Here is a 57,671-nt window from a genome sequence, read left to right as displayed (position 1 = left end):
CCGGGCGACTGATATGCAGGTTCATATTCTCCGGCTCATGGCAATCGGCGCAACCGATCGGATTCACGATCTCTTTACCCAGAGAAGCCCATTTGCCCTTATAGAAATTATCCACGCCCATCGCTTGCATCATACGGGGAACATCCGGGCTTTTGCAAGTCCAGCAAGTAGCCGGTTGCGGCCCCTCGTTCTCTGTCATCGGAGCGCCTACACGCAACGTGTTACGCATATCCTCGATCGCATGCATATGCCCTCTCGGGGTAGAATAATCCTTAGAGAAAGCGTAACCAGCCCAAAGGATCACCATTTCCGGACGAGCCTCCAGAACATCGACCGCCTGATTTCCATTGTATAAACTCTTGAAACTCGTATCCGCCGTAGCCTCCCAAGTCTGGTACTCACGTGGATAATTCGATTCGAACTTATCATTGCGAGCCTCGATTCCTGTGATCTCCGTCTTCTTATTATTCATTACGCTAGTGACCTCCGCATGTCTCTCGTTCACGGAAGCAGCGATCATACCCAAAACAAAAACAACGACCATGGTTCCTCCAAACAGCAACCAACCTTGCCATGATTTTAATTTCTTTTCCATAACTATACTGATTTATTATTATTTACTTAGCATATCTTTTAACCAGTCCGGCGATACGGACTTCGGATAAGGCACCAACGCATTCGGTGTAGAAGACAGGCTGTTCGTACCTCCGTGCGGCACCTCGCGATGGCAATCCCAGCAAGCTTTCCCTTCTCCCGCCATTGCCATCTCATGATCGATCCTTCCGGTATTCACGAATTCCGTATTCAACTGCCTATGGCAACGGATACAGTTATTCATGATTACCTCCGCGCTCTCGTCGATCGCCTGTATCACTTGCGGTTCCCCTCGCATCATGAATACCGAGGCATGGCGCATTCCGTCCATACCTTTGAAGAACCACTTCTTCACGGCGTTCTCGTGCGGCACATGGCAGTCGTTGCAAGTGGCGTTACGGCTGTGCGAGCTATGATTCCATGTAGCATAATAAGGGCCCATAATGTGGCAATTCACGCAAGTAGCCGGGTCGTCGGACAAATAAGTCCACGCCCGGGAAGCATATAAGGTATAAGACCCCAGCCCGCAAAGGACACCTCCGGCTATGATAGCGGCTAGTTTCCAAGTTCTTGTCGGGAACAGCGTTTGTATTATTTCTCTTATTTTCATACCGCTGATTCTTTAATATTGGTTTATGAGACACAAATATCCTAAACTTGCATGTAGGAAATTGTAATAAATATTACATTGCACGAAATTTTATGCGTAAAATGAAAAGATTGTTATTTATCTCGGTCTCCGCACTCCTTTTATGTTCTTCGTGCGTGAGTAAAAAGAAATACCTCCTTGCCGAGAACGGCCGGTTGGAGGCGATCGGACGTGGCGACGCCTTGAAGGAGGAATTGATTAAATGCAAGGACGATAACGATGCGCTCAACAACCGGATCGCCGCCTTGATAAGGGATACGACCACAATGGGGCGTGATATCCGTAATTACCAGACCATGTTGAATACCAATATGGGTGAGCAGGACAAGCTGAATGCCTTGTTACAGCAAAAGATGAGTGAGCTGGACGAGCGTGAGCGTACCATCAACGAGCTACAGGATATGATGAACGCACAGAACGAAAAGGTACAGAATTTGTTGAGTAGCGTGAAAGACGCTTTGCTGGGTTTCAACAGTGATGAGCTGACCGTAACCGAGAAGAATGGTAAAGTATATGTAGCCATGTCGGATAAGCTTCTGTTCCAATCGGGTAGCGCAAAGGTCGATAAACGAGGCAAGGAAGCGTTGGCTAAGTTGGCCGAGGTGTTGAATAAGCAAAACGATATAGACGTTTATATAGAGGGCCATACGGACAGCAAGCCGATCAATACCGCCCAATTCAAGGATAATTGGGATCTAAGCGTGATCCGTGCGACCTCCGTAGTGCGTATCCTTACCAAGGATTACGGGGTGAATCCGCTACAGATACAACCTTGTGGTCGTGGGGAGTTTATGCCGGTCGCTGATAACGAGACCGCCGATGGACGTAGCAAGAACCGCCGTACGGAGATCATCATGGCTCCGAAGTTGGATAAGTTGATGCAGATGTTGCAGTGATAATGATATTGTCAAGCTCCGGGTATTATCTACTGCCGGAGCTTGGCTAAAAACATTCCGTTCACTCTTCTAAATGATAGACAACACATCGATACCTCAATTCCGATGGTTTACAAGGAATCCATACATCCATATCCTCTCCATTTACAGAACGAATGATATGGAGTAGAGCCGTATCATAAATATCCGTCCTTTCTCCGACAGAAACCGATCCACTTTGAGCGCACGACCGGACATGGAACTGAATATCCGCAAGATCATATACCTCAGACCTAAGATAAGGATAAAAACCTATTATTGAGCTCAATGTATCCTCCCAAACCCAAATACTATTTCCATCATCCTGATACGTATATTCCGTCCTTACCACATAGGACTTATAGGTGTAAGAACCCATATAACCAAACTCATCCCCTACGTTATAAGGCAAACGTCCTTCACTAGTAGCCAGCTCATGCGCAAGAGTGAACCCTACAATATCCAAGGTATCACCACTTACGATCTCTATCGTCGGTTCAGAGTGCAAATCATCCTTACCGAGATCCACCACCCGTGAGCAAGCCACATTAAGGCCCATCATAAAAGTCAGATATATAACAATTAAATGTCTCATATCATTCTATATTTTTTAATTGATCAAAGTCTTCTATTCGGAGATAACGCCATTGCAACTCCTCCGGCCGCACAGGAAGCCAGCGATCGATCTTCTCTCCATCCGAATTCTTCTCTACATATATTAAATAAGTACACGCCAGCACTTGCTTCTTATCCTTTTGCACGCCAAACGTACTGATAACGAAGCTATGCGAACTCAAATCCTCCGAGAATCCCGCTTTCTCATCCAAAAAGTGTCCTATACCTATATCATAAATGCTATCTTCCAATAAAACCACCTTTGCCTCATACGAGAAATAGAGATAAGAGGCATTCATATCAAACTCGCGCGCAACAACCTCCGGCAATGTTCCCCATTTCGCGTCATACGCCTCACAAGCCGTGAAGCCCTTCACCAATATGGAATCCATCCCTAAGTCACCCCCCAGATGAATCGTATCCGGCCTTGAGTATAAAGTAACAGGATTAGCGATTTTAACCTCATCATCCCCACAACCAGCCAGAAATAGAGCTATAAATAGCCCACACAAAAACAAACCTTTATTCATATCCACTCTCTTTTATTTTATTTAAAATGAAAACGATATAGATAAGCAGATATTGCTTGAGCGTAACATTTATCCCATGAAACCCAAGCCTTCATACACAAGCCATACTGGTTTATTATCCGGATTCCATAAGTAAAAAACAGCATTCCAAATTTACCGCTTGCATTTGATAGCGAAATACAAGATATACAAGAAAGCGATCAACGGGACGATGAAGCCCAGCGCCATATTCTCCTCGCCAATATATCCCATCAGCATCGGACTGAAAGCGCCGCCGGCAACTCCCATCACGATATAAGAAGAGGCTTTCTTGGTATAAACGCCCATACCTTCCAGCCCCAACGCGAAAATCGTAGGGAACATGATGGACATGAAGAAAAAGGATAAATAAAGAGCGTATAGTGAAAGCGTACCTACGGAAGCCACCACCAAAGCCATACAAACGGCACTCAACAAAGAATACCAAGTCAGCAAGCGGCCCGGAGCCAACCACTTCATCGTAAAACTACCGCTCAAACGCCCGATCATAAACAAAGCCATTCCACCGAATGCCAAAATACGAGACGCTCGCAAATTACTGATACCCGGGTCCATCTCCGTCACGTAATTAATAAAGAACCCGAAGATTCCCGTCTGCGCGGCGCAATAACAGAATTGGGCGACCACGGAACGTACAAACTGCCTACGTTTCCATATGGAGGCAGCGGGTTTCTCCTCGACAATAGCGGTCACCTCCTTCTCTTCTTCCGGCTTAATTTCCGGCAACTTCGTGAAAAAGAAGAGCAACGCTACGAACAAGACGATACCACCTACCAAGATATAAGGTTTAGTCAACGCCATCGAATCTCCCTCCGGTGCCCCGAATATCAACAAACCACCAACCAAAGGCCCCAATATCCAACCTAATCCATTAAAAGACTGGGATAAGTTCAGCCGTTGGGCGGCGGAAGCGGACGGCCCCAATATCGTAGAATAAGGATTCGCCGCCGTCTCCAAGATACAAAGCCCGCAAGCGATCACAAACAAGGCGATAAGGAAAGGCGTAGCCGAATGCAAAAAAGCCGCCGGGATAAACCCGAAAGCTCCGATAGCGAACAATAGCAAACCCATGATAATCCCTTTCCTATATCCGTAACGTTTCATGAACGCTCCCGCCGGCAACGCCATCAAGAAATAAGCGATATACGTAGAGAATTGCACCAAACCGCTCTCTGCCTTGGTCATCGTGAAGACTCCTTGAAAATGCTTGTTCAGCACATCCAAGAGTCCGTGGGCAAATCCCCAAAGCAAGAACAAACTCGTGATCAAGACAAACGGGACCAAATAAGATTTCCCTCCCGGGGCGGCCACCAGCGACTGTTTCTTTTGTTTTTCCATCCTTCCGTCTATTTACTCGCGCCCGGCAATTTAAACATACATTCCATTAACTGCCATTTCTCCGACGAGGAGCTTCCCTGAGCGGCTTTCTGATACTTCGCCACGAAGTCCTCCCATTCCGCTTGCTTATCCATCGTCGCCAAACGGGCGAACGCCACATCCCAATCAAAATCATCCGGCGTCTCCACGATCATGAACAACCGGGTTCCCAAACGGTAAATCTCCATATTCAAGATCCCTACCGCACGGATTCCTTCCGGTATCTCCGGCCAAATATGTTCCGGCGAATGCCAATAGCAATACTCTTTTATCAACTGCTCATCCTCTTTCAGATCCAAGGTCTGACAATATCTTTTCATAACATTGTTTTTAAAATGAAGTCGCGAAGGTACAAAAGTATCCTTAATCCAGATAAACATCTTTGCCCGGATGCTTATAATAGGCATACATCCGTTGGATCTGCTCCGGCAGCACACGCTCCAAGGACAACGGGGGCAACTCCTCCAATCCAAAGAAACCTTTCCCCAAGATATCGAAAGTCTCGGTAAACGATCCGCCCTTTAACTCGCAAAGGATAAAAAACTTATATACATAATAAGGTATAGCGGGATGCGGATGCTTGCTCATATCCATCACGGCCAGCAAGCGGACCGGAAGCACATCCAAGCCCGTCTCCTCTTTCACCTCTTTCGCCGCTACCTCTTTCGGGGAATACCCCACATCGCTCCATCCGCCGGGCAACGACCAACATCCGTCCATTTTCTCACGGACCAGCAAAATCTCGTCTTTCTCGTTAAAGACAACCGCACGGATATCGACTTTCGGGGTTACATACTCTTGGGCCGGGCGGTAACCACTCGCCACATCATCGGGCTTCAATCCGGTAGCCAGAGCCGTTATCTCATCACTTAGGCGGCTCAACTCTTCATAACGTTCCGTATCGTACTCGCTTAATGAATAAACCAACCCCGTCTGAGACAAGGCCCAGATACGCTGGGCCAATAAAATCAATTCCTTACTTCTAGACATACAATTTTACTGTTTTAGATAACATGATCCTATGATATAGTTAATATGATTGGCGGAATCTCTCCGCAAGTCTATCGCCTCCAAAATAATGGCGGATGAATCCATATCGATCCGGAGAAGATCGGGATAGACGGACTCTGGGATAGGAGCCAGCCGCGAAAGCCCGACTTTCCGCAATTGCCCGTCCAAAAAACCATCATAGGATTTTTGATAGACCAAGACATCCTCTTCATCGAAAACCGCGATCGTATCATTCTCCGCCACTAACCGAGCAGCATCGCTCATTTTATAACTCCGTAAGCTCGCCATTGTATTATATCCCCGGATATCAACCGGCTTATCCGAGGAAATATGAATATACTCCACCTCCCAAGACTTCTTTATCGGATCATCTTTTCGAGACATTTGGGAGATATGTTCAATATTTTTGGCCGTCATCCCCGGGATATAAGTTACGCTCGCCAGCAAAAGGATCGCCCAACAGGCTACGTATAAATAAGATGCCCAACGTTTGACGGAAAATAAAACGGCAGCCCCGGTCAATATCAACCCCACGACAACTAAATAAACCCTTGGTTCGGTAAACCCATACTCACGAATCCGATAAAGCGTGCCTATCCAAAACATCACCAACGCCGGAAACACGGCAAGGCTGGCATGATCATAAAACCAATCGTAATACCTCCGGGTAAGAAAAACCTGACATCCTTTTAATATAAACGCGGCGGCAGTAAAACTTACCACTATAGAAGCAACCGTTCCCTTAGGCAATGACCACAGGACAGCGATCTTAATAAAATACAGATACAAGATCACCGCATAAATAAGCAATGCCGGAGAAAGCACATAGTTTAGCAAAACATCAAATAGCTTGCTCTTGGAAGGAAGCCAAGAGCGCTCCCTTCGTTCATTAAACATCAAGAACAATAGTGGGAAAATGATGCTAAAAACGACAAAGGCCGTATAAGCGATTATTCTTTCTGCCTCATCTTGCCAGATCTCGAAAATATATTGGATTGACTTATAGATCGATCCGGACAACAGATAAATAACCACCGAAAGCCCGCCCGCATATAAAAGCGACCGGACAAAGAAAAGCGTATTTTCCACAAAGCGCTTGTTATCTTTCATCCATCCACTTCCCAAATAAACGAGTATCACAATGATCAACGAAACCAGATGCGTAGAAGAGAAAGATCGCTCTACCGGCATCATTAAAAAAGGAATCCATAACAACGCCGAGAAATAATACAACAAACGTCTCCTCATCCTCGCGCAACACCTGTTCAAGGTATAAACAAACAAGAAAACAACTGGCATATACTGTAGTACCATGTCGAAAAAACTACCCTCGCTTTCATAATCATAACATCCCATCGCACAGGCCAAAACCGAAAGCGACACCTCTACCGGATGGCTCTGTACCGCAGCTTTCATTCGCAGTCCAAACAGCTCTATCTTTTTTCTCATATACGAACCGATTTACTATTAAAAACGTCTAAAGATAAAAGTTATTATCCAGTCCGTCATTCTATCGTGCCAAAATAACGTATATTATGCCAATATTACAGATTCCCGTTTCATTGTATCTTATTCCAGTTTCTAAAAGATATTATTCCCTGCACCCGCATCCCCCGAAACATAAGTTCCCCATGCGTGGGTTAAACCTTATTCAATCTCTTTCATCCGAGTTAACACACACATTATCTGATTGGCATACCATTTGAAGTATCTATAGCGAATTCGAGATTAAAAAGGACGAGTTCAGAAATAAGAATAGTAAATAGAATGTTTAACTAATAATTGGAGGACTGTATTATGACACCGATGAGAAGAAGTCAAAATTGGTTACCGTATGTATTCAATGATTTATTTGACAACGACTGGATGATAAAAGCAAACTCTACAGCTCCAGCCATCAACGTGATAGAATCCAATAAGGATTATCGAGTTGAGGTAGCCGCTCCCGGTATGACGAAGAACGATTTCAACATCAAGATCGATGAGAACAACAACTTGGTCGTATCTATGGAGAAAAAAGAAGAAAAGAATGAGGATAAGAAAGACGGACGCTATCTGAGACGCGAATTCTCTTATAGCAAGTTCCAACAAACCATGGTTTTGCCTGACAATGTAGAGAAAGACAAGATTGAGGCGAAGGTTGAGAACGGCGTCTTGAGTATCAGCATACCGAAAAGAACTGAGGAAGAGGCTAAAATGGCCGAGAAAATAATCGAGATCAAATAACCTCGATACACTTTCCTTCGTAAAAACTCAACAAAACCGATAATGGCTTGTTCTATTTATAAACAACATAAAATAGAATAAGCCATTATGATTTTAAGCAGAAAATTATCAGATGCTCTAAACGAGCAAATCAACATGGAGATGTGGTCATCCAACCTATATTTATCCATGTCGGTACATTTCACTCAGATAGGGCTGGATGGTTTTGCGCATTGGACGTTAAAACAATCGCAAGAGGAACTTGAACATGCCTATAAAATGATCGATTACTCCATCAAGCGTGGCGGACAAGTGACGATCGGAGTAATTAATTCCGTTCCCACAGCATGGGGAGAGCCGTTGGAGATTTTCCAGCATATCTACGAGCATGAGGTGCATGTATCCGGATCAATCGACAAGATTGTCGATATCGCTTCCGAAGAGAAAGACAAGGCGACACAAGATTTCCTATGGGGTTTCGTCCGGGAACAGGTAGAGGAAGAGGCTACAGCGAAAAATATTGTCGAGAAACTTAAATTATACGGAGAACATCATGCCGTATTAATGGATCATCGATTAGGAAAAAGATAAACGAATACCTGCTTGTCATGCCTATAAATGGGCCTAAAAAGCCATGTCGTCTTCTTGGGATGACATGGCTTTTTTATAGAGGTCAAAGCCCTAAAGCCTGACGAATCGCCTCACTCCACAATTCGCCTAACCGGACTGCTCCTTTCTCATTCGGATGAAGATAGAACACTCTGGCGTTACCCTTCTCCGCTTGGAAATCTGTCAAATGGTTTTCCTTAAAGTAATCAAATCCCTTCGTATCTCCCAGAAAGACTTGTCCGGGAAAATGAGACGCATAATAATCGACTAATCGTTGTATTTGCGGATAATAATCTTGGAGCCTTCGTAAGCCTTCTTCCAAATATTTAGCCCCATTATACGTATTCGGGCTATACCATAAAGGACGATGCACCACAATACGGCAATTCGGGTATAAAGCTAATAAGCGATTGATAATTGTCTTCATATTCTCATAATACCGCTCGGGCGCTACCGGGCAGCCGTTCGTGCCTTCTATTGCGCTATCGTTCGTCCCCAGCATAATAGAGAATACCAAATCCGCCCAAGTCTCATCCTTAAATTTATCGGCAGCACGTACGGCCCACGGGAAAAGCGTATTCGTATCCGGCAAATAATCAACGGTAGTGCATCCGCTCTGTCCTCTATTGGAATACTTGACTGAAGCCACTTCCGGGCACTTGCTTAAAAACAACGCAGCCTTTACAGGAGGCGCATCATGGACAGGCTTCGGTAACCCGGCGCCAAACGTGATACTATTCCCGATAAATACGATATTCACATAACGTTTATTGTTTGCGGCTGAAGCAGACCAACACATAACGATACTTATTAAAATACATATGACTCCCTTAATTTGTCTCATGGCTCCCATTCAATTGATTCTCCTGCGAAGGTAAGAATAATTTGATTATCTCAGGATGTTTTTCAAGCCAAGCACGGGCTGATCGCGATTCCGTACGTGTCCCGTCTTCCATATAATACATCAATTCGCTCAGTTGTTCATCGGTTAACTTAAAGTTCTTGAAAAAAGAGGCTGCATATGGATCTTTCTCAGAGAATCCTTTCGTAGCGATAACCTCGATATGCTCCGAGTCTCCAAATTCCTCTTTCGGGTCTTCCAAGAATTTTAACGGATAACGTGAGAACATCCAATGAGGGGTCCATCCGGTAACCACGATCCATTCGTTCGCATCAATCGATTTCTTCAAGAAAGCGACCATCGTAGCCCCACTGGAAGATTTCAAATCAAAATCCAAAGAATAATCTTGAACCGCCTTATCCGCCGAGTTCATCAAACCGGCGCCGGCATCGATCCCTATAATCTCACCTTTAAACTGATCTTTATGGGCATTCAAATCCTCGATGGAACGAATGGTAACGTACTCCGGAACTACCAAGCCCAATTTCGCATGCTCATAAACCGTTCCGAGTGTCTCAAGCCGGTCACCGTATTGTTCCATATAATCCGCATGGGTCACCGGTAACCATGCATCCATGAACACATCCGCTTTTCCCGAAGCGACAGAAGTAAAGATCGGGGCGATATCCGCATTTTTTAATGTTACCCGATATCCTTGATCCTCTAATATCACTTTGGCTAAGTTGGTCATAGCGATGCCCTCCGCCCAATTAGCGTACGCTATCGATATTTTCTTTCGATCCTTGCTATCCACACAACTGAAAATAAATTGTAAGGTCACTAAAAGCATACAGCATCCAATAATAATCGTAAATCGTCTCATATATCTATTTCTTTCTTTTCTATGTTTCTTATTTCTTTTGTTTATTCACTTTACCTTTCGCCCAGCCCTGCGTAATACGGTCCAAGATAATAGCCAAGATAACGACCGCTATACCTCCTTCGAAACCTAAACCTATTTTCATTTGCGTAATTCCTCGCAAGACAATCTCACCCAATCCTCCTGCCGAGATCATGGCCGCTATCACTACCATAGAAAGTGAAAGCATGATCGTTTGATTCACTCCCGTCATGATCGTAGGCAAAGCCAATGGCAATTGCACCTTATAAAGCAACTGAGAGGAAGTAGCGCCAAATGAGCGGGTAGCCTCCACAATATCGGCCGGGACTTGACGGATTCCCAGATCGGTCAGCCGTACAACCGGAGGCATGGCGAAAATCACCGTTGCGAAAGCGCCGGGTACCGGTCCCAAACCAAAAAACAAAACGGCTGGTATCAAGTAGACGAAAGCCGGCATCGTTTGCATCAAATCCAAGACCGGATGGATGATCTTATCCGCCCGATCACTGCGTGCGGTCCAAATTCCTAACGGAACTCCGATCATCAAGGCGATGATGGTAGAAGACAGTACCAAGGCCAAAGTCTGCATCGTTTCCACCCAGAAACCCATTCCGTAAATTAACAATAGACCCAATGCCGTGAACACGCCGACTCCTTTTCCTGCCTTGAACCAAGCCAACAATGCCAAGCCCAAAATCATCACATAAAACGGAATCCAAGTCAGCCCATCTTGAAAAGCATCGATAAATCCTCCGACCCCATCATTTATCACATCAAAAAAACGAGCGAAATGCTCAGTCAGCCAATTAATGGCAATCTCTATATATTTTCCTATATTTATCATAATTCTATCGCATTTTGAACAATTTGATCTATTTCCTCTTTATCCTTCCCCGTCATCTCGATTATAATCGATGAAGTAGAAACCAAGCCAGCCAATTGGTTGGCCTCATTAACGACCGGTAAGGCCTGCCGGATCTCCGGTAACAAAGGAAGCATATCCTCAACCGTCGTGTTTTCCAGAACCGAAGGCACCTCTTTCATCACAATCGATGAGAGATCATGATTCCCTGCTTTCCGAAGAGCCAAGACATCTTTCAAACGAACCTCGCCCAGAAATTGCCTATTCCCATCCACGACCGGCAATACATATAAGTTTTTCTCTTTCATTTTCCTCAACACGGTCTCCGGGCCATCTTTACGGATACGAGCGACAACCGGCTGGGTTATCATAATCGATGAGGCCGTAACGATACGTCCACGATCTACATTTTCCGTAAATCTAGAGACATAATGATTGGCCGGATCTGTCAAGATCTCCTCAGGGGTACCTACTTGCACGACCTCCCCGTCTTTCATAATGGCGATACGATCCCCCAACTTAATCGCCTCGTCAAGATCATGCGTAATAAAGATGATCGTTTTTTGCATCTTCTCTTGTAGTTTCAATAGCTCATCCTGCATCTGTACACGGATCAATGGGTCTAAGGCAGAAAAAGCCTCATCCATCAAGAGCACCTCGGGATCATTTGCGATCGCACGGGCCAATCCGACACGTTGCTGCATACCTCCAGACAACTCGCTAACCTTCTGGTTCTCGTATCCTTTTAACCCTACTAGGGCTACACTTTCCACAGCTTTCTGGTCTCTTTCTTTTTTAGGAACCCCTTGTAACTCCAAGCCAAAAGCGATATTACTCAATACCGTGCGATGGGGCAGCAATCCAAAATGCTGGAAAACCATAGCCATTTCCTTACGCCGTATATCCAATAATTCTTTATCCGAGGAAGTCGTTATGTTTTTTCCGTTGATAAAGACTTCTCCCAAAGAGGGCTCGTTCAATCGGTTAATACAACGTAACAGCGTAGATTTTCCACTTCCGGAAAGTCCCATTATCACAAATAACTCCCCTTCCTCAATCTTTAGGTTCGCATTACGTACAGCTACCGTGCAACCCGTTTCTTTCAAAATGTTTTGTTTACTTTTTCCCGCTACTAGCATTCTTTTCGCACGCATTTTCTCCGGGCCGAAAAGAATAGATAAATTCTTTATTTCTATTTTCGTCATATAAAATCTTTGATTACTGGTATGATACAAAAAGATTAGGCCATAAGTCCAGAATTTCTTATGGCAAAACATAAACCAAAAGCATATATAAGTTAATGCTTATTATGGAAATTGACTACAACCTAAATCATCTCTTATATAGACAACCGAATTTCAAAGAGTATTGTTCACTAGTTTTTCCAACTATTGGGTCTTTTCATAGGTAAAGTGAAAATAAATGTAGAACCAAATCCTTCTTCGGACATCACAGAAATATTACCGCCCATTTTTAATACCAGACCTTTACAAATTGCTAATCCCAATCCGACTCCTTGCTCAAAATCGCTTAATTGCACGAACCGAGCAAAGATATTATCTAATTCATCCTTGGGAATGCCACAACCTGTATCCGAAACATAAAACTTAATCATTTTCTCCTCAGCCTCAAGCGTATACCCAAACCAAATACGACCTTTTTTAGTATGCTTAACCGCATTCGTCAATAAATTCATGCAGATTTGCCATAATCGATTTCGATCTATATTAAATATGATATCGGGACATGCATCCAAGGTCATTTCCACCCCTTCCGGTCTACGTAATTGTATGGAGTTATATAGATCTTTCATAAAGGAAGGTAAATAAACATCCATATAAGTAAACGTCATCATATCAGACTCGATTCTGGAAATATCCAAAACATCATTTACTATACTTAAAAGTAAATCATTGTTCATCTTGATTAAACTAATATAATTTTGGCGCAATTCCGAATCCTCCTCCACTCCTAACAAATCAGAGAAACCGACAATAGCGTTCAACGGTGTACGGATCTCATGGGTCATATTCGCTAAGAAAGTCGACTTAAGCATATCCGCCTCCTCCGCTTTTTCCTTGGCTAAGATCAAGTCTTCCTCAAACTCCAATCGTTCTTGATCATCGATCATACAGCCAACAATCAAATTCGGGAAACCATTTTCATCCTTTTCATGCGTCTTACCGATCACCTCATAGATCCGATAGGTGTTATCATCGTTCTTTAGACGAAAATCTATTTTATATTCATCCAATTTATTCGTACGGATCGTATTGAATAGATAGAAAAAGTCGCCAGAATCGTCCGGGTGACGAAGTTGCGGCAAAGCCTGACAGATGAACTGATTACGTTTCAATAAACTATTGGTCGTGCCATAAAACTGGAAACAACGGTTACAATGTACTTTATCGCAAGACTTAAATCGGCTGAAATTAAAAGAATAAGTCGTAATCTTGCTATTCTGCAAAGCAAGCTCCATCATCATCCGACTTTCGGACAACTTACTGCTTAACGCCTCATTCGCTTTCTCCTGCTCAACGAGCTCCGATACATTCCGTATATAAATAATCACATACCGGTCATGTACAGGTACCAACCGTAGTTTAAAATAAACGATCGGAGCGTTATGTCCCGGAATCGATAAATCTAAATTCATGATCTCCGACTTATTCAAGCAACTTTGCACGATCGCAGCCACACGACGCTTAGTCTCATCCGGATAAATGAAACCCGGAAGATCATCGATACGCCGATTGATCGACTCTGGTGTTATACAAGTCTCCATAGCATAAGCGATAATCCTCTCTACAACCAGTTGCTTGTTTACCAAAAGGATCGTATCAGGAACCGCTTCCGCCATCTTTTGCGACATGTCCGTCAATTCCTTCAATTCCCGGTCATAACCGGCTGCCTCCTGCCCGACCGCCGGATTACCCGTTAATAATAAGGTATATCCAAGAATCTCTCTATTCTCATGCATTGAGGGGATGATAGAATACGGTACAGGCAAAGAACCGGAAACCACGCTTCCCCCACGCAGATATTGTTTTTGAAGATCGGTCAACAAATCTGTACGAAAAAGATTATTTAATAAGAAGTCCGCTTCATTCGTAAAAGGAAATTTCTCGTTTAAGGACTTATTTATATCAATTAGCGCACCGTTTTTATCATACAGAGCACCTCCCATGGGATAATATGTAAAAAAATCTGTCAGCAAACGCTGTTTTACCTCGGAAACCTCCATATACTTTCTTTATTAACATCAATAAGTTACAAAGAAATAAAATCTTTGAAAATCAGAGAAATTTTAAAGCATAAACTTTAGGTCTATTTCACAAGAAAATCAGTCTCTTTACTAAAAAGCAACAACAAACCTTCACTTACGCTTGTTACTTAACAAACAAATTAATTATAATATGAAAGCATTAATAGGTAAAAAGGCACCGGAATTCCACGCTCCGGCAGTAGTGAATGGCAATGAGATCATCGAGGATTTCTCTTTGGAACAATATGTAGGCAAGAAGTATGTAGTCATGTTTTTCTATCCGATGGACTTTACATTCGTTTGCCCGACAGAATTACATGCCTTCCAACAAAAGTTACAGGAATTCGAAAGACGTAACGTAGCGGTGGTTGGTTGCTCCGTCGATTCTCAATTTTCTCATTTCGCATGGTTAAACCAAGATAAGAATAAAGGAGGTATCCATGGGGTGACTTATCCACTCGTATCCGATTTTTCCAAAACCATCTCTGAAAACTTTGGCGTATTGGCCGCTGATTATATTACGAACGAAAGTGGAGAACTTATCTCCAGAGGAAATCCGGTCGCTTACCGGGGTCTGTTCCTGATTGACAAAGAGGGCTTGATCCGTCATTATGTAATCAACGATTTACCATTAGGCCGTAACGTAGACGAGGCTCTCCGTATGGTCGACGCCTTACAGCACTTCGAAGAATATGGCGAGGTTTGCCCGGCAAATTGGTCCAAAGGAAAAGACGCCATGAAAGCGACAAACGCAGGAGTCTCTAATTATTTAAGCCATCATTGATATATTGCAAGAAAGGGGGCTAGGCCCCCTTTTTTATACTATTGAGACAATCGTTTACACTTTCCCGAGATATGCGAGATGTCCAAACAATACGCTAATCATAGTAAATCTATAAAAAAATAATATACATTTGCGTCATAAAGTTGACACATGATAAATATTATAGATCTATGAGAGCAAGAATAACCTTATTATTATTCGCCATTCTTTACAGTTTCACTTGTCTGGCGCAAACTAATTTTGAAAAACACTTCACGAAGAAAAGTCTCCGGATTGATTTCGCATTGAGTGGGAATTGGGATTTCCAAGCCGCCGCCATACAACAACTCCGGGAAGAACCTGTCTGGGCGGGGCCGGTCAAAAACTTAATCGATCCGTTTGGTTATGGAGGGTATTATATTAATGTATATGATAAAGCCGGTAAAGAGTTGATCTACTCACGAGGATTCAATACGTTATTCGAAGAATGGAGAAGTACGGAGCAAGCGAAGACCGAGACACAATCTTGGACAAATAGCATCTCTATCCCCTATCCGAAAGCTCCTGTCATCATTGAGATTACGGCAAGAGACAAGGCCGACATGCAGTTCCATCCTTTATTGAAACAAGAGATTGATCCGGCCAGTATTTTTATTGACCGGGGGAAACTCAAGGAAAACCGGATCACAAAAATCCAATATAACGGGGATTCCTCCGGGAAAGTAGACCTCGTATTCTTAGCGGAAGGTTATACGGCGGATGAGCAAGAGAAATTCGTAGCTGATGCCAAACGTTTTACGGAGGCATTGTTTAAAACCCCGCCTTATGACACTCGCCGGGAAGATTTCAATGTCTGGGCGGTAGATGCCGTTTCGGAAGAATCGGGAACAGATGTATCCGGTAAAGGTATATTCAAGAATACCGCATTGAATTCCGGCTATTATACGTTTGGGGTAGATCGCTATTTAACCACCCCGGATATGAAATCTATACGTGACGCCGTATGGAACGCTCCTTGCGACGCAATCTTCATCTTGGTAAACACGGACGCTTACGGTGGTGGCGGTATGTATAATTTTTATGCCATGGGAACCGCCGATAACCCACGTACCCCGGTCGTATTCGTTCACGAGTTCGGACATAGTTTCGCCGGCCTAGCCGATGAATACTTCAGTTCCGAGGTCGCTTATCAAGATTTTTATAATTTGAAGTACGAGCCTTGGGAACCGAACATCACGACCTTGGTTAACTTCGATGCTAAATGGAAAGATCTTCTACCGACTAATACACCGATACCTACCCCATTAGATGACGCCCATAAGGATAAGGCAGGCGTATTCGAGGGAGGCGGTTACATCGCTAAAGGCATTTATCGCCCGATGGATCACTGTATGATGCGTGATTACGCTCCATTCTGTCCAGCTTGTAGCCGGGCGATCTTACAGATGATCGATTACTTCACGGATAAACCGATAAAACATTAAAAAGAAAGAGCGGGTACCCTAATAGCTTTGTTACATCAACTATTAAGATACCCGCTAGCACTAACCTATCAACATTTATTTCATCATCGGAACTTCTATCAAAAGAATTTTAGCGTGCTTCAAGACTTCTATCGTAATGCTTTCGGTTTCCCAGAATCCGGCCCCGTCACGCTTAGACAGGATCGTATTACTTACCTCCCCCTCTCCGTCGATCACGAATAAATAAACCCCATTATTTTTACTATGTAGCTTATACTCCTTTACTTGACCGGCATCTAGGTTTCCTAAAGAGAACCAAGCGTCTTGGTTGATCGACGCAGGAGCGCTACCATCCGGAGCGATGATCAAGGACAACTTATTCTTTTCCGAAGTAACCGGACGCACGTCATAACTGGCATAATGAGGCTTGGTATTCTCCTCACGGGGAAATACCCATATTTGCAAGAACTCCAATTGTTCATTACCGCTGTCGTTGAACTCACTATGCACGATACCGGTACCGGCGCTCATCACCTGAATATCTCCCGGCGTAATCACCTCGCTATTCTTTATGCTATCCCCATGGCGTAAATATCCCTTTAACGGGATGGAGATAACCTCCATATTCTTATGTGGATGCATATCGAATCCCTCACCCGGCGCCACGGAATCATCATTCAATACACGTAGCATCCCGAAATGAACCCTTTCCGGATTGTAATAATTAGCAAAACTAAACGTGTGATGTGTTTTCAACCAACCGTGATTCGCATACCCTCTGGATTGAGCCTTATCAACTACAACTCTCATATTTTCCTCCTTTTTAAATCTACATTAATAACAAATCCATAACTATAAATGTTGCGGGACGCATATTTCGAACATTTCATGTAAACATGTGATTCATATATGAACAGAAATCGCTACTTTTGCACAATTAAAAAAACTCATCCTGTAAATATAAAATCTTATGGCAATCTACTTAAACGATGTATCGAGAACATTTGGTGAGTATTTACTTATTCCCGGTTTAACCACCAAAGAATGTATTCCCGCAAACGTTTCATTGAAAACGCCGCTTGTGAAATTCAAGTCTGGCGAGAAATCCGCTATTGAATTAAATATTCCTTTCGTTTCAGCGATCATGCAATCGGTTTCCGGCCCTAAACTGGCAATCGAGTTGGCTCGCAACGGAGGACTTTCCTTCATCTTCGGCTCGCAACCGATCGAGAGCCAAGCGGATATGGTTCGCAAAGTAAAGAAATTCAAGGCCGGATTTGTTATCAGCGACTCTAACCTTACGCCCGAGAATACCTTGGCCGACGTGCTTGAGCTAGTCCGCCGGACAGAACATTCTACGATTGGTGTGACAGATGATGGTACGCCTAACGGCAAATTGCTAGGTATGGTAACCAGTCGCGATTACCGTGAAGGCAAAGACCCGATCGACATGAAGGTGAAAGATTTCATGACCCCGTTCGCTAAACTAATCGTTGGCGAGCTAGGCATGACCTTGAAAGAGGCGAACCAGATTATCTGGGATCATAAGTTGAATACATTGCCAATCATCGACAAGGATCAGAAGCTTCAATACTTCGTATTCCGCAAGGACTACGATAGCCACCGTGAGAACCCGAAAGAGTTATCCGGCGGTGATAAGAAATTATTAGTAGGTGCCGGTATCAACACCCGCGACTATAAGGAACGTGTTCCGGCATTGGTAGAGGCTGGCGTTGACGTATTGTGTATCGACTCTTCCGACGGCTATTCCGAATGGCAGTACGAGACCTTGCACTGGATCAAGGATACCTACGGAGACAAGGTACTGGTTGGTGCCGGAAACGTGGTTGACCAAGATGGTTTCAACTACTTGGCTGACGCCGGAGCGGATTTCATCAAGGTAGGTATCGGTGGTGGTTCCATCTGTATCACCCGTGAGCAGAAAGGTATCGGTCGCGGACAGGCTACCGCCTTGATCGACGTAGCGAAAGCTCGTGACGAGTATTTCAAAAGACACGGCGTTTATATCCCTATCTGTAGCGATGGTGGTCTGGTACACGATTACCATATGGTATTGGCGTTGGCTATGGGTGCCGATTTCTTGATGATGGGCCGTTATTTCGCCCGCTTCGACGAGTCGCCTACGAAGAAGATGAAAATCGGAAACAACTTCGTGAAGGAGTATTGGGGTGAGGGCTCTAACCGTGCGAAGAACTGGCAGCGCTATGACATGGGTGGGAACGAATCCTTGAAATTCGAGGAAGGCGTGGACAGCTATGTACCGTATGCCGGAAAATTGAAAGATAATTTAAACGTAACATTGGGTAAGATGATCGCTACGATGTGTAGCTGTGGTTCCATCTCTATCCAAGAGTTGCAGCAGCATGCCAAGATCACGCTTGTCTCCTCTACGAGTATCGTTGAGGGTGGCGCTCACGACGTGATCCTGAAAGAGCAGAATTAATTACAATATGTATTCTAGTAGAGGCGTGGCACGCTACGTCTCTACTATTTACACATTCAAATAATTTACCATGAAAAATCTATTACTTACAGTTATCCTTTTGTGTTTTTGTTTGCCATTCGTAAAAGCCGCCGATCAAAAGATGATCTTAATCTCAACCAATGAGACGGACTTGATTTTACAAGTAGCCCCCAATGGACGGCTCTACCAAACTTATCTAGGGAATAAATTAGTAAACGAATCCGAATTTGAGAACCTCTCATGGAATATCCAAGCCGGAACGGATGGCAGCGTATCAACCCGTGGATGGGAAGTATATCCTTGCTCAGGAGCGGAAGATTATTTCGAACCAGCTTTCGCCATCCAGCATAACGACGGAAACATGACTAGCATATTCAAGTATGTTTCCAGCGAATCTAAGAAACTAGACAATAACGTTACGGAGACAATTATCTCCCTGAAAGACGATGTATACCCAGTGGAGGCTAAATTACATTATGTAACCTTCGCTAAAGAAAACGTGATCAAGGCTTGGACTGAGATTCGTCATATGGAGAAAAAACCGGTCACGATTACCCAATACGCTTCCAATATGCTTTATTTCGAGAGTCCTCGCTATGTATTGACCGAGTTTAGCGGTGACTGGGCCAAAGAAGTACAGATGAGCAGCCAAGACTTGAAATTCGGGAAAAAGATTATCGATACGAAACTAGGCTCCCGTGCCGCCATGCACGCTTACCCGTTTTTTGAGATTGGGTTAGGTGCCCCGGCCAGCGAGAATACAGGAGATGTTTTAATGGGAACGATAGGTTGGACTGGAAACTACCGCTTTACGTTCGAGGTGGACAACGCCGGTAACCTTCGTGTCATCTCCGGCATCAATCCCTATGCGTCCGCCTATGAATTGAAACCGAACGAATGGTTCGTCACCCCTGAGTTTATCTTTACGTTGAGTAACCAAGGAACCGGAAAAGCCAGTCGTGATATCCATGATTGGGCACGTAATTACCAGATCAAGGATGGTAAAGGCGATCGACTTACCCTACTGAACAACTGGGAATCGACCGGTTTCAATTTCAACGAGAAGAAATTGGAGGAACTAATGAAAGAAGCCAAGCATCTAGGTGTAGATATGTTTTTGCTGGATGATGGTTGGTTCGCTAATAAATACCCTCGTCAAAACGATAAGGCCGGATTGGGCGATTGGGAGGTTACACACGATAAGTTGCCAAACGGCATTCCTCATCTGGTGCAGGTCGCTAAAGATGCCGGCGTGAAATTCGGTATCTGGATCGAGCCGGAGATGGTAAACCCCAAGAGCGAACTTTTCGAGAAACACCCGGACTGGGCGATCCATCTACCGAATCGTGAGACCTATTACTATCGCAATCAACTTGTCTTAGACTTAAGCAACCCGAAAGTACAGGATTATGTATTCAGCGTGGTGGATAATATCATGATCGAGAATCCGGATCTGGCTTTCTTCAAATGGGATTGCAACAGCCCGATTACCAATGTCTATTCCCCCTATCTTAAAGAGAAGCAGAATCAATTGTATATCGACCATGTACGAGGTGTCTATAACGTATTCAAACGGGTAGCCGAGAAATACCCTCACCTACCGATCATGCTTTGCTCCGGTGGGGGTGCCCGCTGTGATTACGAGGCATTGAAATATTTCACGGAATTCTGGTGCAGCGACAACACCGATCCGATCGAGCGTTTGTATATCCAATGGGGATTCTCCCAGTTCTTCCCGGCAAAGGCAATGTGCGCCCACGTGACTAGCTGGAACAAGAATACCTCTATCAAGTTCCGTACCGACGTGGCCATGATGTGTAAGATGGGCTTCGATATCAGCTTGAAGGAAATGAACGATGACGAGATGAAATACTGCCAAGAAGCAGTTGCCAACTACAAACGTCTAAAGGGCACGATCCTCGACGGCGATCTGTACCGTCTAGTCTCCCCTTACGATACCAACCATTCATCCGTGATGTACGTGGATAAGGCAAAAAGCAAATCCGTCCTATTCGCTTATGATATCCACCCTCGCTTCGGAGAAAAGACTTTCCCCGTAAAGCTACAAGGATTGGACCCGAATAAGAAATATAAGGTACAAGAGATAAACCTCATGCCGGGCCAGAAATCGACCTTGGTTACCGACGGAGGTACCTTCAGCGGAGATTTCTTGATGAAAATAGGAATGAACGTGTTCTCTACGGCTCATGCCCATAGCAAGGTCATAGAGCTGACCGAGGCTCACTAACTAAATTGTCAACAGAGAATGGACATTATCCGCGAGATAACCCCACTATCGGAAAAGGACTGCTTTTACATCGTAGACCGGCGTAAGACAGAATTTACCTATCCGATCCATTGCCACTCGGAGTACGAGCTCAATTTCATTGAGCACGCTCCGGGGGTAAGGCGTGTGGTCGGTGACTCTGCGGAAGTGATCGGAGAATACGAGTTAGTATTGATAACCGGGAAAGAACTGGAGCATGTCTGGGAGCAGAACGCATGTAAATCGCCTTTGATCCATGAGATCACGATCCAGTTCTCTCCCGATCTCTTCGGGAAGAATCTATTGGAGAAAAACCAATTCAACAGTATCCGGAAAATGTTGGAGAAAGCCCAATGCGGCATCAGTTTCCCGATGTCTTCCATCCTGAAGGTTTACCATTTACTGGAAAAGCTGGTTTCCGAGGAGCAAAGCTTTTATGCGGTCATCAACTTCTTAACCATCTTATATGAGCTTTCTGTCGAGGAGAACTACAAAGTATTGGCCAGCTCCTCATTCGCTAAAATAACAGATATCCATTCCGAGAGCCGTCGTATCCAGAAAGTACAAAATTACATTAACGAACGATACCAACAGGATATCCGCCTAAACCAACTGGCGGAACTCGTAGGTATGGCCCCTTCCGCTTTCAGCCGTTTCTTCAAGTTGAGGACCGGGAAGACCCTCTCCGACTATATCACCGATATCCGTATCGGTTACGCCGCCCGCATGCTGGTGGACACGCAACGATCCATCGCGGAGATTTGTTATGACTGCGGCTTCAATAACCTCTCGAACTTCAACCGTATCTTTAAGAAAAAGAAAAACTGCTCTCCCAAAGAGTTCCGGGATAACTACAAAAAGACAAAAATCATTGTATAAGAGACCTTTTTAACAGAGATAAATACATATCCCCCCCTATTTCTATACAAAATCCCCCCTTCTCTTTTCCTTCACACATCTATCTTTGCGACCAGTCACAAAGGCTTTCATGCCTACGGCTACCCCATCGATGTGTTAAAAATACACTCCGGCAAAAAAGTATTATTCTTGGATAAAATAGTATTTGAACGCACTTGGGATCCGACGTAATTTTGCGACAGAAATTAACAATACATATTAACAACAAAAAACAATTGCCTATGAGGAAGGACCGAAAATCTAATGTTTTTAGCAGTTAACCGCTAATGACCCTATTGAGTAAATGAATTTTAGTTTAGCCTTATATGATTTAATGTAAAAAATAATGAATTCAACAATTAAGAAAACGACGCTGTTTTTAGGCGCATGTATGGCCTTCCAGCTAGGTGGCATACCACAAATGTTAGCCGCCCCTAGTACTTCGATGGAAGTCATGCAACAAACAAAAAGAATCACTGGTACCGTGAAAGACGCAACAGGAATGGAAGTCATCGGTGCCAATGTTATCGTAAAGGGAACGACAAACGGAGTGATAACCGATTTGGATGGTAAGTTCAGCTTAGAGGCCGCCCCCGGCTCTATCATAGAGATCTCCTACATCGGTTATATGACCCAAGAGATTCCCGTAACCGCCCAAACATCCGACTTACAGATCACCTTGAAAGAGGACTCACAGAGTTTGGACGAGGTAGTGGTAGTAGGTTATGGTGTACAAAAGAAAAAGTTGGTGACAGGTGCTACCCTTCAAGTAAAGGGAGAGAATATCCAAAAATTAAACACGACAAACCCGCTAGGTGCCTTGCAGAGCCAAAGCCCGGGCGTCAATATCGTAGCGAACTCCGGCCAGCCGGGTAAGAGTTTCGATATCAACATTCGTGGTGCCGGAACGAACGGCAGCACGACTCCGCTATACATTATTGATGGCGTCGAAGGCGACATCAATTCCTTAAGTCCCGCCGATATCGAGAGCTTAGACGTATTGAAAGATGCCGCTTCCGCTGCGATCTACGGTTCACGTGCGGCCAACGGTGTTGTATTGATCACGACAAAGCAGGGCAAACAGGGTAAATTACAGGTTAGTTACGACGGCTATGTAGGTTTCCAGAACGTATATAAGATGCCGGACTTGCTGAATGCAAAGGAATACATGGCAGTCATGGACCAACTGAACTTCAACACGGGTAACCAACCTTACACGTGGACGAATTACATGTCACAAGAACAGTACAACCGTTACATGAGCGGCGAGGATGAGGGTACCAACTGGCTTGACGCAATCCGCAACAAGAACGCCATCACTACCAGCCACTCCCTGAACTTGGCCGGTGGTACGGAACGCTCCAAATTCTCCACGGGTGTATCCTACACGAAACAGGAAGGTACGCTAGGCAAGCCGGTCGCTTCCGACTACCAACGTTTCACGGTTCGCATGAACTCTGAACATATTTTGTGGAAAGAGGGTGACTTGGATATCATCACATTCGGCGAGAACCTGTACTATAATCATAATGAATCTTCCGGTATCTCCGAGGGTAATCAATACGGTAACGACATCTCTTGGATGTTACGTGCCAACCCGCTGGTTCCTATCTATAACGAGAACGGGGATTACTATATGTATGACGACTTGAACAAGGCCGGTTGGTTCAACTACAACTCTTATACGAGTAACCCGATCGCCGCAATGGTCAACTCCTCCCGTGGAAACAACAAGAGCAAAAACTACGGATTAACTATGGTTGGCTACTTGAAGGTACAACCAATCAAGGGACTCGTCTATAAAGGACAGGTCAGCTACAAACAGAACTCCAGCTCTTACCGTGGCTACAGTCCGGCTTATAAACTAACCTCTACCGATCAAAAACTAACCAATGAGGTTACCCAGAACATGACGACTGGTTGGGACTGGCAGATCGAGAATACGCTTAGCTACACCTTCAACATCGAGAAACACAACTTCGATGTATTAGTCGGTCAATCCTTCAAGAAGAGCGGTTTCGGTATGGGTGAGTATCTGGAGGCAACGGCGAACGACCTTCTGTTCTCCGACTGGGACCGGGCTTATATCAGCAATAGCATGGCTTCTCAGCCTACCTCAGCCAAAGGATATCCGACAGGGGATAACGCCTTAGCGTCATTCTTCGGACGTATCAACTATAACTTCAACGAGAAATACATGGCTAGCGTGATCTTACGTACGGATGGTTCCTCGAACTTCGCCCGTGGTAAACGCTGGGGTACATTCCCTTCCGTATCGGCTGGTTGGGTCGTGAGCAATGAAGATTTCATGGAAAGCACGCACGACTGGATGGACTTCTTGAAGATCCGTGCCAGCTGGGGTCAGAACGGTAACTGTAATATCGATAACTTCCAATATTTCTCGACCGTAGCGTTCGACCACCTCGGACAATATTCCTTCGGCAACAACAAGGGTACGGCCACGCAAGGCGGTTATGCCAGCATCATGCCGAACGAGGACGTGACATGGGAGACTTCCGAGCAGCTAGACCTTGGTCTGGACGCCCGTTTCCTAAGCGGCCGATTGAGCTTGAACTTCGATTGGTACAACAAGAAAACCAAGGACCTGTTGATCGTTGCCCCGATCCTAGACTCTTACGGAACGAACGCTCCCTATATCAACGGCGGTACCGTGGAAAATAAAGGTGTCGAGATCGGCTTAGGCTGGAACGACCAGAAGGGCGACTGGACGTATGGCGTGAACCTAAACCTTGCCCATAACAAGAACGAGGTTACGCAGATCAACAACAAAGACGGTTACATCCTAGGTCCGGACAAGGTACTGGCCGAGAACACACGTCCTGTATCCCGTATGGAAGTAGGACACCCGATCGGTTATTTCTGGGCCTATAAAACGGAAGGTGTCATGCAAAACGCCGACGACGTGCAGGCTTATCTGGATAAGAACTGTAAAGGCAACGCAGCCAACTCCCTGCAAGGTAGCTCCATCCAACCGGGCGACTTGAAATTCGTAGACGTGAATGGCGACGGCGTGATCAACGAGGACGACAAGACCGAAGTCGGCAACCCGCACCCGGATATCACGATGGGTCTAAGCTTCAACGTTGGTTACAAAGGATTCGATTTAGCGGTAACCACCTATGGGGCCTTCGGACAACAAAATATGCGCTCTTATCGTAAGTTTACCGACGGCAACGTGGAGAATTACACCTCCGAGGTATTTGAGTACTGGCATGGTGAGGGAACCTCCAATCGTTATCCTCGTCTGGTTCCGGGTAACACAGGTGTCAACTTCCAACAGATATCCGATATCTTCGTGGAAGACGCCAGCTATTTCCGCATCCAGAACGTTACTTTGGGCTACGACTTCAAGAACCTATGGAAGAACTGCCCACTACCGCAATTACGTCTGTACGTAAGCGCCCAGAACCTCTTCACCTTCACGGGATACAAGGGTATGGACCCCGAAATCGGTACGAACGATAGTTACCGCGAGGACAATCCTTGGGCAAGAGGTATCGACTTAGGTTCTTATCCTTCACCCAGAACTTATATGGTAGGTGTTAACATTAAATTTTAAGAGAAAAGCAACATGAAAAAGTTAATATATGCAATATGTATGGGCGCTGCCGTAGCCTTCTCCAGTTGTGAGGACATGCTCGACACGACCAATTACACAGAGAAGACAACCGCTACATTCCCGGAGTCGTACGACGATGCCCAGCAAATGATAGCAGGCGTTTACGCCAGCATGGCATCCGTTTGCGCCAACCCCGAGAGATCGTTCCTTTATTACGCCCAACTAGCCAGCGATGACGCGCTAGGCGGGGGCGGCTCGAACGACAAGCTGATGCAGGCCATGGACCTGCTCTGCAACTATCAGTCCGACATGACCCGCCAGTTCTGGAAAGACCGTTATGCCGGCGTATTCCGTGCCAACAGCGCCATAGAGACCTTGGATAACTGTCCGGACTTTCCTTCCACGGAAGCACGTAACCAATTGATGGGCGAGGCTCTCTTCATGCGTGCCTATTTCTACTACGAGCTAGCCTCGATGTACAATCGTGTACCCCTAATCACTACATCCCAGACAAGCGACGTGCCACAGGCAAGCCCCGCCGAGATCTGGGGACAGATCTTGCTAGACCTTAAGACAGCCGCCGACATCATGCCCGCATGGCGTGGAGGTACGTCATCCCTTGAGGCAGGACACGTCGACAAGTACACCGCCGAGGCCATGTTAGGCCGTGCTTGGTTGTTCTACACCGGCATGTACGGGAATGGCGAAGATATAGCCGCCTTGACCAGCGCCACTTACAACCCGCTGACCTCCGTCACCTTGGCCGACGGCTCTACCCTTACGAAGGATCAAGTGATCTCTTATATCGATGATTGCGTGAACAATTCCGGATATTCCTTAGCATCCGACTTCCGTAGCCTTTGGGCTTACACGAACCGTTGCACGGTGAACGATTTCGAATACACCGCCGGAAAAGGATTGAAATGGGTAGAGGATGATAACGCCGTCAACCCGGAATCTATGTTCGCCATCAAGTTCAATAAGCTGGCCAGTTGGAATACTACCATCGCTTTCGCCAATGGTTACGCGCTTCATTTCGGTCTTCGCGGAGATCAAGACGTAGCAAATACCTTCCCCTTCGGACAAGGTTGGGGAGCCGGGCCTGTAGCACCGAATTTCGTGAACGATTGGGCAAGCGCAGAACCAAATGACATGCGTCGCGACGCTTCCGTATATCGTACGGACAAATTACCCGCTTATAACAAAGGCGGTTGGGCGGACTTCGTACAGGAAACGGACTACTATGCCATGAAATGGTCTCCTGTCGCATGCAAGACATCCAATGACGAGAGTGGCTACTTCAAGACCTTCGAGAACGAGATGTACGGAATCGATGGCTGGACGCAAGGCGCGAATAACCAAGCCTTGGACAACATCCACGACTTGGTATTGATCCGCTTCGCTGACGTTCTCTTGATGCAATCCGAGCTCAAGGGAGATGCCACCGGTATGAATAAGGTGCGGGAGCGTGCCGGCCTTCCGGCTATCGGCTACTCGCTCCAAGCTCTGCAAAACGAGCGCCGTTGGGAATTAGCTTTGGAGGGTACCCGTTGGAACGACATCCGCCGCTGGCACATTGCCGCCGCGGCCTTGCAGAAACAGATAGGTACGCCTATCTACATCGCAGGTAATCCTGCCACGAACAAGGCGCAAAATGGTGGTTACGCCTCCCGCTACAACACCTCCGCCGGTTTCATGAAGATACCTGAGAGCCAAATCTCACTCTCCAGTGAACTCCAGCAGAACGAAGGTTGGGGAGCGGACGCCGAGTACAATGGCTGGGCTAATTAATAACCTTTTAATTCAGAATATACAATCATGATAAAGAATATATATTATATAGCAATGGCATTGATCGCAGGAATGATGGTTTCCTGCGACCCAATCACAGAAAGTGATCCGGGCATATCCGCCAACTTAACCGAGGCGGATCTGCAAGCCCGTGTAGCGCTTACGCAAACGACGGCCGGACAAAACAAGTTCACCTTCTCCACCAATCCCACACTGACGGTACAGGTATTGGATCAAGACGGGGCCATCCTAGCCACCGGAACCGAGGGTTCCATCATTGGCACTCCTCCCCTCACGAGCTTGACCGTCCGGGCTATGAACCAAGACGGCTCCATCACCTCTTTCTCTAACGATGTGACGATCTCCGAGTATGTGGATGTGCCTTCTATTTATGAAGGATTATTCGGACCGGAGTATAATTCTGTAACTTGGGTTTGGGATACAGATGCCAGCAACGGCCTTTGGGGAAATGGTGCTTATATGGAAAGCACAGGTCCGGAATGGTGGCAAGTTCAAGCCACAGACATCGACCAACAATGTACTGAGAAAGGATATGCCAAAGATGGGTTAGAAGGTTGGATGACTTTTACCTTGGCTGGCAAGAAAGTAGAAACCAGCCGCGGTCAATCCGGAACAATCGCATGGGACTTATCCGCTGTAGCCAAAGAAGGTTGGGATCAAGGTACATTAACGTTCACCGGAACCATTCCTTTATTAGGACTGGTGAAAATGGGAGACACTGATGATACCTTCGCTCCTCAATATGAATATCACATCTTGGAAGCGGATGGTGAGCATCTTAAACTAGCGGCTCCGAAACCCGGCGCAGGTGATTGGGGAGAGGCTTGGTTCTGGAATTTTAAAACAAGAAAATAAAGAAAATATATCATGAAGAAAGTATTATTCATTCTATATTGCACTATTAACAACAACTGTTATTAATATCAATGCTGACGTAAATGGTCCATCACCTTCCTATGCCGCAGAAAGAGAAGGGTATTCAAAAATGTACGTTACAGCTCAAAATCAGGACGCCCATATATCAATGGTTATTGAAGATCAAAATTTCATGGAATATACTATCACCAGTGGTTTTTATAGTGGAGGTCCATGGGTTTACTTTGTTGAACATGGAAAGTATAAAGTTGTTTCCATAGATAAGGGATATAGAGTCTCTTGTAATGGATCTACAGTTCAAGTAGGATCTGTCATAACTTTTAGCGGCGCAACTGGGCATATTGGATTTTACGTAAATAATTGATCTAAAAATGAATATCACGATACTCAATGTTCTCCGTGACATTGAGTATCTCTGATCGGATAAATGAAGAAGATGTATCTCACTAGCAATATTTTATGATGAGATTATCCCAATAATTCATTCATTCTTGTTATATAAGAGGGGCGGAGCGTTTATCGTTCCGTCTCCTCTCTTTTTATCTTACACGGTACTCGCCCTGCAAATATCCTTCCGTCAACCAAACCGCTCTCCGGCCATCTTTTTGATTTCCATAGAGCATTTACCTTGACACACCTATTTTCCAAACCTAGCGAAATAGCGAGAAAGCAGTAGCAATAAGCACCCCTTTTTGTTAAAATACAGCGTTTTCCACACACAATAGGTGCCGGAAGCCTGCGTAACTAGTCGTATTAGGCAACGCCGATACTGCCGTTGGGCATCGTAAGTAGTCAAGAATAGGGTTATGAGTAGTCGCGAATGGGCATTCTTACCCTGTTATAACCCTATTGTAGCACCGTTTTTCTTCCCTTCCTGCCCCCAAAACATGAAATACGATGAATAAATTCCGCTAGAATAAAAGGCCGTTATTCAACATTAGCCTATCAACCAATCGATTGTCGTTTTTTTCTTTCGTTTTCGGGAGCATACCTTACCTTTACCCGAAAGAATCGATTCTCCATGACTTAAATTTACAAACTGTCACTTTGCTAAAAGACGCAAGACAAGGAGATGTCAAGTATCCGTGAAAGATGATACATCTTACAACGGTAATATCATACATCCTACAACAGTAAGATCATACATCTTACGGCGATAAGATGCTACAACTGTACCTTACTGAAAATAAGTTCGTGCATTAAACTCCATAATCGGACGTTTTAAACTGAATAACGTCGCAAATATCGCAGCGTTTCTCCTGTTCTAATGTCGCATCAAGTACTTAAAATATGTATATACACGAAAGAGATAATTGGACATCATTCAGATAGGACGTTTCCGAGCTTACCGCACTCCTTGAAGAGGTGGGGCGTAAACGAGGAATGCTGTATGGCAGACTTGCCTCACACCATCCCCAACGTCTCAAACATCCCCCGGTAAACGGCGGCCTTCTCCTCCAACGGCCTCGGATAAGCTCTAGAGGATGAAGGCATACGGAACAGCCTCATCGTCCTTCCCATACAAGAAAATTCCGACGAGAAGCCCACTTTAGGCTCCTCCGTGCCGGGCAATACGGAGAGGAGGGTATCCATCGCTTTCTGCCCGGTTACCACGATCGCCACGCATTCCGGTATCTGGGACAAGACCTTTTCCGGATCGATCGGCCGTACCACCTCAAGGAACTTATCGGAGGCATTTGCTTTCAAGCGGATCACCTCCATGGCGGTATCACCGATCCCGATCCCCTTTTCCCGGCAGAAAGCCTTCGCCTTCTCCTCGCTGAACGCCTTCTTGTCTCGCAGGAACGCATCCTTGTTCCCATAGAAAATCAAGCCAAGGATACGCCACATATCATTCTGAATATTCGGGTAATAAAAATCCATGCTCCAACGAGCTCTTGGAGGCGGGAAACTTCCCAGCATCAGCAATCTCGTATTCTCCGGGAGGAAGAAACCTAGCGGATGCAGCTCGGTGGTCATGCTTCCTTGTTCTTTTTGAGTTCCTTCTTCTGATCCTCTTTCGCCAGAAGCACGACGTTATACACGAAGTCCGTGATCCATTGCTCGGAGTAGCCTAGTTTCTCGGCATACTTACGCACGCTCCACGCGGCCTTCTGCACGCTGATATCCTTCCACTCGGACTTGGTCAAGATATCGTGAACCGTCTTCGTCGTCATATTATACAGCAACTTCTTCACCAGCATGGAGAAGCGGAACTTCCACTGCATCAGATTACCAAGCAAGTTGAACAAGTCATTGCAGAAACCTTGGAACATGAAGAAATACGTCTTGATATCGTTCTGGTTCTTGCAGTTCTTCTTCACCGAGCTGTCGATCTCCTTGAAGAAAGCCTCGCTTAGGCCGTAATCCTCCATCAACACCTTGCGCACACGGGATTTCTCGGCGACACCCAATTTGTTATTCTGGGTCGGTATCTTCAACATGCGTTTGAACAAAGCCATATCGGCGAGCATGTTCAAGTTGGTGATACCCAAGTTCACGGCCATAACGGCTTGATAATATACACGGATTAAAGATACGAACTCCTCCACGGAACCTTTGCCGGCCTCTTCCGCCTCAGATACGTTCTTCTTGAATAGCTTAGAGATAAAATTCATCGTACGATTATTAAATAGTTTCGAGCCGCGAATATACGAAAACTTACCGCCAATACAGAATAACTATTCAATTCTCTCCACCGTAACCTCCGGAAATTGCTCCATCAATAGCAACAGTGGACTTTCCTCCGTGTTTTTACGGGCCTTCAACACGATGCTGACGACGTACTCGTCCTTCTCCTGATGCCCCAGTCTTTTCATGTCATAGCTTACCAATAGGAAACCTTTCTCGTAGATAACACGGGCGATCCGGTTGATCGCCTCCTTGTCGGAGGTAGAGAATACCACCAAGGAACCTCGCATCCCGATGCTTTTAAAAATAACGCTCAACAGCTCCAGCCCGGCGAGCGTCAACAAAGTGGCGGCGATACCGAGCCCGTACATGCCTGAGCCGACGGCCAGACCGATACCGGCGGTCGCCCAGATGCCGGCGGCGGTAGTCAATCCCCGCACGAATTGTTTCTGGATGATGATCGTACCCGCCCCGATGAAACCGATGCCACTCACCACTTGGGCGGCCACACGGCTCGGATCGAGACTTACGCTATTCTCTAGGATGACATCTTGGAAGCCATATTGGGAGACAACCATGATCAATGCGCTACCCAACGAAACAAGGAAGTGAGTCCGGTAACCCGCCTCCTTCGCACGGTACTCACGGTCTAGCCCGACAACGGCGCCCAGAATACCTGCCACGAAAAGTCTTAGTATGAAATCCCACATCATAATCAACGATCTTTTAGGTTTTACCCCGAAAGATAGGAATTATTTATTGATTCAGCCGCCATTCACGGTGATAAGAATCGATCGCCTCCCGGACGGAGCCATGTAGGAGTAGGAGGTTCTTGCTCTGCTCGTAATCCAGACGAAGCTCTTCCATGATCATACGGGTGCCACGGTCCACCAATTTTTGGTTGGTCAGTTGCATGTTCACCATCCGGTTCCCCTTCACCCGGCCAAGCTTGATCATCGTGGAGGTCGTGATCATATTCAGCACCATCTTCTGGGCCGTACCGCTCTTCATCCGCGTACTTCCGGTGACGAACTCCGGACCTACTACCGGCTCGATGGCGATCTCCGCCTCCGCCGCCATCGGAGAGTCCGGGTTGCAGGAGATAGAGGCCGTCAGGATTCCCTCGGAGCGTGCCTTACGCAGGGCGCCGATCACGTAGGGAGTCGTACCCGAGGCGGCTATCCCCACCAAGGTGTCGTTCGTATTGATATGATATTGTTGAAGTTCCTCCCAAGCCTTATCCAGATCGTCTTCCGCCGACTCCACGGGATTCCGGAGCGCCCGGTCGCCGCCGGCGATCAAACCGATCACCAAGGTATTCGACATACCGTACGTGGGAGGGATCTCGGAGGCGTCCAAGACACCCAAGCGACCACTCGTACCCGCCCCGATATAGAAGAGCCTACCGCCTCTCCGCATCCGCTCTACGATACGGGTTACCAGCTTCTCGATCTTCGGGATCTCCCTGCCAACGGCGATCGCCACTTTCCGGTCCTCGTTATTGATGCCTTCCAGCAACTCCCGGACAGACATCTGATCCAGATTATCGTACAACGATTCCAACTCGGTTATCTTTTGAAATGCCATAACTCATTCATTGTTTTCTTCGTTCGTAAAATGATACCGGATCAATCCGTTCATGGGAGCCTGTACGACCGTACCGACCTTCAAGCCTAAGGATAAAGCCGCAGCTCTCAATACCTCCTGATAATAATAGGCGATAGAGCCTACGAAATGAATCGGGTACGTATCAGCTCCCGGATATAACGCCACGTTACGGAGGAAAAAGCTACGGAAACTCGTATAGACCAAATTATAAATCGGTTGCTCGGTGATATTCTCCAACAAGAAACGGGATAAGGTAGCCAAGAAACGATTCGGGAAAGGTTGTTTATATACCCGCTCCAACAATAAGGCGGGCGTCAACTCATATTGATCCATAAACTTCTGAACCAAAGGCGCCGGCAACTGACGCTTCAAGCAATCCCCAACCAATAACTTCCCGAGCACGGCGCCACTACCCTCATCCCCCAGAATGAATCCCAAGGGAGAGATATGCTCCGTTATCTCCGTCCCGTCATACAGACAAGAATTCGATCCCGTTCCCAATATACAGGCGATTCCCGGACGGCTCCCGCATAAGGCACGAGCAGCCGCCATCAAGTCGCTATACACCTCTATGGGAGCCGGGATATAAGGCGTAATCGCCTCTTCCACGATCCGGTTCTTCTCCGGGAAGGCGCAACCGGCGCCATAGAAGTAAATGGCATCGATCCGCTCACCCCTCAACGCGGGCAATAAAGCACCCCGGATTTCTCCGGCAATCTCCTCCCGTGTCTGGAAATAAGGATTGGTACCCGCTGTCACGACCGTACGGACCGGTCTGCCTTGATCCGCCAAGCACCACTCCGTCTTTGTAGATCCGCTATCCGCAATCAGTATCATATACTTATTAGAATATCAAGTTCTGAAGGATATATACCACCGCGCCGGACAGGTATCCCGCCAAGGCCAGCAGCGAGATATTCTTCAAGTACCAAATAAAATTGATCCGTTCCAAGCCCATCACGACGACTCCGGCGGCGGAACCGATGATCAACATACTTCCACCCACACCGGCGCAATACGCCAAGAACTGCCAGAACACGCCGTCTTGCATGAAGTTCGCCAGATAAGCCGGATCAGTCGCCGCAGCCACCATAGCGTCCGTAGCCACCGGGTACATACCGATAGCCCCCGCTACCAACGGAACATTATCTACGATAGACGATAAGGCGCCGATAATCAGGTTCACCGCAAACACATTGCCTACCGTATCGTCCAGCCAGAAAGCGAAATCCGACAATACGCCGCTATAACGCAAGGCGTCCACCGCCAAAAGAATTCCGAGGAAGAATAACAAGGTCGCCCCGTCTATACGGTGAACCACCTTGGACAAGCGCAATTTCAAGTCCTCATCGATCGGTTTACGGGCGTATAGCATCTCCGTATAGAACCAAAGGATACCCACTCCCATCAAGATACCCATAAACGGGGGAAGATGAGTAACCGTCTTGAATACAGGCACGAACAATAAACACAACACACCGATGATCAAGATCGATAACTTCTCCTTATCCTTCAATTTCTTCAGCAACTCATTGTCCGCCTCCATTTGCGAGAACGCGTTAGGGGGCGTCACGTTGCCATGCAAGAAACGCATGGCGATCAAGACCGGGATCAACGCCGATACGATACTCGGCAGGATCAAATGGGGGATCGTGGATGAGGTGGAGATATTTCCTCTTACCCAAAGCATGATCGTAGTCACGTCGCCGATCGGTGACCAAGCGCCACCGCTATTCGCCGCTATAATAATGATACTGCCGAACACCCACCGCTCTTTATAATTCCCGAGCAACTTACGGATCAACATGATCATGACGATCGAGGTCGTAAGGTTATCCAACACGGCCGACATAAAGAACGTGATCACGGCAATCAACACCAGCAGTTTCTTCTTTTTCTTCGTGGTAATATGATTCGTGATAAACATGAAACCGCCATGGGCATCAATCAACTCCACGGTTATCATCGCCCCGATCAGGAATATAAGCGTCTCGGCGATCTCTCCGATACTATCCAGAACCTGATGCTCCACGACGAACCGGGTACATTGTTCCTTAAACGTTAAAGAACCCAAAGAGGGGAACGATTCCAAGAACAAGCTGAATTCCTCTGCCGAGGCCCTCGGGATGAAAAACGGGGCCGCATACGTGTACATGACCCATAAGACCGTACCGATAAGCAAAGCCGTCCCCGCCTTGTTTATCTTTAGAGGATGTTCCAATGCGATCATCAAATAACCTACAAGGAACACTATGACCATTGCTGTCAACATAACTTCATGATTTAAGTTTAAACGCTACAAATGTAGAAATAATAACTCTGTAACACGATAGAAAGACGGAATGTTTTTTTAAGATAATTTTACCAAACATGCGAAAGGAACCGGACCACTCCGATTCCTTTCCTATTCTCTCGAGGGAAAACTATAACCCCGAGACAATTCACTCTACAACCAACATCTTATCACCCACGGAGACCTTGTCTGTCTCATTGATATACACCTCTTTCACCACTCCATCGATCGGCGTACGGATCTCGTTCTCCATCTTCATGGCAACCAATACGCAAAGCGGGTCTCCCGCCTTGACCTCATCGCCTACCTTGACATATACCTTCTGGATCACGCCCGGCATCTGGGCCTGTATGACTTGACGGCCGACCGTCTTGGAACTGGTTCTCGACAGGCGTAATTTCTTCAACTCGTCAATCACCTGTACTTGGAAATAATCACCTTTATTCTTTACCTCATAGGTGGAATCTCCAACACTGGATATTTGTACGCCATGGGATTTATGGTTCATGATGATCGAGTGGATCGTATCTCCGCCCAGATTGTAATCTACATCATAAACGGTACCGTTTACGGATACTTTCTTGATAGGCCCGTCTTCCAGAATCTCTACCTTGAACTCTGTGTCGGGAATATCGTTAACCGTGGCAAAATAAGTCGCTAAAGCCTTTGACATAATCATTCCTCCTCTCATTAAAAGTTATTGGCCAACATTTGTAATTTCCCGTAGTGTTTCCACAGGGACTCCCCTACCAGCGGAACGGTCGTCGCACGGGCGGCCGCCTCTTTCTCCTCCTCGTAATGCTTCAAGGCGGCGGCGATCACGGCTACGGTCGGGTCGCTGTTCTGGCGACGCTTCAAGTCTTCCTTATCGAACTTGGTGTCGATAAAGGTCGTATCGTAATTCCCCTTCAAGAAGGTCGCGTTATGCAACACACGCAGGTGGAACGGAATCGTTGTCTTGATTCCCAAGATCTTGTATTCCCGCAAGGCACGTATCATATTCGAGATGGCGGACTCACGGGTCCGGCCCCATGTGCAAAGCTTGGCGATCATCGGATCGTAATGCAAGGACACCTCGAAACCGGCGTAAGCGGCGCTATCCAGACGTACGTTACGTCCCTCGGGAGCCTCACGCACCTTGATCACGCCCGGAGAGGGCATAAAGTTATTTTCCGGGTCCTCCGCATAGATGCGGCATTCCAAGGCATGCCCCCGGCAAGCCACATCTTCCTGCTTATAAGGCAGGCGGTTTCCTGCGGCCACCAAGATCATATCGCGAACCAAGTCCACGCCCGTTGTCTCCTCCGTCACCAGATGCTCCACTTGAAGGCGGGTATTCATCTCGAGGAAATAGAAGTTCTGGTCCTTATCCATCATGAACTCCAACGTCCCGGCACTGTAGTAACCGATTTTCTTGCAAGCCTCCACCGCTACGGCCAACATCTTCTGGCGAGCGGCCTCCTTCACGAATGGAGAGGGCGCTTCCTCGATCACCTTTTGGTTACGGCGCTGGATGGAGCACTCACGCTCATACAGATGGATCACGTTCCCATATTTATCCCCGAGTACCTGCACCTCGATATGATGGGGGTTCTCGATATACTTCTCGATATAGATGGCATCGTTCCCGAACGAGTTGGCAGCCTCGGAACGAGACATACGGAAAGCCGCTTCCATCTCATCCTCGCCATGCACCAAGCGCATACCCTTTCCACCGCCTCCGGCAAGTGCCTTCAGCATGATCGGATAACCCACCTCGGCGGCTACCTTCTTGGCATCCTCTATGTCCGCCACCGGCTTTTCCGTTCCGGGTACAACCGGTACACCGGCTTCTTTCATGATCTTACGGGCCTCGGTCTTGATACCCATCTTAGCGATCACGTCGGCGCTCGGGCCGATAAAGATCACGCCTTCCTCCTCGCAACGACGGGCGAAGTCGGCGTTCTCCGACAAAAAGCCGTAACCCGGATGAATGGCGGCTCCTGTCTTCTTGGCGATCTCAAGGATCAAGTCCGGCTTCAAGTAAGAGGTATCCGCTTCATCTTCCGAGATGCAGTAAGCTTCCTCCGCATAACGTACATGTAATGCTCCGCGATCCACATGCGTATAGATCGCTACAGTCGGGATGTTCATCACCCGGCAGGTGCGGAATATCCGCATCGCTATCTCGCCACGATTGGCTACTAATACTTTCTTTATCATAAGGATTCGTTTTTAAAGAGGAATATTGGAATGCTTCTTCGGAGGATTGGATTGCCGTTTGTTGGCCAGCAACTCAAAACTACGGATCAAGCGGCTGCGTGTGATAGACGGCTCGATGATCTCGTCTACATAGCCTAACTCAGCGGCCCGGTACGGGTTAGCGAACTTCTCCCGGTAATCGGCTTGCAATTCCTTCCGTTTGCCTTCGGGATCTTCCGCGGTCTTCAAATCCTTACGGAACAAGATATTCACGGCACCATCCGGTCCCATGACAGCGATCTCGGCGGTTGGATAAGCGAAGTTGATATCGCCCCGGATATGCTTGGAGCTCATCACGTCGTAAGCGCCGCCATAAGCCTTTCGGGTAATGACGGTCACTTTCGGCACGGTAGCCTCGCAATACGCATACAATAACTTAGCGCCATGACGGATAATTCCCTCGTACTCTTGGTTCACGCCCGGCAAGAAACCCGGTACATCCACCAGCGTCAACAACGGTATATTAAACGCGTCGCAGAAACGGACGAAACGGGCGGCCTTTACGGACGCGTTGATATCCAGCGTACCGGCCAACGCGGCAGGTTGATTCGCCACGACACCGATCGTCTTTCCATTCAAACGGATATAACCGATAATGATGTTCTTGGCATATTCCTCTTGTATCTCGAAGAAGTTTTGATCATCAGCCACGGAAAGGATCAGTTCCTTCATGTCGTACGGCTGGTTGGGATTGGTAGGAACCAGCAGATCCAATTGCGGATCGATGCGGTTCGGGCTATCGGTAGTAGGAACGAATGGCGGCTCTTCCATATTATTATTCGGCAAGAACGACATCAACTCACGTATCTTCAAGATACAATCCATATCGTTATCCGCCGTGCAATGAGCCACTCCGGAACGGGTGCTATGCACTTCCGAGCCTCCCAGATTCTCCATCGTAACCTCTTCTTGCGTCACGCTTTTCACGACCTCCGGGCCGGTGATAAACATATAGCTCGTTTGTTTTACCATAAAGATAAAGTCCGTCAACGCCGGCGAGTAAACCGCTCCACCCGCACACGGGCCCATAATGGCGCTAATCTGCGGGATCACGCCCGAAGCCAACGAGTTCCGGAGGAATATCTCGGCGTATCCCGCCAAGGAACGAACTCCTTCTTGAATACGTGCGCCTCCCGAATCGTTCAACCCGATCACCGGAGCGCCTAGTTCCGTTGCCATGTCCATGATCTTACAGATCTTACGGGCATACGTCTCAGACAAGGCTCCACCGAATACCGTGAAGTCCTGAGCGAAAACAAATACCGTGCGTTGCCCGATCATTCCATAACCGGTGACCACGCCATCCCCTAATGGACGCTGTTTTTCTAAACCGAACTCATGGCACGTATGTGTCACGAACTTGTCGATTTCCACGAAACTACCTTTTTCCAATAGTAGTTCGATTCTTTCTCTAGCGGTTAGTTTACCTGCCGCATGTTGCTTCGCAATGCGGTCTTCTCCGCCCCCTAACTCAGCTTTGTGGTTGAGAGCTTTTAATTGTTCAATTTTTTCCTTCATGGCGTATCTCTTTAATTATCCGGGAAACGTTCAATATATTAGAAAACAAAGTCTGTAAATGTATTGTTTCCTAAAAAAACGAAATGTCTCATATATTACCTCTATCGCCCGATCAATGAGATCTATCAAGAAGGATATTTTTTAGTAAATACTGAAATCTTGCGGCTTGATCACGAAACCGATCCGCAGCATGCTTTTGTATTGATTGTATTCCAAAAGGTTCTCACCGTAACCATTATAATATTGCAGGAAGAAATATTGGTTCTCGTTATTATTAAACTTATAGCTCAACTCGATCTGAGTGTTAAAGCTGAACCAAGTCTTTCGTTTGGTCAAGATAACCCCGCAGTTAAAGCGCCTGTTGTCCGTCCGGTAATTGGCGGCTACTTGGAATATACCGTTATATTTAAGGATGTCTTTATTTTCCCCACCATCCACGATCGGTATCCAACCCTTGAATTGAACTTCCCAATTCTTATTCAACAAGACAGCCGCCGCTAGGGTGATCTTGTTCCAACTTCGGGAGAAGATGCTATCTTTACCGTTCGACTCGTGCTCGACCATCAAATAGCCTTTTCCGATATATTTATTCTTATGTACGATAAGGTGTCCCAAACCGATACCCGGATTAAAATTCAGGTCACGCATCGGCAAGGACTCTTGAAAGACATTCCAAAAAGCCTTTTGCGTGTATTGCAAGAAAAGATAGGTATCAAACGGGAGTTTACTTTTCGTAAGACGCTGGGCGATACTCAACTGGAATTTAACGTCGGAGTTTCTCGCCGTAGGCTTGTTGCCTATAGGGATACCGCCAATGAAATAATTGTCCTTGAATAAGGTAAAATAAGGTGACTCATCCAAAATCGCACGAATACTATCCGCATTATAACTCTCTTCCGGCCCTTTCGCTAGAACCTGCGAATGTACCATACCGCTAACAAGAAGGAAAAGAAAGGATATAATCGTTTTTTTCATAAATGATCTTAAATTATAAATATGTCCGCAAATATAGGGGAAACGGCAGTTGGCTTTATCGCCCAAATTACATGAATAATGGTCGTTTCACCTATGAATATAATATATAAACCAAAATTCAAGAGGTTAGTTCATTTTTCCTATATTCGCGCCTATGGAAGAAATCTATAGTTATTACAAAGAAAATATCGACGCTTATACACGGCGCTTGGGTAATTTGAAAAAGAAGATCCATTTGATGGGGAGTATCCGGTTGGCTTTAGTGGCGGGAGCGATCCTCTCCTTATGGATATTCAGGGATGAGAGTTGGCAATGCCTGACGGGGATCACCTTCGCTTATATCATCCCGTTCGCGCTCCTGATGTGGTACCATAATAAAATGTACGCACGAAAAGTATACGCCGAGACCTTGATCAAACTGAACGAGGATGAGCTAAAAGGACTGGACTATGATTTCAGCGCGTTCGACGGGGCGGCCGATAAGATCTCGGGCGAGCACTCTTTCTGCTTGGATCTGGATGTGTTTGGAGACCGCTCCTTGTTTCAATCGCTCAATCGTACCATAACCGGGTTCGGGCGGGAACGACTGGCCGGTTGGCTCTCGAATCCCCTGACGGACAAGAAGGAGATCGTCAAACGGCAAGAGGCTGTCAAGGAATTAGCGGCTTTATCCGCCTTACGGCAACATTTCTATGTGACGGGGATTATCCGGCAGGACACGCAAGATACGAGAGACAACGATATCAACTTTATGGACCGACTCACTCAGCGTAAGCATAAATTCGTTGATAGCCTACCGTGGAAACTATTGATCTGGGCGGTCCCAGTGTTGTGGATCGTATTGGGTATCGCTTACTCGCTGGATTGGATCAGCGGGAGTTTATTGAATATTTATTTCTTAATCACGTTAGTGATCGCTTACGGACGAGCCAAGGAAATCAACGCGCTTTATGCGACCGTCAATAAGATGGAGTCTATTTTCAATCGGTACTCAAAGCTGATGCGATGTGTGGAAGAAGATAATTTCCAGTCGGAAGAGCTGAAAGAGATCAGCGGGCAATTAGCGAATGAGAAGGAATTGGCCTCGCATGCTATCAAACGCTTGTCGTCGTATATCGGAGGATTAGACCAACGATTCAGTTTGGCGGGTATCATTTTCAATCTTTTCTACTTGCGGGATACACGCCACGCCATCCTTTTGGAACGCTGGATTCAGACTTACTCCGATAAACTTCCGCTTTGGTTCGACGCGCTGGCTCGTTTCGACGCGCTGAACTCGTTGGGTGGTTTCGCTTTCAACCATCCGGAATACATCTATCCGGAGATCGCCGACACTTATTTCCAAATGGAAGGCAAGGCTTTGGGACATCCTCTTTTGAACCGGGATGTCTGCGTAAAGAACGATATCGATATCCGCAAAAGTCCTTGGTTCCTGATTATCACCGGAGCGAATATGGCCGGAAAAAGTACATACCTCCGGACGATCGGTGTCAATTACTTATTGGCTTGCGTAGGCGCTCCGGTCTGCGCCGCCTCCTTGACGGTTTATCCCGCCCACATGGTTACCAGCTTGCGTACCTCAGATTCCTTGGCTAGCAACGAGTCTTATTTCTTCGCGGAGTTGAAACGGCTGAAAATGATTATCGACAGGCTGCAAAACGGGGAGAAGCTATTTATCATCTTGGACGAGATCTTGAAGGGAACAAATTCTATCGACAAGCAGAAAGGCTCTCTTGCCCTTATGAAACAGCTGGTCGCTTATAAGGCTTGCGGCATCATCGCCACCCACGATTTAGTGTTGGGTACTTTGGAGGAAGAGTTCCCGGAACAAATAAAGAATTACCGCTTCGAAGCGGATATAAAAGACGAGGAGCTATCCTTCTCTTATCAACTAAGAGAAGGGATAGCCCAGAATATGAACGCTTGTTTCTTAATGAACAAGATGGGAATCTTGTTTAATTGAAAATTGAAAATTGAAAATTGAGACAAGTGGTAAAATAACTGTCACTTGTCAACCGTCAACTACTTTTTGTATTTGGTTTTGATTGCGGGTAGGACTTTTTGGATTTCCGCTATACGAGTGGCATCACTGGGGTGCGTACTCATAAATTCCGGCGTAGAGCCACTCTTTCCGGCGGACATCTTTTGCCAGAAGTTGACTGCCACGTCCGGATTGTACCCCGCCATAGTCATGAATACCAATCCCATATAATCCGCTTCCGACTCGTGCTTACGGGAGAAAGGAAGCATTACGCCATACTGCGCTCCCACACCATATACCGTATTGGCCGCTTGCTTTACCGCCGCGCTCTTATTGCTTACGGCCGCACCTAAAATAGCCGCCCCGTATTGGGCCATTAGTTGCTGGCTCATACGCTCATTGCTGTGTTTAGCTACGGCATGGGCGACCTCATGCCCGATGACCACCGCCAATTCATCGTCCGAGGAAACCAAAGGCAGCAATCCCTCGTACACCACGATCTTGCCGCCCGGCATACAGAAGGCGTTCACCTGCGGATCATCCACCAAATTAAACTCCCAAGAGAAGTTTTTTACCTCATCCGCCATCCCGTTCGCCCGCAAATAGTCCTCCGTAGCGGCGGCTATCTTCTTTCCGACCCGGGTTACCATAGCGCTCTTGTTCGCGTTCGTCGATTTCTTCGCCGTCTTTATATAATCGTTATACTGGGTAAGGCTGGACGATAACACCTCTTGGTCCGAAACCAACAGCACTTGCTTACGTCCTGTCAACGGTACGCTGGAACAGCCTGCCAATAAAAGCAAGGCCACGAATAAACTTGCTATTTTTCTCATATCCTTTTACTTGAAATTAAACCTGATACTCTCTTTTTAATAACGCAAAGATACTACCATTTTGTTCAAAACGACCACCCCCTTTCGCTCTTTCTATAGGAAGTATTAGCCTTTTCTTTCAATAACATCCATCATCTACCATCCGTTGCATGATCATCCACCAATTGGTACATGATCTTCTAACAGCTGTTGCATGATCCTCCAACGGATGATAGAAGACGAATATAAATAGATGAAAAGCCTAACACTTACAGTGATTAAACCTAAGCTAAGCAGGAAAATCCCTTACCCCCTACTTATATCAGAAAAAAAAGCCCTTGATTGTATATTTATTCAACAATACTCTTTATATTTGCAGCCTGTTTTGCATAAATATACAATATGAGTACAAAGAAGGAACGATTGGATGCCATTTGCGGTATTATACAGACGAAAGCGATCAGTAACCAAGAAGAGCTGCTTAAAGAATTGGAAGATAGCGGATTCTCGGTTACGCAAGCTACGCTTTCCCGCGACATCAAGCAACTGAAAGTAGCCAAGGTACACGACGGAAACGGAGATTATGTATATCGCCTTCCCGGAGAGAGTATAAGCAAACAAGCACAGCCTGAAGGCAAGAAAAAGCCGAATATCGAGTTTTCCGGAAACTTGGCGGTGGTGAAAACACGACCGGGTTACGCCATGGGAATCGCCTCGGACATAGACTCCCACGCCCCCAGCGAGATACTGGCCACCATAGCCGGAGACGATACGATCTTGGTAATCCCCCGCAACGGTGTGAGCCAAGACAAGGTGATTGCCGCTTTATCACATTTTATATAAAAGGAAAAAACTAAGAACAAACAATAAAATGGAACAAGAAATAGAAATTGATGTTATGATCGCTGATGCCTCTCACGAGGTATATGTGGATACGATCCTAGAAACGATCGAGTCTGCCGCTAAAGTCCGGGGCACGGGTATCGCCAAACGTACGCACGAGTATGTGGCCCAGAAGATGAAAGAGGGCAAAGCGGTGATCGCCTTGGCGGGAAACGAGTTCGCCGGATTTAGTTATATCGAGTCATGGGGAAACAAGCAGTACGTGACTACCTCCGGCTTGATCGTGCATCCGAATTTCCGGGGCTTGGGTATCGCGAAACGCATCAAGGACATGACCTTCCAGCTTGCCCGCATGCGCTGGCCGAAAGCGAAGATATTCAGCCTTACCTCCGGCGCTGCCGTGATGAAGATGAATACCGAGCTGGGATATGTACCGGTTACGTTCTCCGACTTGACGGACGATGAGGCTTTCTGGCGAGGTTGCAACGGTTGCGTGAACCACGATATCTTGGAACGCACCGAACGTAAGTATTGCATCTGCACGGCCATGCTGTTCGACCCGGCCGATCCGCATCGTGCGCAACGAGAGCGGGAGGCCCGTAATCAGACTAAAAAGGACTAAATGAATACGATAAAAAAATAACATAAAATAAAGAAACAATGAAGAAGAAAGTAGTAGTAGCGTTCAGCGGAGGTTTGGATACCTCATTCACGGTCATGTATCTGGCTAAAGAAAAAGGATACGAGGTATACGCCGCTTGCGCTAACACAGGTGGTTTCAGCGAGGAACAATTGAAACAAAACGAGGAGAACGCCTATAAGCTAGGCGCCACGAAATACGTGACGATCGACGTTACGAAAGAGTATTACGAGAAGAGCTTGAAGTACATGATTTTCGGAAACGTGCTGCGTAATGGTACGTATCCGATCTCCGTAAGCTCCGAGCGTATCTTCCAAGCCTTGGCGATCGCCCGCTACGCGAACGAGATTGGCGCCGACGCTATCGCCCATGGTTCTACCGGAGCCGGTAACGACCAGATCCGTTTCGATATGACTTTCTTGGTATTGGCTCCGAACGTGGAGATTATCACGTTGACCCGCGATATGGCCTTGAGCCGTGATTTTGAGATCAACTACTTGAAGGAGCACGGTTTCGAGGCCGATTTCACGAAGTTGAAATATTCCTATAACGTAGGTCTTTGGGGAACCTCTATCTGCGGTGGCGAGATTCTTGATTCCGCGCAAGGACTGCCCGAGAGCGCTTATCTGAAACAAGTGGAGAAGACCGGCAGCGAGCAATTGCGCATCGAGTTCAAGAACGGTGAGGTTCATGCCGTGAATGGTGAGGTGTTTGAGGATAAGATCGCCGCTATCCAGAAGATCGAGGAGATCGGGGCCGCTTACGGTATCGGCCGTGATATGCACGTGGGCGATACGATCATCGGTATCAAGGGACGGGTCGGTTTCGAGGCCGCCGCTCCTATGTTGATTATCGGGGCGCACCGCTTCCTAGAGAAATATACGTTGAGTAAATGGCAACAATACTGGAAGGATCAGGTAGCGAACTGGTACGGCATGTTCTTGCACGAGAGCCAATATCTGGAACCGGTGATGCGCGATATCGAGGCGATGTTGCAAGAGTCTCAGCGTAACGTGAACGGTACGGCTATTCTGGAGCTTCGTCCGTTGTCCTTCTCTACCGTTGGCGTAGAATCTGAGGATGACTTGGTGAAGACGAAATTCGGTGAGTACGGAGAGATGCAGAAAGGCTGGACCGCCGAGGACGCTAAAGGCTTCATCAAGGTTCTTTCCACTCCGTTGCGTGTTTATTATACGAACCATAAAGACGAAGAGATATGATTAAATGCGGAATTATAGGCGGAGCGGGTTACACGGCGGGTGAATTGATCCGCCTGCTCCTAAACCACCCTGATGCCGAGCTTACATTTATAAACAGTAGCAGTAACGCCGGTAACAAGATCACGGACGTGCATGGCGGTCTTTATGGCGAGACGGATTTGGTGTTCACCAGCGAGTTGCCGCTGGATAGCATCGACCTTCTGTTCTTCTGTACCGCTCATGGCGATACGAAAAAGTTCATGGAGAGCCACACGGTCCCCGAGAACGTGAAGATTATCGACCTGAGCATGGACTACCGGATCGAAGGCCCGGAGCACGATTTCGTGTACGGCCTGCCGGAATTGAACCGCCGCCGGATTTGCAACGCCCGGCATATAGCGAACCCCGGTTGTTTCGCTACTTGCATCCAATTGGGCGTATTGCCGTTGGCGAAGCACTTGATGCTGAATTCCGACTTGCATGTCAATGCCATCACGGGATCAACGGGAGCGGGCGTGAAGCCTTCTTCCACCTCTCACTTTAGCTGGCGCAACGACAACATATCGATCTATAAGCCTTTTACGCATCAGCACTTGGCCGAGATCAACCAAAGCTTGAGCCAGTTGCAGAAGAGCTATTCAAGCCGGATCAACTTCATCCCCGTACGCGGTAATTTCTCCCGTGGTATATTCGCCACGACGTACATCGATTGCAAGATCGACTTGGTGGAGATCCGACGTATTTATGAGGAATACTATGATGATCACAGCTTCACGTTTATCACCGATAAGAACCCGGATTTGAAACAAGTGGTAAATACGAATAAATGCTTGATCCACTTACAGAAAATAGAAGATAAGCTTCTTATCATCTCTATGATCGATAACTTATTGAAGGGCGCTAGCGGCCAAGCGGTCCACAACATGAATCTATTGTTCGGGTTGGAGGAGACGGTTGGTTTACACTTAAAACCCTCCGCGTTTTAAAAAATACTATAAAGATGAATTTATTCGACGTATATCCATTATTTAATATAGAGATCGTACAAGGCAAGGGATGTCATGTATGGGATAGCGAGGGAAACGAGTACCTCGACTTATATGGCGGCCATGCCGTGATCTCGGTGGGGCACAGCCACCCTACTTACGTAAAGGCGATTACCGAGCAGGTAAATAAATTAGGCTTTTACTCGAACTCGGTTATCAATAGCTTGCAACAAAAATTAGCGGATAAGCTAGGGAAGGCTTCCGGCTACGATGATTATTCGTTGTTCTTGATCAACTCCGGAGCGGAGGCGAATGAGAACGCGTTAAAACTCGCCTCTTTCCATAATGGCAAGAAGCGGGTGATCGCATTCAAGCACGCCTTTCATGGGCGTACCTCCGCCGCCGTACGTGTGACAGATAACCCGAAGATCATCGCTCCGGTAAATGAGGATCTAGCGGTTACTTATCTTCCATTGAACGACGCTTCCGCCGTAGAGGAAGAACTGAAAAAGGGGGATGTATCGTCCGTGATCATCGAAGGTATCCAAGGAGTAGGTGGCATCCAATTGCCGACGGATGATTTTATGCGTGAGTTACGCAACCTGTGTACGACTTATGATGCCTGTCTGATCTTGGATGAGATCCAGTCCGGATATGGAAGAAGCGGTAAATTCTTCGCGCATCAATATGCCGGTATCAAGCCGGATTTGATCTCAGTAGCGAAAGGTATCGCCAATGGCTTCCCGATGGGTGGGTTATTGATCAGCCCGAAATTCAAGCCGGTTTATGGTATGCTCGGCACTACTTTCGGCGGTAACCATTTGGCTTGCGCAGCCGCTATCGCCGTTCTCGATATTATGGAAGACGAGCGTTTGATTGATAACGCGGCGAAAGTGGGTGCCTATTTATTGGAAGAGCTTCATAAACTTCCGGGTATCAAGGAAATTCGGGGCCGTGGTTTGATGATCGGTATCGAGTTCGAGGAATCTATCAAGGAAGTGCGTAGCAAACTTCTCTTTGAGGAGAAAGTGTTCACGGGCGTAGCCGGAACCCATACGATCCGTCTGCTTCCTCCGCTTTGCTTGACGATGGATGAGGCCAAGGAATTTATCCGTCGCTTTAAGAAAGTCCTAAACGCTTAATTGTTCTTTATTTCATAAAAAGGGAGGATGTCTTAATCAGCGTTCTCCTTTTTTCATTCCTCCCCAACAGCTACGTAAATTAAGTATCACCCTTTGTCAAAAAAACATCATTCCCTTTTCCGAAAAAAACACTAACTTTACGCAGTCTAAACTTTGAGTCTCTAATTACTAATGAACACGATCGATGAAATATCTATTTATAGGAATATTCACTTTGTTGTGCCTATTTGCCTGTCAATCTAACGATTCCAAATACATCATAGAAGGCACCCTACCCACCGCGCAGCAGGATGGGGAATGGATTTATCTGGCACCCATGGAAAACGCCTCGATCGAAAATATCGATTCTACGAGAATAGAGAACGCACGGTTTACTTTCCAAGGAACGGGAGAAGAGATGAAAGTCCTCCGTATGCGTATCCTCTTGCGTCTCAAGTTCCAAGAGCTACTGGTCGTAACGGAACCGGGTGTGACCTCGGTACGGATAGACTCCATCAGCTCGGCCTCCGGTACACCGCAAAACGACGCCTTGCAGCATTGGAAAGACTGGAAGCAAAAGACCGATGGCGAATCCTATGCCCTATGGACAGCGCTTAAGACCTGCTCGCCGGGAGATTCCATCCGCATCAAGCAGACATGGGATTCCTTGAGAGTAGAGACGCAAGCTTTTAATTATGCGTTCATGAAAGAACATATCAACCAAACGGTCGGGAAATTCCTCTATAAGATGATAAAAACCTCCTTGACCGAAGAGCAACGAAAGGAACTGGATGAAGCGAATCATTAAACAGGATCTGTCGATCACGCTAGCGGTACTGGCGATAGCGATCTTCGCTTTCTTCTTCTGGATGTACCCCTATCATTTATTCCACAAAGAGCAAATGATGCTGTTCTTGTACAGCGCCGAGTTTCTCCATGGATATTTTCAGGAGGAAGCGTGGCTGGCTTGTCTCACCGGCGATTTCCTCACGCAATTCTTTTATTATATCGGGGGAGGCCCGTTCATCCTAAGCGTTGTCTTAACTTTATTTGCCCTGCTTACCTATCGGACATTCCGGCAATTCGTCAGCAAGAGATACGCCCTTCCTCTTATGATACTACTTGTATTATGGGAGGCCGGAAGGTCTTGCGGACTCGCCTATCCGTTATCCGCGACTCTCTCCTTGATCGGAGCAGAAGGTGTTTTCCTGTTATATAGCCGGAGCCAAACTGAGGGGCAACGTCTTCTTACCTGCATTCCTGCCATGCTTCTTTGCTATTGGTGCTTCGGGTACGGGGCATGGCTCTGTCTGGCCCTTATGCTGGCCGCCGGAATCATAGCGCACCATCAAAAGCTAAGTGCCCTGCTCGCGGTTGGTATATTGCTTCTTCCAGCGACCCAATATCCCGCTACCACTTGGTGGAGTAAGCCGGATCTCGACCGGGAGTATGTACTCAGCCTCGATGTGGAACATTATTTCGGAAATATACAAAAGATGAGGAAACATCTCGAGACAGACCGCCAAATCCTTTGGGTGACCTATTACCGGAACCTGTACAATGCCACGCATCCGTCCGAGATCAACTCACCCGTATCTCTCTCCCGGAACCTCCTAGCGTGGAATCAACCGGGTACGAATGGGTTGATCCTTCCCGTGAACCCATCTGCTTCTTTTCTCTCTATCCTATTCGCCAACGAGTTATGGTTCACGTTAGGAGATATGACTATGGCCGAGCATTGCGCCATGCTAAGTATGATCTTCTCTCCTCGCAATTCGGGTAGCCGTATGATCAAACGGCTGGCTGAGATCAATCTGGTCAATGGGGATGATGAAGCAGCTCTTAAATATCTACGTATATTAGACAAGACACTCCTTCATAAAAGCTGGGCCGAAAAGAGAATACCCGGTCAGCAAACCCCGCGAGTAAAGGAGTGGCTGGAGAAGAAACGCAGAGACATCCCGACCCAAGACCAAACTACGTTCCGGTAACGATGCCGTGACTTCCTTACGGAACTTAGTCGCCTCGAACGCCGGCAATCTCCGTGCTTACGAATACTTACTCTGCTATCATTTACTCTCTAAAGATCTCCGTTCTTTTGTAGAAGATTATGTACCGGGTAAGGTCTCTAGTTCCATTTTCGCCGAGGCCCTGCTGATCCATCTCGCCCGCCAAGGTAATATCCGTGCGGAAGAGCTTATAAAAGACCAAATCCCGGTAAAGATAGCGAAAGAATTCGCCGATTATACCCGGCTTTATGAGGCAAAGGACACGAGTTTGAAAGAGAAATACGGCAAGACCTATTGGTTCTATTATCATTTTGCGACCACAGAGCCAGGAAAGGAGAGTAAGCCATGAAAGAAGCAAGAATCATGAAAGAGAACATAACCTATTACCTCGTCTGGATAATCTGCTTGCTGGCAGGATGTACCCCTACCCCGAAGCAAATAGAGGATACCACAGACCCAATCCCCATGTATCCCGATTATACGGATATCATGATTCCCACGAATATTGCCCCTCTCAACTTCTTATTGAGAAACGATGCGGACGCTATGCAAGTAACCTTAAAAGGGAAATCAAAAGAGATACAATTATCTTTCGGAAAGAAAGCTATTTTCCCTTTAAACCTATGGGAAAGCCTTTTAGAGCAGGAAGTGGGCAACCGCCTGCAAATAACCGTAGTCGCCCGTATCAAGGGTAAATGGCTCCGTTACCCCTCTTTCTACTGGCAAGTAGTTCCGGAGAAACTGGATAGTTATATAAGCTACCGGCTTATAGAACCCGGCTACGAGGTATGGAACAAGATCCAATTATGCGAGCGGGAGATTAATTCTTTTGAAGAACGGATTATCGCCGACAACAAAGATACCGACGGTTCTTGCATGAACTGCCATATTTACGGAAATAAGAAAGGAAGTTTATCCATGTTCCATTTACGGGGAAAGCAAGGAGGCACCCTGCTGAACCGTAACGGACATTTGAGGAAGTTGAAACTGAGCAACGACAGTCTGCCGAATGGGGCTGTCTATGGCGATTTCCATCCATCGGGGCAGTTCGCCGTTTTTTCCACGAATATCATCATCCCTGCTTTTCATTCGTTAGGGAGTAAGCGATTGGAAGTCTATGATACGACCTCCGACCTAGTGGTTGCCGATTTCAGAAAGAAACAACTCATCACCTCCCCATTGACTAGCCGGAAGGATGAGTTAGAGACCTTCCCAACCTTCTCGCCCGATGGGAACTGGATCTATTATTGCTCCGCTCCCATCCAGCCGTTGCCCGATAGTATCCATAACCTAAAATATTCCCTATGCCGCATATCTTTCCATAAAGATACCAAGGAATGGGGCCAACGGATCGAGACCGTATGGGATGCCCAGAAGCATAATGGCTCCGCCTGCCATCCCAAGATATCGCCCGACGGTAAATACCTGCTTTTCACGGTAGCCGATTATGGAACCTTCCCGATCTGGCACCGAGAAACAGACCTGCATATGATGAACCTCCAGACCGGGAAGATAGATACCTTACCTGCCGTCAACTCCGATAAATCGGATACCTACCATAGCTGGTCCTCTAACAGCCATTGGTTTGTCTTTGCCAGTAAGCGGGATGACGGACTATACGGAAAGCCTTATTTCTCTTACGTGGATAGTACGGGAAAAGCCTATAAACCGTTCGTACTCCCGCAAGAGGATCCGGAACATTATGATATCACGTTGAAATCTTATAATATACCTGAATTATCCACTAGCGAGCTTCCTTTCGACGCTGAAGATGTACAAGAGATCTACTACGACGAGGAAGCTGAGACTTTTAAATAATAGAATCATGGAAAATACACGTAAATATAGATACATAAGAGGAATCGCCTCCTTATTATTCGGCTGTGCGATTTGCCTGTTTTGGGGGCTTTATTATCCTCATCATTTACATTACCACGAGCAATTCCAGTTATTCCTGTTCACGCCGGAATATGGAATCGACAAATGTCTCCATCCCGGAGGCATCGCTGAATATATAGCGGAGTTCCTGACGCAGTTCTATTATTTCGCTTGGGCAGGGGCTACGATCTTGGCGATCGTTCTCGTGCTTATCCAACGGCAAATAAACTGGCTGGCCAAACAAATGGGGGCTTCCGACTTTTGGTATCCGCTCAGCTTTCTCCCTTCCATCCTGCTCTGGGTATTTTTATGTGATGAGAATGCCCTGCTGGCATTCCCCGTCTCCATAACTCTCGCCCTCTTCGCTCTAATCATCCAGCGAAAAACCGCTCATTCATGGGGACGAATTATCTATACGCTCCTAATGATGCCGGTGCTCTACTGGGTGGTAGGTGGTGGGGCCTATTTCATCTTCGTGATCGGAGTAATAATCGGGCATTGCATCAAATCCGTGCCAGCCACATACAACAAATCCTATATTTGGATTCCTATCTACATCTTGCTTGGAATCCTATGCCCCCTATTGGCACAAAGCCTTACGCAATATCCATTGCTTAGCCTCATAACCGGTATCGATTATTATCGTTTCCCCATGATCGTTCCCAACACCCTATTACTGACAATCGCTACCGTAGCCATAATGCCCGGGGCATTAGCCTTGCTACCCCCACCGGCAAAGGGTACTAAAGTTTGGATGGCTGCTATCCCCACCCTGCTCCTTATCGGTGGTGGCACATGGATTCACGCCGCCAGCAATCCGGATAAGGAAGAGGCCATGAAATACGACTACCTCACCCGCATGAAACAATGGAACAAGATTATCAAAGCGGCGGAAAACAAAGAACCAAATTCCCCCTTCTCCGTGACCTGCTTAAATCTGGCTCTCGCCAAGACCGGACAATTAGGGGATCGCATGTTCCATTTCTACCAGAATGGAACGGAAGGATTGATCCCGACCTTCCAAAGAGATTTTACCTCACCGCTCCCAACCAGCGAGATATTCTATCATCTGGGAATGATCAACTCCTCACAACGCTATATGTTCGAGGCGATGGAGTCTATTCCCGACTATAAGAAAAGTGGACGTGCCTATATGCGTCTGGCCGAGACCAACTTGATCAATGGACAATACGCTGTCGCCGCCAAATACCTGCGGGCTTTGCAGCATACCTTGTTCTATAAGAAATGGGCGACCCATGCCATGAGCTATCTAAATAACGATGAAAAGATAGAGAAGCATCCCGAATGGGGATGGTTGAGAAAAGCCCGATATACGGAAGATTTCTTGTTTAGCGACACGGAAATGGATGTCATGCTAGGCTTATTGCTGCAACATAATAAAAGTAACCGGATGGCTTTCGAGTATATGTTAGCCTATGTCTTACAAAAGAAGGATCTGGAACGCTTCATGAAATATTATCCGCTGGGAAAAGATCTAGGCTATAATCACATACCCATCTCTTATCAAGAGGCATTGATTTTCATTTGGACACAGCAGCATCCTAATTTCCAAGGTCTTCCTTGGAGCATCTCCCGCAACGTATTAGAAGGGGTAAGCGAGTTCGCCCGTGTTTATATGACGCAGAAAGACTCCGAGCCTATCCTTCGCCCGAAATACGAGAAGACGTTTTGGTATTACTTATTATTCAGAAAATAAACAGCCATGAGAAAGCTTATCTTATTATATAGTATATGTATAGCGTTATTTACCGCTTGTGGGGATTCGGTGGTATCCCCCGAACAAATAGAGAAATACCCGTCCATCTATCCGGATTATATCGGGGTGACAGTTCCCGCCACGATAGCTCCAATGAATTTCTCTTATACGGATACCTCCTATGAGCGGATAGATGTTATCGTAAAAGGGCACCAAGGCAAAGAGGTACATATAAACGCGAAGCATGTCAATTTCCCGGAAAAAGAGTGGAAACAACTGCTCACCTCCAATCAAGGCGATAGTTTACTCTTTACTGTCAGTATCAAGCAAAAGGGTAAATGGAGTACTTACAAACCTTTCCCCATGTACATCAGCCCCCACCCGATCGATTACGGCCTAGTATACCGAAAGATCGCTCCCAGTTATGAAGTCTATAGCCGTATGGGTATTTATGAGCGTGATCTATCGTCTCATAAAGAAAGACCTTTGGTGGAAAACACGCTGGTCAAAGGTATGTGCGTAAACTGCCATGCCTTCAATCGTACGGACCCGAGCCATTTCAGTCTTCACATCCGAGGGACGCATGGAGCCACTTTTATGAGAACCGGCAATAAGGATGAATACCTCAACACGAAAACAGATCAGACAATCGCCGCTTGCGTCTATCCCTACTGGCATCCCGGAGGCGAATATATAGCGTATTCCACGAACAACACCCGGCAATCGTTCCATACGGTTAAGGACGAGCGGGTAGAAGTCTTGGATTTGGAATCTGATGTAGTCGTTTACCATCCGGCAGATCATCATCTACTTCTTTGCGATTCTTTGCAAAAGAAAGACAGGTTCGAGACCTTCCCCGCATTCTCCCCGGATGGTCGTACGCTTTACTTTTGTTCCGCCGAGGCTAAAAAGATTCCCGAAGAATATAAAGAGATAAGATATAATTTATGTAGTATAGATTTTGATCCCTCTGCCGGTACATTCGGGAGCCGTATCGATACATTGGTGAACGCTGAGGCTTTAGGGAAAAGCGTATCTTTCCCCCGTCCTTCCTATGACGGCAAATATATTATGTTCACCTTATCCGATTACGGAAACTTTTCGATCTGGCATAAAGAGGCGGATCTATGGTTACTGGACTTGACAAGCGGAGACCTCCGCAAGCTATCCGAAGTAAATAGCGATGACACCGAAAGCTTTCACAACTGGAGTAGCAACTCCCGCTGGTTTGTCTTCAGTAGCCGCCGGGGTGACGGCCTTTATACCCGCCTTTATCTGGCAAGCATGGATGAGAATGGCAAGATAAGCAAGCCCTTTCTCCTTCCCCAGGAAGATCCGGAAACCTATTACGATCGCTCTGTCTATTCCTATAATGTCCCGGATTTCACGAGCGAGCCTATCAAGATCGACACAAGGGTATTTGAGAAGAAGATAACCTCGAAAGAACGTATACAGGTACAAGCTAAGAAATAAAAATAATACCACTATCCGATAAAATAATACTAGATTGTCTGCCCGATACCTCTTACATTCGCGTTCATAAAGAAAGACAATTATCATGAAGAACACGAAATTAATTACCATGTTATGCCTAGGGGCATTAATCGCCTGTTCACCATCGAAGAAAGGACTAGAGCCGACAAGCGAACAGGTTTCGCCGAGAGAACGTTTAATAGAGAACCTACGTGCGATTCCACAAAAAGGAATCATGTTCGGACATCACGATGATACGGTTTATGGCATCGGATGGGAATTTGACGAAGGAGGCTCAGACGTGCGAAAAGTATGCGGCGATTATCCGGCCGTTATCAGCTTTGATCTTGGAGAGATCGAACTCGGGGGAGATAAAAGCCTTGATAAAGTACCTTTCGAGAAAATACGCAAGGAAATCATCAACCAATATAACCGGGGAGGCTTGGTATCTTTAAGTTGGCATCCCCGTAACCCTAAAACCGGAGGGGACGCTTGGGACGTATCAGACCATGCTGTCGTGAAATCGATCCTTCCGGAAGGGGAGAACTATGAGAAATTCCAAAGTTGGCTAGGCAAAGTGAATGATTTCATCCTTTCCTTGAAAACAAGCGATGGCACCAAGATTCCCGTCCTATTCCGTCCTTGGCACGAACACACCGGAAGTTGGTTCTGGTGGGGACAGAATTTATGTACCACGGATGAATACAAAGCGCTATGGCGAATGACCGCCGATTATCTAAACGCTCACGGAGCAACAGACCAGATCGTATACGCTTATTCCACAGGTACAGAGCCGCAGGATCAAGCGTCTTATCTGGAACGTTACCCCGGACATGACTTGATCGACGTCCTAGGCTTCGACGCTTACCAACGGGAAGATAAGGATTTTTTCTTGAAAAGCATGGATACCAGTCTTTCCGTAATAGACAGCATAGGCAAAGCCAACCATAAGATCATAGCGATCACGGAGACCGGCTACGAAGGGGTACCAGACTCCACATGGTGGACGGGAACCCTGCTGCCTGCCATGGAGAAATATCCGGTCGCTTATGTATTGGTATGGAGAAACGCCCGTGAAAAAGTCACTCACTTCTTTGGCCCTTATCCCGGACAAGCCTCTGCCGAGGATTTCAAGAAGTTCTTTGAAAATCCGAAAACATTGTTCGCCTCCGATATCAACCTATATAAATAACATCATACATAACCAGATAAATCACGTCATATCCAGTTGTAGAGACGGGGCGTGCCCCGTCTCCCACCATCTGATAATATCATTTAAAGCAAAAACATCATGGAACAATTTCAAGAAAAAGTAAACGAACTCTTCGCTAAACACGAAACCTTGTTAAGCCGGAAAAATATCCCTTTAGAAGACGGAAACGGAATCTTCACCCGTTATCAACACCCTGTACTGACAGCCGCGCATACCCCGATCTTCTGGAGATATGACTTAAATGAAAAGACAAACCCCTACTTGATGGAACGCATCGGCATGAACGCAACCATGAACTCCGGCGCGATCAAATGGAATGGTAAATATATATTAATGGTACGTGTAGAAGGAAGCGACCGTAAATCCTTCTTCGCCGTAGCCGAAAGCCCGAACGGAGTAGACAATTTCCGTTTTTGGGATTACCCGGTAACCATGCCGGACGATCTTGTCCCGGCCACGAATATTTACGACATGCGCCTAACCGCTCATGAAGACGGCTGGGTTTACGGAATCTTTTGCGCCGAGCGCCATGACCCGAACGCAGCTCCCGGAGATCTATCCTCGGCAACCGCCACGGCAGCTATCGCCCGGACAAAAGACTTGAAAAACTGGGAACGTCTCCCGGATTTAAAGACCAAGAGCCAACAACGTAACGTCGTATTACACCCGGAATTCGTAAATGGTAAATATGCCCTTTACACCCGCCCCCAAGACGGATTTATCGATGCGGGAAGTGGCGGTGGTATCGGATGGGCCTTGATTGATGATATCACGCACGCCGAAGTCAAGGAAGAAACCATCATCGACCAACGTCACTACCATACGATCAAGGAAGTGAAAAATGGCGAAGGCCCCCACCCGATCAAAACACCGAGAGGCTGGTTACATCTCGCCCATGGCGTACGGGGATGCGCCGCCGGATTACGTTACGTGCTTTATATGTATATGACCGCATTGGAAGATCCCACGAGACCTATCGCCACACCCGCCGGCTATTTCATGGCTCCGGAAAATGAGGAACGGATCGGCGATGTATCCAACGTTTTATTCTCTAACGGATGGATCGCGGATGAGGATGGAACCGTATATATTTACTACGCATCCTCTGATACCCGTATGCACGTGGCTGTATCCACAATCGATAAATTGGTAGATTACTGCATGAACACTCCGGCCGACGGGCTGACTACGACCGCATCTGTCGAGACGCTGAAAAAGCTGATCGATCGAAATCTTCCACTCCTGAAATAACCTACAAAAACCACTCATATGATTAAACTAACAGAGAAGATAGGCTACGGTTTCGGGGACATGGCATCGTCCATGTTCTGGAAACTGTTTGGCGCTTACTTGATGATTTTCTATACGGACGTATTCGGATTACCGGCAGCAGCCGTAGGTACGATGTTCTTGATAACTCGTATATGGGACTCGGTCTTTGACCCGATTGTCGGTGTCGTGGCGGATCGTACGCAAACACGCTGGGGAAAGTTTCGCCCTTATTTACTTTGGCTGGCGATCCCATTCGCCGTTATCGGAGTGTTCACTTTCACGACTCCTTCTTTTGGACAAACAGGTAATTTGATCTATGCCTATATCACCTATTCCTTGATGATGATGGTGTACTCCGCTATAAACGTGCCTTACGCATCCTTGCTTGGAGTAATGAGCCCATTGCCACAAGACCGCAATACCCTTTCTACGTATCGCATGGTATTCGCTTATATCGGTAGCTTTATAGCTCTGTTGCTATTCATGCCGATGGTGCGTTTCTTTAGTGGAAATAGCGATGAATTGGCGGATCAACAACATGGATGGACCCTAGCGGTCGTAGTTATCGCTATCCTGTGCGCCATTCTCTTTTATGGATGTTTCGCATGGACAAAAGAACGGGTAAAACCGATTAAAGAGCAACAAGGCTCGTTAAAAGATGACTTGAGAGACCTATTGCGCAACAAGCCTTGGTGGATACTATTGGG

49 protein-coding genes and 1 pseudogene (2 of these 50 cut by a window edge) are annotated in these 57,671 nt (G+C 46.6%); 25 read left to right on the top strand and 25 right to left on the bottom strand.

Features of this window, described 5'->3' with window-relative positions:
* A protein-coding gene (nrfA, locus tag D7V92_RS13970; protein WP_005865667.1) for an ammonia-forming cytochrome c nitrite reductase crosses the window boundary here: on the bottom strand, window positions 1–595 show its 5' portion. 890 nt of this gene lie to the left of the window's left edge; 595 of the gene's 1,485 nt are visible here — the first part of the coding sequence; it begins with the start codon at window positions 593–595; its stop codon lies off the left edge, out of view.
* 18 nt (window positions 596–613) lie between these two features.
* Window positions 614–1,204, bottom strand: coding sequence for a cytochrome c nitrite reductase small subunit (gene nrfH, locus D7V92_RS13965; RefSeq protein ID WP_121773118.1), 591 nt, complete (start codon window positions 1,202–1,204; stop codon window positions 614–616).
* Between the two features lie 101 nt (window positions 1,205–1,305).
* Between nrfH and D7V92_RS13960 the strand changes: the two genes are divergently transcribed.
* Window positions 1,306–2,139, top strand: a complete 834-nt coding sequence (locus tag D7V92_RS13960; RefSeq protein WP_008774426.1) for an OmpA family protein — start codon at window positions 1,306–1,308, stop codon at window positions 2,137–2,139.
* Window positions 2,140–2,200: 61 nt separating this feature from the next.
* Here the strand turns inward: D7V92_RS13960 and D7V92_RS13955 are convergent, their stop codons facing one another.
* The 6 genes from D7V92_RS13955 to D7V92_RS13930 form a co-directional block, all read right to left on the bottom strand.
* Window positions 2,201–2,752, bottom strand: coding sequence for an MshD (locus D7V92_RS13955; protein WP_121773117.1), 552 nt, complete (start codon window positions 2,750–2,752; stop codon window positions 2,201–2,203).
* A 1-nt stretch (window position 2,753) separates the two neighbouring features.
* On the bottom strand, window positions 2,754–3,302 hold the full coding sequence (locus D7V92_RS13950) for a hypothetical protein (RefSeq protein WP_121773116.1): 549 nt from the start codon (window positions 3,300–3,302) through the stop codon (window positions 2,754–2,756).
* A gap of 153 nt (window positions 3,303–3,455) precedes the next feature.
* The gene (locus tag D7V92_RS13945) at window positions 3,456–4,679 is read right to left on the bottom strand and encodes a sugar MFS transporter (RefSeq protein WP_121773115.1); all 1,224 of its coding nucleotides are present in this window, start codon (window positions 4,677–4,679) and stop codon (window positions 3,456–3,458) included.
* Window positions 4,680–4,687: 8 nt separating this feature from the next.
* Window positions 4,688–5,038 carry an L-rhamnose mutarotase gene (locus D7V92_RS13940; RefSeq protein WP_121773114.1) on the bottom strand — a complete coding sequence of 117 codons (351 nt, stop codon included), beginning with the start codon at window positions 5,036–5,038 and terminating at the stop codon, window positions 4,688–4,690.
* 43 nt (window positions 5,039–5,081) lie between these two features.
* Entirely contained in the window at window positions 5,082–5,708 is a 627-nt protein-coding gene (locus D7V92_RS13935) for an NUDIX hydrolase N-terminal domain-containing protein (RefSeq protein WP_121773113.1), read from the bottom strand.
* A 6-nt stretch (window positions 5,709–5,714) separates the two neighbouring features.
* Window positions 5,715–7,178, bottom strand: coding sequence for a DUF4153 domain-containing protein (locus D7V92_RS13930; protein ID WP_121773112.1), 1,464 nt, complete (start codon window positions 7,176–7,178; stop codon window positions 5,715–5,717).
* A gap of 348 nt (window positions 7,179–7,526) precedes the next feature.
* Here D7V92_RS13930 and D7V92_RS13925 point away from each other — a divergent pair, with 348 nt between their 5' ends.
* Both D7V92_RS13925 and D7V92_RS13920 read left to right on the top strand, forming a co-directional pair.
* Window positions 7,527–7,955, top strand: coding sequence for an Hsp20/alpha crystallin family protein (locus D7V92_RS13925; RefSeq protein WP_121773111.1), 429 nt, complete (start codon window positions 7,527–7,529; stop codon window positions 7,953–7,955).
* 87 nt (window positions 7,956–8,042) lie between these two features.
* On the top strand, window positions 8,043–8,525 hold the full coding sequence (locus D7V92_RS13920) for a ferritin (protein ID WP_044547063.1): 483 nt from the start codon (window positions 8,043–8,045) through the stop codon (window positions 8,523–8,525).
* An 82-nt stretch (window positions 8,526–8,607) separates the two neighbouring features.
* Here the strand turns inward: D7V92_RS13920 and D7V92_RS13915 are convergent, their stop codons facing one another.
* From D7V92_RS13915 to D7V92_RS13895, 5 genes are all read right to left on the bottom strand, one after another.
* Window positions 8,608–9,387, bottom strand: coding sequence for a GDSL-type esterase/lipase family protein (locus D7V92_RS13915; protein ID WP_121773110.1), 780 nt, complete (start codon window positions 9,385–9,387; stop codon window positions 8,608–8,610).
* Window positions 9,374–10,267 carry a glycine betaine ABC transporter substrate-binding protein gene (locus D7V92_RS13910; protein ID WP_005855279.1) on the bottom strand — a complete coding sequence of 298 codons (894 nt, stop codon included), beginning with the start codon at window positions 10,265–10,267 and terminating at the stop codon, window positions 9,374–9,376. Before D7V92_RS13910 ends, D7V92_RS13915 begins: the two co-directional genes overlap by 14 nt.
* A 28-nt stretch (window positions 10,268–10,295) precedes the next feature.
* Entirely contained in the window at window positions 10,296–11,129 is an 834-nt protein-coding gene (locus tag D7V92_RS13905) for a proline/glycine betaine ABC transporter permease (RefSeq protein ID WP_005865644.1), read from the bottom strand.
* Window positions 11,126–12,352: a glycine betaine/L-proline ABC transporter ATP-binding protein gene (locus D7V92_RS13900; protein WP_008781005.1), complete on the bottom strand. Its 1,227-nt coding sequence runs from the start codon at window positions 12,350–12,352 to the stop codon at window positions 11,126–11,128. The genes D7V92_RS13905 and D7V92_RS13900 overlap by 4 nt, the downstream gene beginning before the upstream one ends.
* 170 nt (window positions 12,353–12,522) lie before the next feature.
* Window positions 12,523–14,391 (bottom strand): HAMP domain-containing sensor histidine kinase, encoded by a 1,869-nt coding sequence (locus D7V92_RS13895; protein ID WP_121773109.1) that lies wholly within the window; start codon window positions 14,389–14,391, stop codon window positions 12,523–12,525.
* A gap of 172 nt (window positions 14,392–14,563) precedes the next feature.
* Between D7V92_RS13895 and D7V92_RS13890 the strand changes: the two genes are divergently transcribed.
* Both D7V92_RS13890 and D7V92_RS13885 read left to right on the top strand, forming a co-directional pair.
* Complete coding sequence (locus D7V92_RS13890) at window positions 14,564–15,196, top strand: peroxiredoxin (RefSeq protein ID WP_008774437.1); 633 nt, start codon at window positions 14,564–14,566, stop codon at window positions 15,194–15,196.
* Window positions 15,197–15,366: 170 nt separating this feature from the next.
* Entirely contained in the window at window positions 15,367–16,659 is a 1,293-nt protein-coding gene (locus D7V92_RS13885; protein WP_005865635.1) for a M64 family metallopeptidase, read from the top strand.
* Window positions 16,660–16,734: 75 nt separating this feature from the next.
* On the opposite strand, the gene D7V92_RS13880 is transcribed toward D7V92_RS13885, so the two are convergent.
* A complete protein-coding gene (locus tag D7V92_RS13880) occupies window positions 16,735–17,448 on the bottom strand; it encodes a pirin family protein (RefSeq protein ID WP_121773108.1) in 714 nt (237 codons plus the stop codon).
* A gap of 160 nt (window positions 17,449–17,608) precedes the next feature.
* Between D7V92_RS13880 and D7V92_RS13875 the strand changes: the two genes are divergently transcribed.
* The 6 genes from D7V92_RS13875 to D7V92_RS13850 all read left to right on the top strand — a co-directional run bounded on the left by D7V92_RS13875 (window position 17,609) and on the right by D7V92_RS13850 (window position 28,533).
* Window positions 17,609–19,102 carry an IMP dehydrogenase gene (locus D7V92_RS13875; protein WP_005855263.1) on the top strand — a complete coding sequence of 498 codons (1,494 nt, stop codon included), beginning with the start codon at window positions 17,609–17,611 and terminating at the stop codon, window positions 19,100–19,102.
* Between the two features lie 70 nt (window positions 19,103–19,172).
* Window positions 19,173–21,371, top strand: a complete 2,199-nt coding sequence (locus D7V92_RS13870) for an alpha-galactosidase (RefSeq protein ID WP_005855262.1) — start codon at window positions 19,173–19,175, stop codon at window positions 21,369–21,371.
* 18 nt (window positions 21,372–21,389) lie between these two features.
* Complete coding sequence (locus D7V92_RS13865; RefSeq protein WP_009276811.1) at window positions 21,390–22,268, top strand: AraC family transcriptional regulator; 879 nt, start codon at window positions 21,390–21,392, stop codon at window positions 22,266–22,268.
* 364 nt (window positions 22,269–22,632) lie between these two features.
* Window positions 22,633–25,866 carry a TonB-dependent receptor gene (locus D7V92_RS13860; protein WP_009276810.1) on the top strand — a complete coding sequence of 1,078 codons (3,234 nt, stop codon included), beginning with the start codon at window positions 22,633–22,635 and terminating at the stop codon, window positions 25,864–25,866.
* Between the two features lie 12 nt (window positions 25,867–25,878).
* Window positions 25,879–27,657: a RagB/SusD family nutrient uptake outer membrane protein gene (locus D7V92_RS13855; RefSeq protein WP_005855257.1), complete on the top strand. Its 1,779-nt coding sequence runs from the start codon at window positions 25,879–25,881 to the stop codon at window positions 27,655–27,657.
* Window positions 27,658–27,684: 27 nt separating this feature from the next.
* Window positions 27,685–28,533, top strand: a complete 849-nt coding sequence (locus D7V92_RS13850; protein ID WP_008774445.1) for a hypothetical protein — start codon at window positions 27,685–27,687, stop codon at window positions 28,531–28,533.
* Between the two features lie 1,425 nt (window positions 28,534–29,958).
* Here the strand turns inward: D7V92_RS13850 and D7V92_RS13840 are convergent.
* From D7V92_RS13840 to D7V92_RS13795, 10 genes are all read right to left on the bottom strand, one after another.
* Window positions 29,959–30,534: a uracil-DNA glycosylase family protein gene (locus D7V92_RS13840; RefSeq protein WP_009276808.1), complete on the bottom strand. Its 576-nt coding sequence runs from the start codon at window positions 30,532–30,534 to the stop codon at window positions 29,959–29,961.
* Window positions 30,531–31,172: a hypothetical protein gene (locus D7V92_RS13835; RefSeq protein WP_005855249.1), complete on the bottom strand. Its 642-nt coding sequence runs from the start codon at window positions 31,170–31,172 to the stop codon at window positions 30,531–30,533. The genes D7V92_RS13840 and D7V92_RS13835 overlap by 4 nt, the downstream gene beginning before the upstream one ends.
* A gap of 63 nt (window positions 31,173–31,235) precedes the next feature.
* A complete protein-coding gene (locus D7V92_RS13830) occupies window positions 31,236–31,898 on the bottom strand; it encodes an MgtC/SapB family protein (protein WP_121773107.1) in 663 nt (220 codons plus the stop codon).
* A 43-nt stretch (window positions 31,899–31,941) separates the two neighbouring features.
* Complete coding sequence (murQ, locus tag D7V92_RS13825; RefSeq protein WP_121773106.1) at window positions 31,942–32,772, bottom strand: N-acetylmuramic acid 6-phosphate etherase; 831 nt, start codon at window positions 32,770–32,772, stop codon at window positions 31,942–31,944.
* 3 nt (window positions 32,773–32,775) lie between these two features.
* On the bottom strand, window positions 32,776–33,630 hold the full coding sequence (locus D7V92_RS13820) for an ATPase (protein ID WP_121773105.1): 855 nt from the start codon (window positions 33,628–33,630) through the stop codon (window positions 32,776–32,778).
* A 7-nt stretch (window positions 33,631–33,637) separates the two neighbouring features.
* Complete coding sequence (nhaD, locus tag D7V92_RS13815; RefSeq protein ID WP_121773104.1) at window positions 33,638–35,065, bottom strand: sodium:proton antiporter NhaD; 1,428 nt, start codon at window positions 35,063–35,065, stop codon at window positions 33,638–33,640.
* Window positions 35,066–35,234: 169 nt separating this feature from the next.
* Window positions 35,235–35,759 (bottom strand): biotin/lipoyl-containing protein, encoded by a 525-nt coding sequence (locus D7V92_RS13810; protein ID WP_036611924.1) that lies wholly within the window; start codon window positions 35,757–35,759, stop codon window positions 35,235–35,237.
* A gap of 17 nt (window positions 35,760–35,776) precedes the next feature.
* Complete coding sequence (accC, locus tag D7V92_RS13805) at window positions 35,777–37,288, bottom strand: acetyl-CoA carboxylase biotin carboxylase subunit (RefSeq protein ID WP_121773103.1); 1,512 nt, start codon at window positions 37,286–37,288, stop codon at window positions 35,777–35,779.
* A gap of 12 nt (window positions 37,289–37,300) precedes the next feature.
* Window positions 37,301–38,845, bottom strand: coding sequence for an acyl-CoA carboxylase subunit beta (locus D7V92_RS13800; RefSeq protein WP_005855235.1), 1,545 nt, complete (start codon window positions 38,843–38,845; stop codon window positions 37,301–37,303).
* A 141-nt stretch (window positions 38,846–38,986) separates the two neighbouring features.
* On the bottom strand, window positions 38,987–39,820 hold the full coding sequence (locus D7V92_RS13795; protein ID WP_121773124.1) for a phospholipase A: 834 nt from the start codon (window positions 39,818–39,820) through the stop codon (window positions 38,987–38,989).
* A gap of 154 nt (window positions 39,821–39,974) precedes the next feature.
* On the opposite strand from D7V92_RS13795, the gene D7V92_RS13790 reads away from it, so the two are divergent.
* Window positions 39,975–41,783 (top strand): MutS family DNA mismatch repair protein, encoded by a 1,809-nt coding sequence (locus tag D7V92_RS13790; RefSeq protein ID WP_121773102.1) that lies wholly within the window; start codon window positions 39,975–39,977, stop codon window positions 41,781–41,783.
* Window positions 41,784–41,842: 59 nt separating this feature from the next.
* Here D7V92_RS13790 and D7V92_RS13785 read toward each other — a convergent pair whose 3' ends face one another.
* Window positions 41,843–42,634 (bottom strand): M48 family metallopeptidase, encoded by a 792-nt coding sequence (locus D7V92_RS13785; RefSeq protein WP_121773101.1) that lies wholly within the window; start codon window positions 42,632–42,634, stop codon window positions 41,843–41,845.
* Window positions 42,635–43,015: 381 nt separating this feature from the next.
* On the opposite strand from D7V92_RS13785, the gene D7V92_RS13780 reads away from it, so the two are divergent.
* The 13 genes and pseudogenes from D7V92_RS13780 to D7V92_RS13720 form a co-directional block, all read left to right on the top strand.
* Window positions 43,016–43,456: an arginine repressor gene (locus D7V92_RS13780; RefSeq protein WP_121773100.1), complete on the top strand. Its 441-nt coding sequence runs from the start codon at window positions 43,016–43,018 to the stop codon at window positions 43,454–43,456.
* A gap of 28 nt (window positions 43,457–43,484) precedes the next feature.
* Complete coding sequence (locus D7V92_RS13775) at window positions 43,485–44,078, top strand: GNAT family N-acetyltransferase (protein WP_121773099.1); 594 nt, start codon at window positions 43,485–43,487, stop codon at window positions 44,076–44,078.
* Window positions 44,079–44,116: 38 nt separating this feature from the next.
* Window positions 44,117–45,316 carry an argininosuccinate synthase gene (locus D7V92_RS13770; RefSeq protein ID WP_005865601.1) on the top strand — a complete coding sequence of 400 codons (1,200 nt, stop codon included), beginning with the start codon at window positions 44,117–44,119 and terminating at the stop codon, window positions 45,314–45,316.
* Window positions 45,313–46,281, top strand: a complete 969-nt coding sequence (gene argC / locus D7V92_RS13765; protein WP_036611785.1) for an N-acetyl-gamma-glutamyl-phosphate reductase — start codon at window positions 45,313–45,315, stop codon at window positions 46,279–46,281. The genes D7V92_RS13770 and argC overlap by 4 nt, the downstream gene beginning before the upstream one ends.
* A gap of 14 nt (window positions 46,282–46,295) precedes the next feature.
* Entirely contained in the window at window positions 46,296–47,423 is a 1,128-nt protein-coding gene (locus D7V92_RS13760) for an aspartate aminotransferase family protein (RefSeq protein ID WP_005855219.1), read from the top strand.
* Window positions 47,424–47,607: 184 nt separating this feature from the next.
* Window positions 47,608–48,210, top strand: coding sequence for a DUF4369 domain-containing protein (locus D7V92_RS13755; protein WP_121773098.1), 603 nt, complete (start codon window positions 47,608–47,610; stop codon window positions 48,208–48,210).
* A pseudogene (locus tag D7V92_RS13750) lies at window positions 48,194–49,760 on the top strand (DUF6057 family protein). The gene D7V92_RS13755 and the pseudogene D7V92_RS13750 overlap by 17 nt, the downstream one beginning before the upstream one ends.
* Window positions 49,757–51,229: a PD40 domain-containing protein gene (locus tag D7V92_RS13745; protein ID WP_121773097.1), complete on the top strand. Its 1,473-nt coding sequence runs from the start codon at window positions 49,757–49,759 to the stop codon at window positions 51,227–51,229. Before D7V92_RS13750 ends, D7V92_RS13745 begins: the two are co-directional and overlap by 4 nt.
* A 7-nt stretch (window positions 51,230–51,236) precedes the next feature.
* Window positions 51,237–53,006 carry a DUF6057 family protein gene (locus tag D7V92_RS13740; RefSeq protein ID WP_121773096.1) on the top strand — a complete coding sequence of 590 codons (1,770 nt, stop codon included), beginning with the start codon at window positions 51,237–51,239 and terminating at the stop codon, window positions 53,004–53,006.
* 6 nt (window positions 53,007–53,012) lie between these two features.
* Window positions 53,013–54,479, top strand: coding sequence for a PD40 domain-containing protein (locus D7V92_RS13735; protein ID WP_121773095.1), 1,467 nt, complete (start codon window positions 53,013–53,015; stop codon window positions 54,477–54,479).
* An 85-nt stretch (window positions 54,480–54,564) separates the two neighbouring features.
* A complete protein-coding gene (locus tag D7V92_RS13730) occupies window positions 54,565–55,671 on the top strand; it encodes a glycoside hydrolase family 26 protein (protein WP_121773094.1) in 1,107 nt (368 codons plus the stop codon).
* Between the two features lie 99 nt (window positions 55,672–55,770).
* The gene (locus D7V92_RS13725; protein WP_121773093.1) at window positions 55,771–56,943 is read left to right on the top strand and encodes a glycosidase; all 1,173 of its coding nucleotides are present in this window, start codon (window positions 55,771–55,773) and stop codon (window positions 56,941–56,943) included.
* Between the two features lie 18 nt (window positions 56,944–56,961).
* Window positions 56,962–57,671: the 5' portion of an MFS transporter gene (locus D7V92_RS13720; RefSeq protein WP_121773092.1), read on the top strand. The gene runs 682 nt beyond the window's last position; only the first 710 of its 1,392 coding nucleotides appear in the window; its start codon is at window positions 56,962–56,964; its stop codon lies off the right edge, out of view.

This window comes from Parabacteroides sp. CH2-D42-20, from assembly GCF_003670185.1.
Classification (GTDB): domain Bacteria; phylum Bacteroidota; class Bacteroidia; order Bacteroidales; family Tannerellaceae; genus Parabacteroides; species Parabacteroides distasonis.
The sequence above is the reverse complement of the archived record's forward strand: the minus strand, read 5'-3'. Positions and strand labels throughout refer to the sequence as shown.

Excerpts from the sequence above, each read along its gene's own strand:
- D7V92_RS13820 (WP_121773105.1), bottom strand. The coding sequence starts at position 33,630 with ATGATACTGATTGCGGATAGCGGATCTACAAAGACGGAGTGGTGCTTG.
- D7V92_RS13860 (WP_009276810.1), top strand. The coding sequence starts at position 22,633 with ATGAATTCAACAATTAAGAAAACGACGCTGTTTTTAGGCGCATGTATG.
- D7V92_RS13940 (WP_121773114.1), bottom strand. The coding sequence starts at position 5,038 with ATGAAAAGATATTGTCAGACCTTGGATCTGAAAGAGGATGAGCAGTTG.
- D7V92_RS13900 (WP_008781005.1), bottom strand. The coding sequence starts at position 12,352 with ATGACGAAAATAGAAATAAAGAATTTATCTATTCTTTTCGGCCCGGAG.
- D7V92_RS13790 (WP_121773102.1), top strand. The coding sequence starts at position 39,975 with ATGGAAGAAATCTATAGTTATTACAAAGAAAATATCGACGCTTATACA.
- D7V92_RS13955 (WP_121773117.1), bottom strand. The coding sequence starts at position 2,752 with ATGAGACATTTAATTGTTATATATCTGACTTTTATGATGGGCCTTAAT.
- D7V92_RS13730 (WP_121773094.1), top strand. The coding sequence starts at position 54,565 with ATGAAGAACACGAAATTAATTACCATGTTATGCCTAGGGGCATTAATC.
- nhaD (WP_121773104.1), bottom strand. The coding sequence starts at position 35,065 with ATGTTGACAGCAATGGTCATAGTGTTCCTTGTAGGTTATTTGATGATC.
- D7V92_RS13895 (WP_121773109.1), bottom strand. The coding sequence starts at position 14,391 with ATGGAGGTTTCCGAGGTAAAACAGCGTTTGCTGACAGATTTTTTTACA.
- argC (WP_036611785.1), top strand. The coding sequence starts at position 45,313 with ATGATTAAATGCGGAATTATAGGCGGAGCGGGTTACACGGCGGGTGAA.
- accC (WP_121773103.1), bottom strand. The coding sequence starts at position 37,288 with ATGATAAAGAAAGTATTAGTAGCCAATCGTGGCGAGATAGCGATGCGG.
- D7V92_RS13760 (WP_005855219.1), top strand. The coding sequence starts at position 46,296 with ATGAATTTATTCGACGTATATCCATTATTTAATATAGAGATCGTACAA.
- D7V92_RS13870 (WP_005855262.1), top strand. The coding sequence starts at position 19,173 with ATGAAAAATCTATTACTTACAGTTATCCTTTTGTGTTTTTGTTTGCCA.
- D7V92_RS13840 (WP_009276808.1), bottom strand. The coding sequence starts at position 30,534 with ATGACCACCGAGCTGCATCCGCTAGGTTTCTTCCTCCCGGAGAATACG.
- D7V92_RS13725 (WP_121773093.1), top strand. The coding sequence starts at position 55,771 with ATGGAACAATTTCAAGAAAAAGTAAACGAACTCTTCGCTAAACACGAA.
- D7V92_RS13755 (WP_121773098.1), top strand. The coding sequence starts at position 47,608 with ATGAAATATCTATTTATAGGAATATTCACTTTGTTGTGCCTATTTGCC.
- D7V92_RS13745 (WP_121773097.1), top strand. The coding sequence starts at position 49,757 with ATGAAAGAAGCAAGAATCATGAAAGAGAACATAACCTATTACCTCGTC.
- D7V92_RS13865 (WP_009276811.1), top strand. The coding sequence starts at position 21,390 with ATGGACATTATCCGCGAGATAACCCCACTATCGGAAAAGGACTGCTTT.
- D7V92_RS13920 (WP_044547063.1), top strand. The coding sequence starts at position 8,043 with ATGATTTTAAGCAGAAAATTATCAGATGCTCTAAACGAGCAAATCAAC.
- D7V92_RS13890 (WP_008774437.1), top strand. The coding sequence starts at position 14,564 with ATGAAAGCATTAATAGGTAAAAAGGCACCGGAATTCCACGCTCCGGCA.
- D7V92_RS13775 (WP_121773099.1), top strand. The coding sequence starts at position 43,485 with ATGGAACAAGAAATAGAAATTGATGTTATGATCGCTGATGCCTCTCAC.
- D7V92_RS13915 (WP_121773110.1), bottom strand. The coding sequence starts at position 9,387 with ATGAGACAAATTAAGGGAGTCATATGTATTTTAATAAGTATCGTTATG.
- D7V92_RS13910 (WP_005855279.1), bottom strand. The coding sequence starts at position 10,267 with ATGAGACGATTTACGATTATTATTGGATGCTGTATGCTTTTAGTGACC.
- D7V92_RS13930 (WP_121773112.1), bottom strand. The coding sequence starts at position 7,178 with ATGAGAAAAAAGATAGAGCTGTTTGGACTGCGAATGAAAGCTGCGGTA.
- D7V92_RS13960 (WP_008774426.1), top strand. The coding sequence starts at position 1,306 with ATGAAAAGATTGTTATTTATCTCGGTCTCCGCACTCCTTTTATGTTCT.
- D7V92_RS13885 (WP_005865635.1), top strand. The coding sequence starts at position 15,367 with ATGAGAGCAAGAATAACCTTATTATTATTCGCCATTCTTTACAGTTTC.
- D7V92_RS13950 (WP_121773116.1), bottom strand. The coding sequence starts at position 3,302 with ATGAATAAAGGTTTGTTTTTGTGTGGGCTATTTATAGCTCTATTTCTG.
- D7V92_RS13770 (WP_005865601.1), top strand. The coding sequence starts at position 44,117 with ATGAAGAAGAAAGTAGTAGTAGCGTTCAGCGGAGGTTTGGATACCTCA.
- D7V92_RS13905 (WP_005865644.1), bottom strand. The coding sequence starts at position 11,129 with ATGATAAATATAGGAAAATATATAGAGATTGCCATTAATTGGCTGACT.
- D7V92_RS13880 (WP_121773108.1), bottom strand. The coding sequence starts at position 17,448 with ATGAGAGTTGTAGTTGATAAGGCTCAATCCAGAGGGTATGCGAATCAC.
- nrfH (WP_121773118.1), bottom strand. The coding sequence starts at position 1,204 with ATGAAAATAAGAGAAATAATACAAACGCTGTTCCCGACAAGAACTTGG.
- D7V92_RS13800 (WP_005855235.1), bottom strand. The coding sequence starts at position 38,845 with ATGAAGGAAAAAATTGAACAATTAAAAGCTCTCAACCACAAAGCTGAG.
- D7V92_RS13795 (WP_121773124.1), bottom strand. The coding sequence starts at position 39,820 with ATGAAAAAAACGATTATATCCTTTCTTTTCCTTCTTGTTAGCGGTATG.
- D7V92_RS13780 (WP_121773100.1), top strand. The coding sequence starts at position 43,016 with ATGAGTACAAAGAAGGAACGATTGGATGCCATTTGCGGTATTATACAG.
- D7V92_RS13935 (WP_121773113.1), bottom strand. The coding sequence starts at position 5,708 with ATGTCTAGAAGTAAGGAATTGATTTTATTGGCCCAGCGTATCTGGGCC.
- D7V92_RS13740 (WP_121773096.1), top strand. The coding sequence starts at position 51,237 with ATGGAAAATACACGTAAATATAGATACATAAGAGGAATCGCCTCCTTA.
- D7V92_RS13810 (WP_036611924.1), bottom strand. The coding sequence starts at position 35,759 with ATGTCAAAGGCTTTAGCGACTTATTTTGCCACGGTTAACGATATTCCC.
- D7V92_RS13855 (WP_005855257.1), top strand. The coding sequence starts at position 25,879 with ATGAAAAAGTTAATATATGCAATATGTATGGGCGCTGCCGTAGCCTTC.
- D7V92_RS13835 (WP_005855249.1), bottom strand. The coding sequence starts at position 31,172 with ATGAATTTTATCTCTAAGCTATTCAAGAAGAACGTATCTGAGGCGGAA.
- D7V92_RS13735 (WP_121773095.1), top strand. The coding sequence starts at position 53,013 with ATGAGAAAGCTTATCTTATTATATAGTATATGTATAGCGTTATTTACC.
- D7V92_RS13925 (WP_121773111.1), top strand. The coding sequence starts at position 7,527 with ATGACACCGATGAGAAGAAGTCAAAATTGGTTACCGTATGTATTCAAT.
- D7V92_RS13830 (WP_121773107.1), bottom strand. The coding sequence starts at position 31,898 with ATGATGTGGGATTTCATACTAAGACTTTTCGTGGCAGGTATTCTGGGC.
- murQ (WP_121773106.1), bottom strand. The coding sequence starts at position 32,772 with ATGGCATTTCAAAAGATAACCGAGTTGGAATCGTTGTACGATAATCTG.
- D7V92_RS13785 (WP_121773101.1), bottom strand. The coding sequence starts at position 42,634 with ATGAGAAAAATAGCAAGTTTATTCGTGGCCTTGCTTTTATTGGCAGGC.
- D7V92_RS13945 (WP_121773115.1), bottom strand. The coding sequence starts at position 4,679 with ATGGAAAAACAAAAGAAACAGTCGCTGGTGGCCGCCCCGGGAGGGAAA.
- D7V92_RS13875 (WP_005855263.1), top strand. The coding sequence starts at position 17,609 with ATGGCAATCTACTTAAACGATGTATCGAGAACATTTGGTGAGTATTTA.
- D7V92_RS13850 (WP_008774445.1), top strand. The coding sequence starts at position 27,685 with ATGATAAAGAATATATATTATATAGCAATGGCATTGATCGCAGGAATG.